The following is a 57671-nucleotide window of genomic DNA, read 5'->3' on the forward strand; positions in this document are numbered from 1 at the left end:
AGGTGACGCTCGAGTGGAGGCTGGTCGCCACCGGCCACAACATACGGAAGCTCTTCCTCGCAGAGTCGAGGAAGGCGGCGGGGGCCACGGCGTAGGGCGGCCCCCCTTTTTTTCTTCTTATCGCTTCGCGACGGCCGGCGCGGCCTCGGGATCTTGGGCACAAGAAAGGGGCCGTACCAAAATCACTTTTGATACAGCCCCTTTTTCGTATTCCCGGGTTAGGTTCGCCTTTGCCGTTGAGCATCATCGGGGGGCGATGATTCGTTAGGCGACGGGTGGGTTGCTTGCCTTCGTTCCATGAACAGAACGCCCGCTTCGCCGCTTTCCCTCTCCGCTCTCCACGCCTGCGCCTTCTGCGGCCTGGCGGATGCGGTATAAGGACTTTCCGACATACTTTCGATACCTCGATCGTAACTCCTTGGTTCGTGCTATGGTTTAGGAGCTAAATATTAAGCAACTAAACAATACAGTGTCGAAAGGAGATTCGCGTGGACGATACTGCGGCTGGATTGCGTCGCCGTTTGTTCAATGCTGCGGCGCGCATGCGCAAACAGCGTCAAGAGCCGGCGGCGCCTAAGGGCGTCACGCCTGCGGAGATGTACGCAATCATGGCGGTTTCCCGCTTGGAAGGGGAGGGAAGGAGCGTCCGATCCGGCGACATCGCCAAGTGTGGGCATGCAACTCCGAGCGCCGTTTCGCAAACCCTGAAATCGCTTGAGGAGAAGGGCCTTATCACGCGTCAGCGCGATAAAGGGGACAGCCGTGCCGTCACGGTGCGCCTCACCGAGGAAGGTCGTGCGTTCAGTGCACGCGGTCGCGAGCTGCACGAGCAGATGATCGACAAGGTGCTCACCTACCTCGGCCCCGAAGACGCCGAGCACCTTGTCCGAATCGTGGAGCGTCTGGCCGATTTCCCCGCTTGCAAGGCGGCGCAGGAGCAGCAGGATGGGTGTGCGCAAGCCGGCAGCCCGGCAGGGGACGTTGATGCAAACCCCGCTTCCGACGCAGATGCCGCCAACGCTGCCGCGGGCGACGCGGCTGTGAACGGCCCCGCTTCCGCTGCCGGTGCATCTTTGCAAGCCGTTTCCGCGGAAGGGGGCGTGCCGTGCGCATAATCAAGAACCTGGCCCAGCACAAGCTGGTGGTGCTGCTGATCGTGGTGCTGCTGTGCGTGCAGGCGGCATGCGACCTGGCGCTGCCCAACTACACCTCCGACATCGTCGATACGGGCATCCAGCAGCAGGGCGTTCAGGACGTTGCCGCCGAGCAGCTCACCGAGCGCACCCATGATCTGGTGGCCATGATGCTGCCCGACTCCGATGAGCAGATGTTCGCCGACGCCTACGCCCAAAACGAGGACGGCACGTATGCGCTGACGGAATCCGGCAAGCGCGACCGCGCGGCGCTCGATAGCGCCATGGCCTTGCCCATGACGGTGACCTGCTACGCCGATCAAATCGCCGAGCTTGACCTTGACCAGGTCAAAGCCGCCTACGACCAGGGCATGATCGGCAAAGACGACATCCAGACCATGCTCGATCGGGCGCGCGAGTCCATGGGCGATATGGCCGATACCCTGATTGCGCAGCAAGGCTTGGCCGCCGCCCGCGCCGAATACGAGCAGTTGGGCTACGACCTTGACGCCATGCAAATGGATTACCTGGTGGCAACCGGCGCGAAGATGCTCGGCCTTGCCGCGCTCGGCATGGTCATCGCCGTCATGGTGGGCTTTTTGGCCTCGCGCACCGCGGCCAAGGTGGGCCGCAGCCTACGCGAGCGCCTGTTCAACCAGGTGGTCGGCTTCTCCGATGCCGAGATCCAGTCCTTCAGCGCCGCGTCGCTGATCACGCGCGGCACCAACGACGTGCAGCTGGTGCAGATGGTCACCGTCATGCTGCTGCGCATGGTGCTCTACGCGCCCATCCTGGCCATCGGCGGCATCATCATGATCGCGCGCACCGACCTGTCCATGGGCTGGATCATCATCGCGGCGGTCGCGGCCATCGCGGTGGTCATGGCCGTGCTCATGAAGGTGGCCATGCCGAAGTTCAAGATCATGCAGAAGCTCATCGACCGGGTGAACCTGGTGTCGCGCGAGCTGCTCACGGGCTTGCCGGTCATCCGCGCGTTCGGCCGCGAGCAGCACGAGGAGGCGCGCTTCGATGAGGCGAACACGCGCCTGATGAAGACGCAGCTGTTCACCAACCGCGTGATGACCTTCATGATGCCGCTCATGATGCTCATCATGAACCTGGTGTCGGTGGGTATCATCTGGTTCGGCGGCCATGCCATCGATGCGGGCAACCTGCAGACCGGCGACCTGATCGCGTTCATCACCTACTCCATGGTCATCATCATGGGCTTCCTTATGATCGGCATGCTGTCGATCATGCTGCCGCGCGCCGATGTGGCCGCTCAACGCATCGACGAGGTGCTTGCTTGCAAGCCCTCCATCGTCGACCCCAAGCCCGGCAAGGCCAAGGACGCGCTGCTCGGCGCCAATGGGCTGCCGGGCGCGCGCATCGCCTTCGAGAACGTGAGTTTCAGGTACTCCGATGGCGCCGAGTGCGTGCTCGAGGACGTCAGCTTCACGTGCGAGCCGGGCAAGACCACGGCCATCATCGGCTCGACGGGCAGCGGCAAGTCCACGGTGCTCAAGCTGGCGGAACGCTTCCACGACGTAACGTCGGGCCGCATCACCGTCGATGGCGTGGACGTGCGCGATGTCAGCCAGCACGCCCTGCGCTCGCAGCTGGGTTATGTGCCCCAAGCGGCGTTTTTGTTCAGCGGCACCATTGCCTCGAACGTGGGCTACGGCGTCGACGGCGCCGACGAGGACCGCATCCGCGAGGCCGCCGATGTGGCGCAGGCGAGCGAGTTCATCGCCGAGCGCCCCGAGGGGCTGGCAACGCCTATTTCCCAGGGCGGCACGAACGTCTCGGGCGGTCAGCGCCAGCGCCTGGCCATCGCCCGCGCGCTTGCCACCGATGCACGCGCATACCTGTTTGATGACAGCTTCAGCGCCCTTGACTACAAGACCGACGCCGCGCTCCGCCATGAGCTATCCACCCGTTTGGGCGGCAAGACCATGGTCATCGTGGCGCAGCGCATCTCCACGGTGCTCAACGCCGACCAGATCGTGGTGCTCGACGAGGGCCGCGTCGTGGGGCGGGGCACGCATGAGCAGCTCATGGGAAGCTGCCAAGAGTATCGCGAGATAGCCATGTCGCAGCTATCGGAAGAAGAGCTGAAGGGAGGTGATGCGAGATGAGCGCGAACAACGAGGATCTGAAGAAGGTCACGCAGCGCCGCCGTCCGCATGGGCCGGCCGCGCGCATGATGCCCGGTGAGAAGGCCAAGGACTTCAAGGGCTCCATCGGCAAGCTCGTGCGTTTCATGGGCCAGTTCAAGGCGGCGCTCGTACTTGCCATCATCTTCGCCATCGGCTCGGCGGCGTTTAACATCGTGGGCCCGAAGGTGCTTTCGCAGGCTACCACGGAGCTGTTCGAGGGCCTGGTGGCGAAGGTGGGCGGCACCGGCGGCATTGACTTCGACGCCATCGCCGGCATCATCGCGGTGACGCTGGTGCTGTACCTGGTCAGCGCGGCGTGCAGCTTCGTGCAGGGCTGGATGATGACGAGCGTGTCTCAGCGCACCTGCTATGGGTTGCGCCGCGCCATCGCGGAGAAGATCGACCGCATGCCCGTGGGGTACTTCGAGCGCAACTCCACCGGCGACACGCTCTCGCGCATCACCAACGACGTGGACACGCTCGGGCAAAGCCTGAACCAGGGCGTGACGCAGCTTATCACCTCGGCCACCACCATCGTGGGCGTGGTGATCATGATGCTGACCATCAACCCGCTGCTCACGGGCATCACCGTGCTCATCCTGCCGGTGTCGTTGGTGCTCATCTTCACTGTGGTGAAGGCCTCGCAGAAGCACTTCAGGGCGCAGCAGGCCATGCTTGGCGCCATCAACGGGCAGGTGGAGGAGACGTTTTCCGGCCACGCCATCGTGCGCGCGTTCAATCGCGAGCAGGCGGTGGCGGAAACGTTCGGTAAGACCAACGAGAAACTCTACGAAAGCGCTTGGAAATCACAGTTCCTGTCGGGTTTGATGCAGCCCATCATGAACTTCGTGGGCAACCTGGGCTACGTGGGCGTGGCGTTGGCCGGTAGCGTGCTTGCCGTGCAGGGCGTCATCACCGTCGGCGACATCCAGGCGTTCATCCAGTATGTGAAGAACTTCACGCAGCCCATCACGCAGCTGTCGCAGGTGGGCAACGTGCTGCAGCAGATGGCCGCGGCAGCCGAGCGCATCTTCGCCTTCTTGGAGGAGCCTGAGCTTGAGCCGGAGAAGCCTACGGCTAGTGCCGCCGACGTGGATTGCGACGTGGAGTTCGACCATGTGCGCTTCGGCTACAGCCTCGACAAGCCCGTCATCGGCGACTTCTCCGCGAAGGTTCGCCAGGGTCAGACTGTGGCGCTTGTAGGCCCCACCGGCGCGGGCAAGACCACCATGGTCAAGCTGCTCATGCGCTTCTATGATGTGGACTCGGGCGCCATCCGCCTAGGCGGCACCGACATCCGCGAGTTCTCGCGCACCGACGTGCGCAACCAGTTCGGCATGGTGCTGCAGGATACGTGGCTGTTCAACGGCACGGTGCGCGACAACATCGCCTACGGCAAGCTCGATGCCACCGACGCCGAGGTGGAGGCTGCGGCGCGCGCGGCGTACGTGCACCATTTCATCACCACCTTGCCGCACGGCTACGATACGGTGATCAACGAGGATGCCAGCAACATCAGCGCAGGTCAGCGGCAGCTGCTCACCATCGCACGTGCCATCTTGGCCGACAGGCGCATGCTCATCCTGGACGAGGCCACCTCAAGCGTGGACACGCGAACCGAGGAGCGCATCCAAAGGGCCATGGACAACCTGATGGCCGGAAGCACGTCGTTTGTGATCGCGCACAGGCTGTCAACCATCAAAAACGCCGATCTCATCTGTGTGTTACAGCATGGTGACATCGTCGAGCAGGGCACGCATGATGAGCTTCTTTCCCTTGGCGGCGCGTATGCTGAACTGTATAATTCTCAGTTTGAGGATGATGGTGTCGAACAAGAGTAGCGTGCGGAGGGGTGCGCGGCTCGAGTCGGCTTGGGACGAAAGCGCGCACATGACCGCACAATCAGAGGCAAGGAAAACGGCAAGCCGTACCGGGGATGGCCCGGTGCGGCTTGCCGCGTTCGACTTCGATGGCACCTCGCTTGACGGCAACTCGCCCGTCATGCTGGTGATGCATCTTGCGAAGCTGCGCATGCTCAACCCTACGGTGCTGCTGCGCATCGGGCTGTGGGCCGCGGCGTACAAGCTGCGCCTGCCGCAGAACGAGGCGTGGGTGCGAGGGCTGGTGTTCCGCGCCTTCGCCGGCAAGCCCAAGGCCGAAGTGGATGCCTTCCTGCATGATTTCTATGACGAATGCGTGGCCCCGCATGTGCGCGAGCAGGCCAGGCAGGCCATGGACGCATGGCATGAGCAGGGCGTTTCGGTGGTGTGCGTTTCGGCCACCTTCGAGCCCATCATCGAGCGCGCCATGCGCGACCTGCCCTTCGATTACCAGATCTCCACGCGTATGAAGGTTAACTACGACGGCACGTACGCCTGCGAGGTGGATGGCGTGCCGGTGGAGGGCGACCGGAAGATGATCGAGCTGCGTCGCTTCGCCAACGCGAAATGGGGCGAAGGCGGCTGGGAGCTGGTGGCGGCGTATGGCGACCATCACTCCGATCGCGCCCTGCTTGCCGGAGCCAAGCAGGGGTTCGCCGTATGCCCCGACCGCCCGCTCGGGCGTACCGCCCGCGAACGCGGCTACCAGGTGCTTGAGTGGTAAACGCCCGCAACCAGCTTGCATGGGGCCGTCGGCGGCCCTTGGGGCAGGTGCGTCCGTTGCCCATGGGCGATAAGCGCCCATAGCTTCTGGGTGACGGGTTTGTTTCGATTTCTTGGCTTGCGGCCGCAATGCGGCCGCTTCCGGTAAAATGATACCGAACCATAGCTATTTTGACACTTGAAGGAGGTTGGGTTTATGTTGGATAACGACGTGAACGATATGCCCAGCCGAAGCGATGAGCCGTCCAGCTCCGTTTCCGGATATCTGAACAGCGCTGAACAGGCTGCTGAGCAGGGAAATCTTATGCTGGCGCTGCATCTGTACCTGGCAGCGTTCGAGCGTGGCCAGGCCGCCGAGGGTGCCGTGCCCTCCGAGGCCGCCATCGCGGGTCTGAAGCGCGCATGGCGCCTGGCGTGCACCTTGAAGGAGCGCAGCATCGCCGAATACGTGTTCGAGCGCATGGAGCCTTACCTTTCCAGCGACGAGGTGGCCGCCTGCGCAGACCAGCTGCAGGAGCTGGCGCTTGCCAAGCTCGAGGAGTTCGGGCTTTCGCGCGACGAGCTCGAGGGCATGACCGACATGATCTCGCAGGACATGATGGGCGAGGGCGTGCCGCGCGTGCTGCGCGTGGAGCACCTTACGGCACCGGGTGCGCCCGGCGGCGCCGACAAGCCCGAAGGCGGTGCGACTGGGAATGCCTCGCCTGCCGAACCCGGCGTGGATGCAGCGGGCGAGCAGTCCGTTGCCGCCGGCCCGGCGCCTTCCGAAAAGCCGCAGGCATCTGCGGGCAAGCCCGCCCCCGCCGCGGTTCCGGCGCAGCCCATGCTCGCCCCTATCGAGCACCTTACCTATAAAGAGCTCGTAGGCTTCGACGAAGCGGTGCGCTCGGTGCGCGCGCTTGGCCTCGGCATGCAGAAAGACCCTGAGTTCCAGCAGCTGGTGCGCCAGCTCAACGTGCGCCATGGGCTTGATCGCATGCCTGCGTGCGACGCGCTGCTCATCCGCAGCCCAGCGCGCGAGGATGCCAACCAGTTCATGATGGCCACGTGCGGCGAGCTGGGGCTTCCGGTGCTGCGTATGCGCATGGAGGAGAACATGCAGGGCATGCCCGTGCTGTGCGTCATGGCGCAGGCCGACCGCCAGCCCAAGCTCAATCAGGCGCGCAATGCCTTCGAGGAGCCGGCGGTGCTCGTCATCGAGGATATCGACCTGTGGGCGGCTCCGGCGTTCGACCAGCCTGAGGATATCGGTGGGATGATCATGTCCGCGCTGTCGCGCGGCGCGCGCGAGGCGGTCAACCTCATCCGCTCCTCGGCCGACGATCCGGACGTGTTCGTGCTGTGCACCTCGGCGCTCGGCAACGACGTGGACCCGTATTTCTTCGACCTGCTGGGGCCGGTCTCGGCGGTGGATATCGACTATCCCACCGAGAAGGAGCGCGCCGACATTTGGATGGAGATCGCTCGCGAGCACCCGTCCGTGCGCGGCGTCGACCGCGATCAACTGGTCAGGTTCTCGCAGGGTATGCCGCGTTTCGATATGCATATGGCGGCACGCGAGGCCATCGAGGAAGCGTATAAGGACAGCCTCACCAAGCGGCGCTACATCCCGGTAACTACGGACAACCTGTTCGATAAGCTGGCTGCATACCAGCCGCTCGACTCGCCGGAATACAAGGCGCTCGAGCAAGCGGTGGTCGATGATTTCAGGAGGGAGCTCGACCACTTGGACGACCTGTTGAAGGGGGACGGGCAGTAATGGATATCACGCGGCGCTGCGATTACGCGCTTCGCATCTTGGAGGCAGCCTACGAAAGCGGCGACTCCTACGTGTCGGTCGCAGACATCTCCGAGCAGGAGGACATCCCGTATGCGTTTGCGCGCAGCATCCAGCACGACCTGGTGAAAGGCGGGCTTATCAAGACGGTGCGCGGTGCGCGCGGCGGTCTTGCGCTTGACTGCGACCCGGCGCAGATCACCCTGCTCGAGGTGCTCGAGGCGGTGCAGGGGCCCGTCAGCGTCTCGCTGTGCGCGGTCGACGCCGAATATTGCAAGCGTCGCGGGGGGTGCTCGTACAACAAGCTGTGGATGGGCGCGGACAGCCTGCTGAACAGCTACTTCGACTCCATCACGCTCAAGGAGCTCATGGAGCAGGGCGGGCGGCATCCCGTCATCAGGAAGGCCATCGATTCGGCGCCTCCGTCGGCGCGCATGTCGTGCCCGGTTGATGCGTGCGGTGGATGCGGCGCTCAGCCTGCCATCAAGGAAGCGCAGTCGTAGACGTGGTGCGCAAAAGCATAGCCGATCTGGCGGCGTCCGCGGTTTGGCCCGCGGGCGCCGCTATGTCTCAGGACGAGTTCTGTCGCTTCGTGCTCTCCGAGGGGCGGCGGTTGTACCGTGACCTGCCGTGGCGCGGCATCGACGATGCCTACGGCGTGCTCGTGAGCGAGGTCATGCTCCAGCAAACGCAGGTCAAACGCGTACTGGGGCGTTGGGAGCGCTGGATGGGGATGTTCCCTTCTCCCGATGCGCTGGCGGCAGCCGCATCCGCCGACGTGCTGGCCGAGTGGCAGGGGCTCGGCTACAACCGTCGTGCCCTGGCGCTCAAGCGCGCGGCCGAGGAATGCTCGCAGCGCTTTGGCGGGCGGCTGCCCGAAACGGTGGAGCAGCTTCAGGAGCTGCCGGGCATCGGGCCGGCAACGGCGGCCGGCGTCACCGCCTTCGCCCGCAACCTTCCCGCCATCTACATCGAGACGAACGTGCGCACGGTGTTCATCCACACGCTGTTCCCCGATTGCGAGGCGGTGACCGACAAGCAGCTTGAACCGCTGGTGGCGGCGTGCTGCCCCGAAGCCGGGCAGGTTCGCCAGTGGTATTACGCGCTGCTGGACGTGGGGGCGGATTTGAAATCGCAGGTGGGCAACGCCTCGCGGCGAAGCGCGCATTACACGCGCCAGTCGGCGTTCGAAGGATCGCGCCGGCAGAAGCGCGCGTGTCTGGTGCGCATCGTGCTGGCTTGCCCCGGCATCGCCGTCGAGCGGGCGGCGGCGCTTTTGGATGCCGAGGAGCAGGCGGCGGGGCGCGATACGCTCGACCCGCAGCTGTTCGCCGGCATCTGCGCCGACCTTGAGCGGGAAGGGTTCTTCCGTCGGGAAGATGGCCGCTTGTTCGCATAAGCAATAGCGGTTTGCAAATTCCGGACACTTAGTCCTACGTCCCCGAACTGTCCCCGAACTGTCACGATTCGGACGGTTCGGGGACGTAGCACCAAGTGTCCGATGGGGGGGTTAGGTTCAAGACGAGAGGATCATCATGGGGTTTGTTGAGTTGTTCTTGATCGGCGTGGGGCTTTCCATGGACGCCTTCGCCGTTTCCATTTGCAAGGGCCTTGGCATGAGCCGCCTGAACATGAGGCAGGCGGCGGTCATCGCGCTGTTTTTCGGCGGGTTCCAGGCCTTGATGCCGCTTATCGGATGGGCTTTGGGAAGCCAGCTTGCCGAGCTTATCACGCCCATCGACCACTGGATCGCGTTCGCGCTGCTGGCGTTCGTGGGCGGCAAGATGCTCTGGGATGCGTTCCATGAGGACGACGAGCAAGGCGGGGAAGCGAAAGACGCCAAGCTCGACCTCAAGGAGCTGCTTATGCTGGCCATCGCAACAAGCATCGATGCGCTTGCCGTGGGCATCACCTTCGCGTTTCTGCAGGTGGCCATCGTGCCGAGCGTGACCATCATCGGCGTGACCACCTTCGTTCTCAGCTTCGTGGGCGTAGCCGTCGGCCATTTCTTCGGCGCGCGCTTCGAAAAGCCCGCAACCATCGCGGGCGGAGTGGTGCTCATCCTCATCGGCGTGAAAATCCTGCTCGAGCATCTCGGGGTCGTCGCCTTCTAAACGGCGAAGCGGCCGCTCATCGGAGCAGCCGCTTTCGTCTTCACCATATATATAGGTGCGCGCAAGGTTTCGCCTTCGCTTGCGCAGCGCTTCCGGGGCGCTATTCCACGGGGTAGCTGCCGAGCACCTTCACCTCGCGCAGCTTCAGGCGCAGGCAGTTCAGCGCGGTTTGCACCTCAAGGTCCTGCGTGGAGCCTTCGATGTCCACGAAGAACATGTAGTCGCCGAGCGCCTGCTTGGTGGGACGGCTTTGGATCTTGACCAGGTTGATGCCGGCGTAGGCGAACTCGGACAAGATCATGAGCAGCGCGCCGGGGCGGTCGGTCTGCAAGAACAGCGCCAGCGACGTCTTGAACTTGCTGCCCGTCAGCACCGGGACATGGCCCTGGCGGCCGATCAGCGCAAACGACGTTTGGTTGCCGAAGTGGTCCTCGATGCCCGTCTCGGCCACTCGCGCGCCGTAGAGCTGTGCGGCGAAGGCGTTGCCGATGCCGGCGACGGACTTGTCGGACGCTGCGCGCCGCGCGCTGTCGGCGGTGGATGCCACGGTCACGGTGGGGATGCCGTGCAGGTTGTCGTTAAGGTAGCGGCGGCACTGCGCCAGGCCCTGCGGGTGGCTTGCCACCGTTTTCACGTCGTCCAGGGTGGCCTCGGGGTGCATGATCAGGCAATGATGGATGTCGAGCACATGCTCGCCTAAGATGGTGGCGCTTGAACGGAACGCGAAGTTGTCGAGCGTGGCGGTGACGGGCCCCTCGAGCGCGTTTTCCGTGGCAACCACGCCGTACTCGCATTTCCCTCGGTCCACGCAGTCGAATACCTCGGACAGCGAGGGGCATTCGATCAGCTGCGGGTCGTCTATGCCCAAACGTTTGGCGAATGCGCGCGCCGCCTCGTCGTGATAGGTTCCGGCGGGGCCCAGGTAAGCGAACGCGGATGGGGGTTCAGCGGTCATGCGAAGCTCCTTCATGCAGATTTATTCATTTATCTTGCGAAGATATGATAACGGTTCTGTATAAAAATGCGCGAGTGATAACATAACCAACAGGAGTGGAGACGACTGGGGATGGAAGTCTGCGATTTCATCCCCAATCGGCGAAGGCGCGCGTGCGCGTTTCACGACGGAAGGCCCGGGTTCTGCAAGCCCCGTGCCTTCCGTCGCGTTGCGTGCGGCGCCATCAAGGCCGCAAGCCCGACCGTCGGTATGTCCGCCCTCGGGCCGCGCGTCATCGCGTATCTTCGCTCCATATGCAAAAGGGTCTGGAAACAGGCCAGACGAGATACACCTGTAAGGAGGTGTGCGTATGGAAGGAGAGGCCGCAATGTCCGCGTTCGCGAACATGCTTGAGGCCAGGGGGGTCACCCGTCGCGACTTCATGAAGTTGTGCGGCACCGTGGCCGCTGCCGCCGGGCTGTCCCAGTTGACGGTCCCGCAGGTCGCCCAGGCTCTCGAGACGTCCGTCATCGGCGCCACGAAGGGTAACCTCTACCCGGTCATCTGGGTCGAAGGCGCATCCTGCACCGGCTGCACCGAGTCGTTCGCTCAGGCTCAGACGCCCAACGCCGCAGAGGTGGTGTTGGACATGATCTCCCTGAACTACTCCGAGACGCTGTCCGCTGCAGCGGGCTACTCCATGGAGGAGGCCAAGGAGCAGACCATCGAGGCCGGCGACTACATCCTCATCTACGAAGGCGCCATTCAGGAGAAGTGGGGCGGCAACGCTCTGCGCGTGGCCGGCAAGCCCGGCACCGAGCACCTGATCGAAGCCGCAAAGAACGCCAACGCCGTGGTGGCGCTGGGTTCCTGCGCCGTCAACGGCGGTTGGATGGGCGCTAAGCCCAACGTCACCGACGCCATGGGCGTGCAGCAGTACCTCAAGAAGGCCGGCATCAACGTGCCCGTCGTCAACGTCCCCGGCTGCCCGGCCAACCCCGAGTGGCTCACCAGCGTGCTCGTCGACGTCGTGCTCATGAAGCTCAAGCCCGCCGATCTGGACCTCAACTCCGAGGGCAAGCCGGCCGGCATCTTCAACCAGACCATCCATGACAACTGCGAGCGTCGCGGCCACTTCGAGAACGGCGAGTTCGTCTACGAATTCGGTTCCGAAGAGGAGAAGAAGGGCTACTGCCTGTACCCGCTCGGTTGCCGCGGTCCTCAGACCAAGTCCAACTGCGGCGTGGTCATGTGGAACGACCGTCGCAGCTGGTGCGTCCAGGCCGGCGCCCCGTGCATCGGCTGCTGCGAGGCCAACCCCAACGACCCGGGCCAGAACTGGGTCGAGGTCAACACCCCGTTCCTGAAGCGTCATCGCAACCTGCACATCGGCGACTGGGACGTGCAGCCCACCACCATCGCCGTGGGCGTTACCGGCATCCTTGCCGCAGCGCTCGTGGTGCATGGCTTCGGCATGAAGGCCACCGGCCGTATGGACGGCGGCGCGGACTTCGAGAAGAAGCGCGCCTGGGATGCCAAGCACCCCGAGAAGTCCGTGGGCACCTATGAGGTGTCCGAGCCCGAGCGCCAGAAGATGTACAAGGAAGACACCGGTCACGACGACCCCAATGCAACCAAGGAAGGGAGGTAAGCCATGACGCGTTCCGTAATCGATCCCGTAACCCGTATCGAGGGCCATCTGCGCGTTGAGATGGAAGTCGAGAACGGCAAGGTATCCGACGCCTGGGTATCCGGTGGCTGCTTCCGCGGCATCGAGCTGGTCGTTGAGAACCGCACGCCCGAGGACGCTGCCCAGATCGTGCAGCGCATCTGCGGCGTTTGCCCCGTGTCGCACGCCCATGCCAGCTCCATCGCGGCTGAGAAGGCTTACGGCATCACCATCTCCAACAACGCCCGCATCATCCGCAACATCCTGGAGGGCGCCCAGTTCCTGCACAGCCACATCCTGTGGTTCTACAACCTGGCCGGCCTTGACTACGTCAATCCGCTGAACGCCCTGAAGGCCAACCCCGCCGACGCCATGGACCTGGCTCGTGCTGCCGGCACTTCCATGAACAGCGATTTCGTTGCCCTGAAGGAGCACCTGTCCCAGTTCGCCGAGAACGGTCAGCTGTCCATCTTCAGCGGCAACTGGTTCGACGCCGAGGACGGCACCGGCTTCAAGCTGCCGCCCGAGCTCGACCTCATCTGCACCGCTCACTACCTGGAGGCTTTGGGCATGCAGGCCAAGGCTTCCCAGATCAGCGCCCTGCTGGGCGGCAAGATGCCCCACGTCATGACGCTTCGTCCGGGCGGCACGGCATTCGTGCCCACCGACCAGAAGCTTGACGACCTGAAGCTGCTGGTCGACGAGCTGTACAACTGGGTCGAGGCTACCATGATCCCCGACGTGCTGGCTATCGCTCCGTACTACGCCGATGCTTTCGAGTACGGCAAGGGCCCGGGTCGCTACATCGCTTGGGGCGTCTTCGAGCGCGAGGACTTCAAGATGTCCAATCGCTACCTGCCCTCCGGCGTGCTCGACGAGAACCTCAACCTCTCCGAGCCCGACGAGAAGGCCATCGCCGAGTGGGTCGGCCGTTCCTGGTACAAGGGTTCCGAAACCTACCAGGCGCCGAACTTCACCACCGAGCCGGAGTACACCGACTACAACGTGAACGACCGCTATACCTGGGTGAAGTGCCCGTCCTACAACGGCAACTCCATGGAGGCCACCAGCCTGTCCCGTATCCTGGCCGCCTACAAACGCAACGTGCCCTTCGTCAAGGAGCACGTGGATGCGTTCTTGAAGGCGCTCGGCCATGAGGGCGACCTGTCCGTGGCCCAGTCCACGCTTGGCCGTACCGCCATCCGTCAGATCGAGACGCTCTACATCGCCACGCTCATGAAGGAGTGGGTCGACGAGCTGATCGAGGCCGTGAAGTCCGGCGATTCCGAGTACTTCCGCGCTCCTGAGACCACCACCGGCGACGGCTCCGGTTTCTGGGAGGCCCCGCGTGGCGCTCTTTACCACAGCGAGTCGGTCAAGGACGGCAAGATCCAGGGTTACCAGATCATCATCCCGTCCACGTGGAACCTGGCTCCGAAGAACGAGAAGGGCCAGCATGGTCCGCTCGAGGAGGCTCTGATCGGCGTGCCGGTGGGCGACATCGAGAAGCCCATCAACGCGCTGCGCACGGTGCACTCCTTCGACCCCTGCACGGCCTGCTCGGTCCACATCTCCGAGCCTGCCACGGGCAAGCGTTTCGAAACCGTCACGAGCCCTTGGGGGGTGAAGTAACATGGCGCATTTGGCACATTACCGCGAGGCGCATCCGTTGCCGTTCGTGATCACGCACTGGATCAACCTTGTTGCCATGGTTCTGCTGATTTTCACCGGCTTTTATATTCACTACCCCTTCTTCTGGGGTTTTGAGTCCATGGCCCGTGGTCTGCACGTGTTCTTCGGCTTTGTGCTGTTCATCAACTGCATCTGCCGTTTGATCATGGCCTTCATCGTGAAGTCCTCGCCGACCGGCGGTACCCGCAAGCAGGTTACCGACTACAAGACGTGGCTTCCGCAGAAGGACAACCTGCATCAGGGTCCGCAGTGGATCAAGTACTACCTGTTCTTCAAGAAGGACCACCCGCTGTCCGCTAAGCTGGGCGTTCCGCAGAAGATCAGCTACCTGTTCATTCCCGTGCTCATCATCCTGATGTTCTACACGGGCCTGGCTCTGTGGGTTCCCAGCTCCGAGATCCCGTTCTTCGCAGCGGGCACGTCTTTGGTGGGCGGCATCATGAGCATGCGCATCATCCACTACTTCATGATGTTCGTGTTCATCTGCTTCATGTTCATCCACATCTACCTGGCCAACGTGGAGGGTATCGCTCCTACGCTGCTCATGTTCTTCCATAAGGAGCATGGCGGCCTGGTGTACGATCCTGACATCCACAACATCATCGGCGAGGATGATTTAGGTCACGGCAAGCAGCACTAGTTTTCACGCTGTGCAGGGATGCATGTGATTTGAAGACCCGACCACTTCGGTGGCCGGGTCTTCTTTTGTGTTGGGGCAAGTTGTCGGGCATGGAATCCTATAGGCGATTTTGCCTTAGCGACTGTGATCCACTGCTATGAGATTACAATTATGCAGAACCTGATTTTGTTTATATCCCCTGATAGATTGGTTATTCATGGCTGAGTTGACCGATGAGCAGATTGCTTGTGAAGAGAAGTTCCTTGAAGGTATCCCGCGTTGGAACATCGGCGCGCTGTTCCTGCCGCCCGTTTGGGGACCGGCTCACGGTTTTTGGGCCACTATCCTGTTCTATCCTTTATGGTTGGTTGCCGACAATTTGTTTTATGCTGCATATTCGGAACGTACGCCGCTTGCGATCGCTTTTGCTGCCGTTATCGGGGCAGTATTGGTTGCAGTCACGTTTTTGTTCTCGCGCTTAAGCCAGCCTTTTGCGGCTCATCGGGCAGTCGCTCGCGGCGTTTCCAAGGATACCTACGTGCGGCGTGAGCGTATTTGGGCGGTGGTTTGCGTGCTCGTCGGCCTTGCGATGCTTGGATTCGCCACTTGGTACAACCTGATGATTCGTCCGGGTGTGGAGGGGTAGAACATGGCTGATGTGCAAGAAAATTGGGGTTTGCGGGAATATGTTGCCAGCAATGTGGCCGTTCCCAAGGAATTGCGTCCGCGGCGAGTAGCGGTGTTTTGCGTGGGCAATCGATTGATGCTCGACGATGGCATCGGGCCTGCCGTCTTCGATGAGCTTGTGGCTTCGTACGATATCCCGGACAACGTTGAGATTTACGATCTGGGGTGCTTGTCGCTTGCTATGATCGACCGCGTGCGCGAATTCGACGTGATCATGACCGTGGATGCTGTGGATGATTCCGGTCAGCCTGCAGGCACGGTGTTGCGCTATGCGCCCGATGCGATGGCACGTCATGTGGGCATCACGGCGAGCCTTCATGATTTGAAGCTGATCGACCTCTTCGATTCCGCAGCGTTATTGGGATATCAGGCTGAAGGGCTTTGCTTGGGAATGCAGGTGGAAAACGCTTCTCCGGCTGAAGCGACCGAAGGGCTCACCAGGCCCGTCCACGATGCGTTGCCGCTTTTAGTGGATGTTGTGGTCGGCGAATTGACACGACTTGGCTGCCCGCTTTCTGCTAAGGGCGTATCGGATTGATTTACCATGTGAAACTGTTCGCTATAAGCGGATTAGAGCGGCTTGGTTTCGGGAGGTCTCCCCTCGTTTCAATCGCGTGACTTTTCGTTTGGTGAAAAAAGAGCCGTATACTGCCCAATCGACCCTATTTGGGTGGCGCAATTTGGTAGCCATGAACGTAGAATAATGCCGCTTCTGCAAACGGTGGGCTCCTGAGCTTACCGGGTGAACCGAAAGGTGTTCTCGTTCATGACACGTTTGAGCCGTAATGGCGTATCTTTTCTTGCGCGTAGGTGGATATCGTACTGCATCGGCCTGTTCCTCGTTGCGCTTGCTATCGCCTGTTCGGTGAAATCAGAGCTTGGAATCTCACCGGCTTCCTCAATGGCATATGTGGCTGGTCTTGCGAACGGGTGGTCGATGGGCACCTGGACCGCTATCTTTTACACGTCGTTCGTGGTGCTGCAGATTCTTTTGAAAGGCCGCGCGTTCGAGCCGAAGAACTTGCTGCAGGTTCCGGTTTCCATGGCGTTCGGCATCGTTGTCGATTTCGCCAACTACCTGTTCTCATTCGCCCCTGATCCAACGTGCTATGGTGCGCAGTTGTGTTATCTGGCGCTAAGCCTGGTCATCATGGGTTTTGGGTATGTATACTACCTGCCGCCCGATATCATCGCGCTGCCTAGCGAGGGCGTTATGCAGGGCATAAGTTACCGGTTTGGGTTGAAGAACTCCACGGCGAAGCTCATTTGGGACCCTTTGTGCGTTATCGCCACGTTCGCCATCTCGCTGACCTGTCTGGGTGGGATCGTGGGTATTCGCGAAGGCACCATTGTGGCCGCATTCGGCAATGGGCTTGCAATGAAGGTGTTCATGAAGCTGTTTAAGGAAAAGCTGTCCGACCCTCTGCTAGGCGTGAAAAGCGACGCCGGCGTTCCGTGCGGCTCGCAGAGCCAGTTGGGGTAGGCCTTACTTCTTGGTCTTTTGGCTTTTGTCGGCGAATTTCAATCGGGTGCAGCCGTACGTAGTATTGCGGCAGGGTTTTAAGGATTGCTTGCGCGTGCTGTTGTGCACCGCTTATAGAGCATGGCTCCCGCTTCCTGTTGAAGCGAGAGCCATTTTAGCTTTACCCTCGAAATTTGTTACGACCACCTTATGAGCCGCATTGCTGCAGGGCATTATTTTTTCCGGCGGAAGGGCAGAGATCGGAAAGAAAGCACTCTTCGCATTTCGGCCGGCGTGCGATGCACGTTTGACGGCCGAACAGTACCCACTGGTGATTGATGGGCCCCCAATATTGTTTCGGGTAGAGTTTTAGCAGGGCATCTTCGGTCTTCTGAGGCGTATCTGCGGAGGGTCCCACAAGCTTCAGCTGGTGCGCGATACGGAACACGTGGGTATCCACTGCGATGCCCTCGACGATGCCGAAAGCTTCATTGAGCACCACGTTGGCGGTTTTGCGTCCAACCCCGGGCAGCTTCTGAATCAACGCCATATCTTGCGGGATTTCGCCTCCGAAATCGCTGATCACCATTCGAGCGCATTTGATGCAGTTCGCGGCTTTCGCATGGTGAAATCCGATGGTGCGGATAATCTCCTCGACTTCGTTCACGTCAGCATGAGCTAGAGCTTCCGGCGTTGGATAGCGTTCCCATAATGCAGGCGTAACCTTGTTCACGCCTTTGTCGGTGGTTTGCGCCGACAGCAACACCGCTATAGTCAATTTGAAAGGGTCGCCCCAATAATGCAGCGCGCACTCTGCGGCTGGAAAGTGCTCGTCCATTCTTTGGGCGATGGCTATCGCGCGTTCCCTTTTATCCTTCATCAACTCGCGCGGCATGGGCGATCCTTCCGGTTCTCGGTTAAATCCAAACAGCAGTATATCGAAAGATGTTGTACACGGCTTTTCGGCAGAAAAATCGTTATGTTATCTGGACATATATAGAAGGCCGAATAACAATATGAGCACATAGGAATACCCGAACAAGACCAGGTAAATCAATAAAATGGCAAGCAGTTCGCCTGTTATCGAGAATCGCTTGCTCAGGTGCTGCGCGCTGCGTCTGAACGTTTCCAACATCGCCCCACCACGGCTCATCGTTTCTTGCGTGAAACGGTAGTACGGTGAAATACACGAACAAATGTTGCTGTTTGCGTGTTGCTTGTTGTCGGCTTGTCGAGTCGCCACGAAGGTGCGTGATACACTTTTCACCCTGAAAACATGCGCGGCTTACACGAAGGAAAGCTGCGCAAGCAAGCCCGGGTGTGCATGGTGCCATTGGGGCTGGCCGATGGTGATGGGGGAATGCAACGTATGCTTATCGATTCTCTGCGCTTCGCGCTCGAGCGCTCGGAATGTTTGGATGGGTTCTGGTCCAATCTCGATGCCGGCGACGATGGCACGTTGGGCGTCGCGAACAGCGCGCGCCCGTTCATGGTCGCCGCGCGATTCTCGCACAAGCCGCAGACCACGCTTGCGGTGGTGGCGGGCGAGGATGCGGCGGTGTCGTTCGCTCGCAGCTTGTCCGCCTATCTGGGCGAGGACAAGGTGTTGCGCTTCCCTGAGCGCGCCGACCTGCCATTCGATAAGAAGACTGCAGATCTTGCCACCGTTGCCCGGCGTATGCAGGCGGCGCATGCGCTGCAGACCGGGCGGCAGGTGGTCGTGGTCGCAAGCGCGCGGGCGTTGCTGCGCACGTTGCCGCCGGTCAATGCCAACGCCTCTGCGCCGTTGACCTTCGCCTGCGGCGCGGAGCTCGCAGACATGCCGGGCGCGCAAGCGGCGGGCATCCAAGATTTCGACGACCTTATCCATGCGTTGGAATCGCGCGGGTTCTCCAATACCGGCGAGCTTGACGGCCCAGGCACCTTTTGCACGCGCGGCGGTACCGTGGACGTGTATCCGGGAAACCTGAGCTTCCCCGTTCGCCTCGACTTCTTCGGCGATGAGCTTGACGAGATTCGCCGCATCGTGCCCTCCACGGGTCAGACCATCTCCAGCCTGCAGAGCGTGGAAATCTATCCCGTCGTGGAGTTCTCCTGCAGCAAATCGGGTTTGGCGCGTGCGCGCAAGAAGCTTGCGGCCCAAGCCGGCTCGAATCCGGCGTTGCGCAGCGTTTCCGAGCATTTGGAGAACGCCGAGGGCGGTTTGCGCTTCGAGGGAAGCGACGTGCTGCTGCCGTACCTCTACGACAAGCCGATCACGCTCGGCGCCTATCTGCGTCGCGATGCGCTGTCGGTGCTTATCGAGCCGCGAAGCCTGTTCGATGACATGATGCATGCCAGTGAAGAGCTGGAAGCGAAGGCCAAGGGCACCAACATCGCCCTTGAGGGCCTGTTCTGCCCGGCTCCGCAGGTCAGCTTCGGCGAGTGCCAGCGTGCAACGTACGTGTCCATCATGCGCGTGGGCGGCAACGTTGACGTGGAGCTGCCGGTGAAACGCGTCGAGGCGGCGGGGCATCCCGATAAGCTGTTCGGTCGTTTGCGCACGCTCGTCGACGACGGCTACACGGTGGTGTTCAGCGCCCCGAACCGTCGAAGCCGCGCCGATATGATGCTCGCCTTCGTCGATCACGGCCTTCCCATCCAGGAATGGCTCGATGCCGAGGAAAACCCCGATGATTTGGACGGGCAGAAGAAGCGCCGCCTGCGCCGCGGGGTGGTCAACGTCGTCGACGTGGACATTCCCCTGGGCATGATCATCCCGAAGGCCAAGCTCGGCATGGTCAGCGTGTCCGACACTCAAGGGGCCTCCACCGCACGTCCTAGCCGCCATATCGACATCACCGAGATCACGTTCCCGTACAAGCCGGGCGATTACGTGGTGCACGCGCAGCACGGCATCGCGCACTTCAAAGAGCTGGTGCGCCGCGAGATCGATGGCACGGCGCGCGACTATCTTCTGCTGGAATACGCCGAGGGGGATAAGCTGTTCGTCCCGGTCGAGCAGCTCGACCGTGTCACGCGCTATGTCGGCCCCGAGGGTTCCACGCCGCGATGCACCCGCCTGAACACGGCTGATTGGTCGCGCGCCATGAAGAAGGCAAGCGCTGCCACCAAAAAGCTGGCGTTCGACCTGGTGGACGTGTACGCGCGCCGAGCCAGCGCGCAAGGCTACGTCTTCGGTCCCGACACGCCGGCGCAAATCGAGATGGAGGAAGCGTTCCCCTATAGGGAAACGCCCGACCAGCTGGCCGCCATCGCCGATGTCAAGGCCGACATGCGCAGCGCGAAGCCCATGGACCGCCTGGTATGCGGCGACGTCGGCTTCGGGAAAACCGAGGTGGCGCTGCGCGCCGCCTTCGCCGCAACGCAAGATCGCAAACAGGTCATGGTGCTGTGCCCGACCACCATCTTGGCGCAGCAGCATTTCACGAACTTCAAGGACCGCTTCGCCCCGTTCGGCGTGACCGTCGAGGTGCTCAGCCGTTTCCGCACGCCCCAGCAGCAGGCCGCGGCGCTCAAGGGGTTCGCGGATGGCAGCGTGGATGTGCTCGTGGGCACGCACCGGCTGCTGTCGCGCGATGTGAACCCCCACGACCTGGGCCTGGTGATCATCGACGAGGAGCAGCGCTTCGGCGTGGGCCACAAGGAGCAGATGAAGAATCTGCGCGAGAGCATCGACGTGCTCACGCTTTCGGCAACGCCCATCCCGCGCACCATGCAGATGTCGTTGTCGGGCGTGCGCGACATGAGCCTCATCCTCACGCCGCCCGACGATCGCCGCCCCGTTGAGGTGCACGTAGGCGAATGGGACCCCGACGTGGTCAGCGCCGCCATCAGGCGCGAGCTTGCCCGAGGTGGGCAGGTGTACTACGTCTCCAACCGCGTCAGGTCCATCGAGGAGGCGGTGCGCCGCGTGCAGGCCGCAGCCGGCGAGGCGCGCGTGGGCGTGGCGCACGGGCAAATGGACAAGGACGCGCTGGAGAAGGTGATGGAGGAGTTTTCCGCAGGGCAGCTCGATGTGCTGGTCGCAACCACCATCATCGAGTCCGGCATCGACAACCCGCACACGAACACGCTCATCATCGAGGATTCGCAGCGTTTGGGCCTGGCGCAGATGTATCAGCTGAAAGGCCGCGTGGGCCGCGGTTCCACCCAGGCGTACGCGTTCTTCATGTTCCCCGAACACGTCAACCTCACCGAGGAGGCACAGGCGCGCCTGACGGCGCTGGACGAGCACACCGATCTGGGCAGCGGCATGCGCATCGCCATGCGCGACCTTGAGATCCGCGGCGCCGGCAGCCTGATGGGCGCCGAGCAGTCCGGCAACATGTCGGCGGTCGGTTTCGACCTGTTCGCGCAGATGCTCGGCGCGGCCGTCAACGCCACGCGGGAGGGCGACCTGAAGGCCGCCGAGGGCCTGCCGCCGGCGCTATCCGATATCACGGTGAACCTGCCGGGGCGTACGTACCTGTCCGAGGAATACGTGCCCGAGGCCGATGAGCGCGTGCTGTGGTATCGCAAGATCGCCAGCGCCGCAACGGTGGGCGCGGTGGAGGACATCTACAACGACTTGGCGGGCAAGCGCCCCGATATGCCGCAGGAGGCGCAGAACCTGTTCGAGAAGGCGCGCATCAAGGCGTTCGCCAACGAGCACCACATCAAAACGGTATCGGTGGTGGCCGGCAAGCTGGTAGTCGAGCCTATCGACATCCCGCGCGACAAGATGACCCCCTTGCGTCGTGCGGGCGGCCGCTATCTGTCCGACAAGCGCAAGCTGCAGCTGCCCTTGAAGTATTTCCGTCTTACGGAAAAGGACAACCTGTTCGGCCCCGTGGCCAAGTTCCTGCGGGAAATGCACGGCGAGGAGTAGCGTTCAGGACGCGCGGCAGGCGAAGAAGGGCAGGTGCTAAGCGAGCGCATCGATGAACCGGTCGACGTTATCCACCAGCGGGGCTAGTTTCATGCTTCGGCCATATGATCGGTGTAGCTACCCTTTGCTTCGCGTGCTTGCCGCGCATCGGGCTTCGCCCGTTCACCTCATGGCATCAAGGTAATGCTCGACGTCGTTGACAAGGGGAGCAAGCCGCACGGCGCCGGTCATAGGAGCTGCCTTGCGGGCAAGCAGGCCCGGCTTGTACACGATCATGGTGACGGTCTCATCGGCATAGATACGGGGTAGGGCGGCATCGCCGGTTTGCGCCGAAACGCCGGAGGGAACGTCTGCCGCTATGGTGAACGGCGCGTCCTTCGCCTTGCCCGCCGCCTTCGCATGCGCCGGCGTGCCCTTGCCGGTCTGCGCGCGGTGCCTGCTGCCTATCCGCTTGCGGGCGAGCTTGCCGTGGAAGCGCCGACGATTCGCAAGCTGTATCCAGGTGGCGTACGGTTCGCGCACCTGCGTGCCGGAGAAGCCCGTGCCAAGGATGGCGTCGACTACGCCGCTAGCGCGATCGAGTTCGCGGGACAGCTCTTCAGGCGTTGGCGCGACCAGCACGGTAAGCGGCCAGTTGTGCGCTTCGGCGGCGGTAACCGCCTCGAGCGCAGCCGTTCGCGCAGGTTCGGCGGAAAGCTGCTCGGGCGGTCGCGGACATGCAAGCGCAACGGGCCATCCGGCTTGCGCGAGCGCACGTCCGCATACCCAGCCGTCACCGCCGTTGTTTCCGCTTCCCGTTAAGATCAAGATCGGCGCTGGGTCGGGAACCCAAGAGCGCATTTGATCGGCTATGGCGCATCCGGCGCGCTCCATCAATGCGCCAAGCGAAGTTCCGCCAGCCGCGATGCGCTGCTCCAATTCGGCAACCTTGCCCACATCGAGCACGTGCGTGCGTTCGCGAATCTGTTTGATGCCATCTTCGGTCATGATGCGGGTATTGCTGATAAGGCCGTTGAGCATGATAAACGGCGCCCGCCCGCGCCAGGCCCGCCATGCGCGCACGGCAAGCGTGACCGCCCATGCGAGAACGCCGGCGCACCATATAAAGGTCAATGCGGTCTTATCGTGCACGCACAGCGATGCGAGCGCGCGCAGCTCGGCAGGGGTGGTAGGGATATCGTCCACGCCTGCGACAAGCCCGAACGCCCATGCGGGCAGCAGCACGATGGCGAACAAGGTGGCGTAGCGGCAGATCATCTGCCCGCCGGATGCGGATGCGGCATCGGGTTGCACGATGCGCAGGCGCAGCAGCTTTTGCGCGGGCGTCTGCCCGCGCGTGATCAGGGGGAACATGGCGAACACCGCGGCGATGGCGGCGCATTCGCAGGTCCAGAACGTGGCGTGCTCGATGCCGAAGCCGGCAAGCAGCTGGCTTCCATTCACGGCGTGCACGGCGAAATAGCCGCACCCGGCAAGCGCTTGCGAAAGCGCAAGGTCCAGCCCGAACGTCAGCGCGCGCCGCGTGGCGGATGCGGTCGTTCCGCGCTCGGCGGCCTGCCGCGCGGCAACGCGGACATCGGGAAGCACGCGCATAACCGGTCCGGCAAGCCAGAACCCGACCATACATCCCAGCGTGTTCGTCATCAGGTCATCCACGTCGAAAAGCCTATAGGGGTGTTCGTAGATGCCCCAGATGCCGGTGAGCTGCGTCGTCTCGAACGACAGCGTCACGCAAAAGCCGATGATCAGCGTCTGCCACCAAGGCCGGTGAAAGTAGTAGCGCAGGTATGCGCCCAGCGGCACCAGCAGCAGCACATTGAAAAACGCTTCGTACAGATAAGGGTCGCAGATGGCGGCAAGCCAGGTTGACGGGTCGTCGAGGCGTGCGGTGGTTTCGGCTAGAAACGAGCGCACGAATTGGAAGGGGATAAGCTGCGGCGTCTGGGCGTACGGGACCACCGCCGTGCGATCGGCCGGCAGCGGCAACAGCACCAGGAAATATGCGCACATCAGGTAGAACACGAACGAGTACACCGCCGCGGCGTGAAGCCACGGCACGCTTCCCACCTTGCGATACTTGTAGATGAGAAACGGCGCGGTGATGAGCGCCGCGATCAGCGGGAACAGCAATACCGCCGTGGTTATGGGCATCACGAATTTCGACATGTCCGCGATCTCCTTTCGTCGCCGCTGCCGATGAGGGTCTGCAAGCTGCCGGCTTCCTTGCGATCTGCGGTCTGCACGGGCGCTGAAGCGGTTGCGAAACCCGCCGTCGGCCTCGGCTTGCCAGGTAGCTTTCGGTCAGCGGCTTTGCTCGAGCTTGAGCAAAGCGCCGCGCACGCGCGCGGGCTTTCCCTCCCCCCAAGGCTGGCCGTTGGCGCGTACCAGCCGGTGCAGCGGTACCACGATGGCGAACGGGCACGCGCGCACCGCTGCGCCCACCGCCCGATGCGCGCCAGCATGTCCGATGCGGCCGGCGATATCGGCGGCGGTGGCGGTTTGCGCGAAGGGGATGTCGCAGACCGCGTTCCACACCTGCTGCTGAAACGGCGTGCCGCAGGCGCCGAGCGGCAGGGTAAACGACGTGCGCTTGCCCGCCAGGTATTCCTGCACCTGCGTTGCCGCCTTGTTGGTCAGCTCGCTCGGCGCGCAAACGCCTGCAAGCGGGGCCTTTCCCAAGGCGATGCGCGTGATGGCGCGCCCGTTCGCCGCCACGGTGATGGGCCCGGCGGGGGTGAAGTAGCTGTAGTATGTCGGGCTGTTGCCGTCCATGAGGCCCCTTTCTCTGATCTTGTCAGCATTATATGCCCGCCGTGCATGCGCCGCCGCCGCCTGAGCGCAGGTGCGGTAGAATACGCACATAACCTAAGAGCTTGGAAGGGAAGGGGCCAAACGTGTTCCAACCGGTTAAAATCGCGCCGTCCATTCTGTCGGCGGACTTCATGAACCTCCAGCGCGATATCGCCGCCATTCAGGCCGGCGGCGCCGGCTACGTGCATGTCGATGTCATGGACGGCCATTTCGTGCCGAACCTCACCATGGGCGTGCCCGTGGTCAAGCAGCTGAAGAAGATCACCGACATGCCGCTCGACGTGCATCTCATGATCTCCAACCCGCTTGAGCAGCTGCCGTGGTTCCTTGATGCGGGCGCCGATATCGTCACCGTGCACGCCGAGGCCGCCGCGGGCTATCAGCTCGAGCGCGCCGTGGAGATGATCCACGCCGCCGGCGCCAAGGCCGCCGCATCCGTCAAGCCCCACACTCCCGTAGAGGTGCTCGCTCCGGTTATGGCCCAGCTCGATATGGTGCTCATCATGTCCGTGGAACCGGGTTTCTCCGGCCAAAGCTACATCGAGGGCTCCGAGCGCAAGGTCGCGCGCACGGTGGAGCTTGCCCGCGCGGTCGGCGCTTCGCCGCTCATCGAGGTCGACGGCGGCATCGGCGTGAAAACCGCCCCGCTCGTGGCCGCCGCCGGCGCCGATGTGCTCGTGTGCGGTTCGGCCGTGTGCGGCGCCGACGACCCCGCGGCAGCCATCGCCCAGGTCACGCAGGCGGCAGAGGCCGCTCGTGCGGCCGCGCTGGCATCCAAGGAGGCGTAGGCGTCCCATGGTGGCGAAGGTCCCGGAAAACTACGTATACCTTGACTACGCGGCAACGGCCCCGCTTTGCGAGGAAGCTGCTCAGGCCATGGCGCCCTACATGGTGCCCGGCCGTGCCAACATCGCCTTCGGCGGCAACGCCAACAGCCTGCACATCCCCGGCCGCGTGGCGTTCTCCGAGCTCGAGGATGCCCGTCGCGCCATCGCGCGCGCCCTGGGCGCCGCACGCCCTGACGAGGTGGTCCTCACCAGCGGCGCCACCGAGGCGGACAATGCCGCCATCATCGGCTTGGCGCAGGCGGCGGCCCATGCCCGACGCCTCGGCGGCGCGGGCGCCGCGCAGCCGCACGTGGTGGTCAGCGCCATAGAGCACGATGCGGTCCTGGCCCCGGCCAAGCGCCTCGAGCAGCTGGGGTTCTCGGTCGATCGCGTGCAGCCCGATCGCAACGGCTTCATAACCGCAGCCGCGCTCGAGCAGCTCATGCGCCCCGAAACGGTGCTCGTCAGCGTCATGGCGGCGAACTCCGAGGTCGGCTCGGTGCAGCCCGTGGCCGAGCTTGCCCGCACGGTGCATGCCGCAGGCGCGCTGTTCCATACCGATGCCACGCAGGCGCTTGGCAAAGTGCCCGTCAACGTGGTCGACTGGGGCTGCGACGCCGCGTCGTTCTCCGCTCACAAGGTGGGCGGCCCGAAGGGCGTCGGCGCGCTGTACGTGAAAAGCCGCACCCCCTTCGATGCCTTCATGCTCGGAGGCGGCCAGGAGGCCGGCCGGCGCAGCGGCACGCAGAACGTATGCGGCGCAGCGGGTTTCGCCGCGGCCATCCAGGTAGCCCAGGAAAAGCAGGCCGAAGAGCAGGCGCGTCTCGGCGCTCTTCGCGACAAGCTCTACGCGGCGCTTGCCGAAAAGCCCGGCATCCGTCCCACGGTCCAGGTTGCGCCCGGCTCGCAGGAGCACCTGCCCAACATCGTGCACGTGCTGGTCGACGCCCTGGAAAGCGAAACGCTCATCCTGCGCTTCGACATGCGCGGCTTCGGCGTTTCCGGGGGGTCGGCGTGCAGCTCGCATTCGCTTGAGCCCAGCCACGTGCTGCGCGCCATCGGCATCGGCGCGGATGCCGCTCATGGGGCGCTGCGCATTTCCATGGGCCGCTATACCTCCGCTGAGGACGTGCAGGCGTTCCTGGACGTCGTCGACTCGGTTTTGAATTGGGAATAGGGAATCGCTCGGGGCTGCCGGAAGGCGGCCCCGTCTAGGTTCGCCCCGCTGCCGGCCCGCTGCGTGCAGCACCCGGCTTGCGGCGATCGGCCACCGTGAACGTCTTGCCGAGCGAATCCGCCAGCCCGCAAAACTGCCGTTTTTCGTCGGCAGCATCGCGCAATGAAAGGAGACCGCATGGAACTGGTAACCATGCACACGCATACGAACTACACCGGCCATGGCTTTGGCACGGTGGCCGAGCTTGTGGATGCCGCCGCTGCCGCCAAGCTCGGCGCCATCGCCGTTACCGAGCATTACCCCATGTCGGCGGCCATGGATCCCGAAAACGTGGTGTCCATGGCATGGGATCGGCTGCCCGATTACCTCATCGACATCGCAGCCGCAGCCGCCGCGCATCCCGAGATGCAGGTCATCCCCGGCTGCGAGATCGACTGGCTTGGGGCGCAGGAGGACCGCGACTTCTCCGCGCTCGACTTCTCCAACTTCATCCACGTGCTCGGCAGCGTGCACTATCTTGACGGGTGGGCCTTCGACGACCCGGCTCAAGAGCCGCATTGGCACGATGTGGGCGTCGATTCGGTATGGCGCCGCTACTTCGAGGTGTGGTGTCAGGCCGCTAGCTGCACCGACATGCCCTTCACGTGCATGGCGCACCCCGATCTGGTGAAGAAGTTCGGCTATCGTCCCAGCTTCAACCCCCAGGCGCTCTACGATGAGGCGGCCGAGGCCGTGCAATCGAGCGGCCGCATGGTGGAGGTGAACACCTCGGGCCTTACATACCCGTGCGCCGAGCTGTTCCCCGCGCCCGACCTTCTGCGCACGTTCTGCCGTGCCGGCATCCCGTGCTCCATCGGCACCGATGCGCACGAACCGGCCCTGGTCGATCGCAACCTCATGCCCGGGCTTGCCGCGATGTACGACGCGGGCTACCGCTGCGTGACGGTTCCCACTCCCACGGGCGACCGGCGCCAGATTGCGCTAGAGTAAAGGCGGCGAAGGCCCCGTCGAAGCGGCGGGGCGCACGGCCGGGGCACGCGCCCCCGGTCGTTTCAAGGGAAGCCTCATCACATGGAAGGACTTGATGGACATGGCTTCGAAGAAGATTAAGATCGAAGGTTCCAAGGAAAAGGCAACGCAAGGCGAAGGAAAGCCCGAGCTTGTGCGCGTGGAAGTCGGCGGTTTGCGCACCAAAAGCTTCCAGCTTTCGGTAGGCGCGCTCGAGCAGGCGCTTCTGGCCGAGTTTCCCGCGGCTGACGCCGAGGAATGGGATCGCACGGGCCTTTTGGTGGGCGATCCGGCCGCGCCGGTGCGGGCGGTGGCCGTGGCGCTCGACCCCACGGTCGGTGCCATCGATGCGGCAGCCGATGCGGGCGCGAACGTGCTCGTCACGCATCATCCGGCCTATCTGACCCCGCCCACGTCGTTTCGGCCGGCTCCGTCGCCGGCGGTGAACTCCGGCGCCGTGGTGTATCGCGCCATCGAACGGGGCGTGGCGCTCATGAACTTCCATACCGCCCTTGACGTTTCCGCCCGCGCCCAGCGCATGCTGCCCGGCATGCTGGGGCTGTCGCTGCGCGGGGTGGTGGAGCCGAAGGCCGGGTGTTCCGAGAAGGGCTACGGCCAGCTGTGCGCTGCCGCCGAGAAGATGACGCTCGGCCAGCTTGCGGCGCGCTGCACCAGCGTGTTCGGCCGCGCGCCGCGCGTATGGGGAGGCTTCGACCGCGCGGTCGGCAGCATCGTCACCTGCACGGGTTCGGCGGGCCCCACGGGCCGCGCCGCGCTTGCCGCAGGCGCCGACGTGCTCATAGCCGGCGAGGTCAAATACCATGATGCGCTCGACCTGTCCCAGGCGGGCATGGCCGTGATCGACTTAGGCCACGATACCTCCGAGCTGCCGTTTTGCGGCGTGCTCGCCGCCAGCGTCCGCGATGCGGGCGTGCCCGACGAGCTGGTTGCCGTGGTGTCGCAACGCAACAGGTGGTCCTATCCCGAGGCCGTGCGCGTATAACTAGCAAACCGTGCCCGGCGCCGCGGCTCGGCTGTGCGCGGGGCACCCGAACGAAAAGGATTCGCATGAGGATCGATTCCGAGGTTTTGGCCGCGTTTTTGCATATGCAGGAGCTCGACGTGCAGATCATCCGAGCCGAGAAGCAGCTTCAAGAGCTGCCCGAGCGCAAGGCCATCGCCGACGCCATGGCGAAGAAGCGCGCCGTTACTGCCAAGGCGGAACAGGTGGAGAAGCTTGCGGCCAAGGCCGAGGACAAGCTCGCGCGCATCACCGAAGAGGATGATGGCCTGGCCGAGAAGGCTCGCCGCATCCAGGACGAGATCGAGCAGGCGCAGGGCGATTTCCGCACCGTCGATGCGCGCACCAAGGAGCTGACGGGCGTCCAGGAGCGCCGAGACGTCCTTGAGGAGGATATGCGCGCCGTCGATGCGGAGCTGGAGAAGATCAAGGCGGTGCGTGCCCAGGTGGCCGCGGCCCTAGAGCAACTTGAGGGCATCGAGGGCAGCGCCGGCGCCGCGTTCGCGCAAAAAGGCGGCGAACTGAAGCAGCGCATCGCCGACATGCAGGCCAAGCGCAAAGCCATGGCCCAGCGCGTGCCCGCCGATGACATGAAGCTTTACGAGCGCACGGCCGCTGCCACCGCTGGCGTGCCCTTGGCCTTGCTCGTCGAGGAGCGCTGCGGCGCATGCCGCACGCCCATCGAGCATGGGCGCGTGCTCGACATGCGCGCCCAGGGCAACGTGGCCACGTGCCCTAACTGCGGCCGCCTGCTCATCTTGCAGGCGCATTAGGGTGTTGCTTCGCTTGCGATCGATTGCAGGTTAGCGTCGCGTCGCGTTCCTGATCGGAGCGGGGCGCGGCGCTGTCTATGGTTAGATAGGGGTTGCAAGTATTTGTATCTCGGGCGCTTGCAAGGCAGGGGCCCGATCCCCGCAAAGACAACCGCGTGGAATCAGGCACGCATATGGTTCTGGTTGCCAAGGTTCCTTTCGCTGGCATAAACCCCCCGCACGCAAGAAGGCCCCGCTCTTGGAGCGGGGCCTTCGATTTCCCGTATGGGAGGTTCCGCGAAGGTTTTACGCGCGGGTGACCTTGCCGGCCTTCATGCACTTGGTGCAGACGTTGGCCTTGCGGACATGGCCCTTGGCGTCCTTGATGGTGACCTTCTGGATGTTGGGACGGAACCAACGGTTCGTCACGCGGTGGGAATGGCTGACGCTACGACCGGCGACGGGGCCCTTACCGCAGATTTCGCAAACTTTAGACATTATTCATCACTCCATGTACCTAGGTTGCATGTATCGGCGCGAACGCCGCTCTTGCACAAAAAGCCCTCCAACTATACCACACGCACTCGACAGATCACAAGATTATTTCGTGTTTATGCCTTGCATGCGCCGTGCATGCATACCGTCTGCACAATTGCATGCGCTATACTGCCAGCAGAAGTTTCGAGCCCGCATATGCGAGCCAGAAAGGAACGCCATGAACGATACCATTCCCGGCAACCTCCATGTTGCCAACGATGTCCTGGCCGACATGGTCGGCAACGCCGCGCTCGAGTGCTACGGCGTCGTCGGCATGGCCGCACCTTCCGCTGCCGACGGAATCGCGAAGATCCTGCCCGCCAGCCGCCTGCGCCGCGGCGTGACGGTCACCGCCACCGATGCCGGCGTGCACGTGGCGCTGTACGTCGTCATCGAGTACGGCACCAACATCAACACGGTGTCCCAGAACCTGGTCGACCAGGTCACGTTCGTTTTGAAGGAGTATGCGCGCGTCCCGCTGGACGGGGTTGAAGTGCATGTGCAGGGCGTGAAGGTCCGCAAGTAGCGCGCGCCTAAGCGTTTTGCCGCCTGCCCCAATGAAGGAGAATCCCATCAATGTCTAGTACCTATACCAGCAACGACCTGGTCAACGCTATCGCGGCCGCCAGCAAAAACCTCAGCGCGCGCAAAGACGAGGTCAACCGCCTCAACGTCTTCCCCGTGCCCGATGGCGACACCGGCACGAACATGTCGTTGACTCTGGAATCCGTCGTCGCAAGCCTGGCCAAGCTGCCTATCGGCGCCGGTGCCGCCGACATCCGCAAGGCCATCACCACCGGCGCGCTCATGGGCGCGCGCGGCAACTCCGGCGTCATCACCTCGCAGATCCTGCGCGGCCTGTGCGAAGGCTCCAACGGCTTCGACGCCGTCAGCGCCGAGTCCATCGAGTCCGCCCTGGCCAAGGCCCAGGACGTCGCGTTCCACGCGGTGCGCAAGCCCGTCGAGGGCACCATTCTCACCGTGCTGAAGGACTCCGCCGCCGCTGCCAAGCATGCCCGCAAGAAGAAGATGACGGCCGACGAGGCGCTGGCCTACGTGGTGGAGCAGGCATATGCCAGCGTGCAGCGCACGCCTGAGCTGCTTCCCGTGCTGAAGGAGAACGGCGTGGTGGACTCCGGCGGCTACGGTCTTGCCATCCTCATCGACGGCTTCGTGGCTGCTCTCACGGGCAAGGAGGGCCCGTTAGTCGACGAGCTGGCCTTCGCGCGCGACGCCGCCCCGAAGGTCGAGATCGAGCAGGTCAACGACTGGGAGGGCAGCGAGTTCACCTACTGCAACGAATTCCTGGTGGACTCCGACGTGCTCGACAAGGCCGAGGCGCTTGACTTCCTGGCCACCATGGGCGACTGCGAGCTGTGCGTGGGCGAGGCCCCGAAGTTCAAGGTGCACGTGCATTCCAACACGCCCGACAAGGTGCTGGCGTACTTCCTGGAGCGCGGCCAGATCTCCGAGGTGTTCATCCACAACATGAAGCTGCAGTCCGAGGAGCGCACCGAGAAGCTCGAGGCCGAGCAGCATGCCGAGCGCAAGCCGCTCGGGTTCGTGGCGGTCGCGGCTGGCCAGGGCAACGCCAAGATCTTGGAGTCGCTCGGCGTCGACGTGGTCGTCTCCGGCGGTCAGACCATGAACCCCTCCACGAAGGACCTGCTCGATGCCGCCGCCAAGGTCAACGCCGACGCGGTCATCTTCCTTCCGAACAACAAGAACATCATCATGGCGGCCCAGTCCGCCTGCGAGCTGTCCGACATCCCGGCAGGCGTCGTGCCCACCAAGTCCGTGCCGCAGGCCTTCGCCGCCATGTTCGGCGTGAACGCCCAGGCATCGCTCGAGGACAACGTCGAGGCCATGACCGAGGCGTTCGCCGACGTGAAAACCGGTGAGGTCACCACCGCCATCAAGGATTCCAAGGACGCCGAGGGCAACGCCATCGCCGACGGCGACGTCATCGGCATCGCCGACGGCGCCATCCATGCTGTGGGTCACAGCGTGTCCGACGTGGTCATGGGCCTGCTCGAGCACATGGAGGCCGACGATTGCGACACCTGCACGCTGCTTGCCGGCGAAGACCTCTCCGATGAGGACTTCCAGGCGTTGCAGGAGCGCATCGAGCAAGCCTACGAGGACCTGGAGATCGACGCGCACCGCGGCGATCAGCCCCTGTACCCCATCGTCTTCTCCGTGGAGTAGGGCGGCAACGTGGCCGATAGGCTCGCAGCAACATTAGCCTTAGATGAACCCGTGTCGCGCGTGAAGCTGGTCAGCCCGGCTCGCGCGCAGGCGCTTGCGGGTTTGGGCGTGCGCACGGTCCGCGACCTGCTCACGCACTTTCCCCGACGCTACATAGACCTGTCGAAGCGCGAGACCGTCGCCGGTGCGCGCATCGGCGGGTCGTGCACTATCCAGGGGTCCGTCCATGAGGTCAAACTCAAGCGGCCGCGCCCCAACCTTACGTTGGTCGAGATCGCGGTGGTGGATGCAACCGGCGTGCTCATGGTCACCTGCTTTCGCCAGCCTTGGTTGAAAGACCAGCTCAAACCCGGTATGGGCATCGCCGTTGCCGGCAAGGTGGAGTTCGATTACGGTTTCAAGCGCATGGTGAACCCCTATATCGAGCAGCTCGGCGATGGGCAGCTGGCCGAGGGCATGATCATCCCCGTGCATCCTGCGTGCGAGAAGATCTCGGCCGCATGGATGCGCCGTTTGGTGGGCAATGCGCTCGACGCTGTGCAAGGCTGCTACGATCCGCTGCCGCTCGATCTGCGCGTGCGGTATCGGCTCATGGCTCGCGGCGCCGCGCTGTCGTGCATCCACTTTCCGCATACTATGGAAGAGGTCGCCGAGGCGCGCCGCCGCCTGGTGTACGAGGAGCTGCTGCTGCTCGAGCTCGCCCTCATGTCGCAAGCCGCGCAGCGCGCCGCCGGCGCGCAGCCGGTGGCGCATGTGGTGGACGGCCCGTGCGCGGCGGCGCTCGACTGCGTCATGCCGTTCACCCTCACCGAGGAACAGCAGCAGGCCCGCGCCGATATCCTTGCGCGCATGGCGGCGCCCGATGTGGCCAACCATATGCTGCTCGGCGATGTGGGCACGGGCAAGACCGCCGTCGCGGCGTTCGCCCTTGCCGCGGTGGCCGACACCGGCACCCAGGCGGCGCTTATGGCGCCCACCGAGGTGCTCGCGCGCCAGCATGCCGCGTCGCTGGGGAAATGGTTCGACGAAGTAGGCGTCACCTGGGGCCTGCTCACCGGTTCCACGCCCGACGATGAGCGCGCCCGCCTGCTCGAGGGTGCCGCCGATGGCGGCATCTGCGTGCTCATCGGCACGCACGCCCTGCTCGAGCCCAATGTGCGCTTCAAGCGCCTCACGCTCGCGGTCATCGACGAGCAGCAGCGCTTCGGCGTGGAGCAGCGCGCGGCGCTTCTTTCCAAAGGACAAGCCCCCGATGCGCTCTACTTGACCGCCACGCCCATTCCCCGCACGCTCGCGCTCGCCGTGTTCGGCGATATGACGCTGTCCTACATCAAGCACCGCCCCAACGACTCGGCCCGCCGCACCACGCACGTCGTGTCGAAGGCCGACCAGGGCAGGGCATACGATGCGGCGCGTGAGGGGCTTGCGCGCGGCGAGCAGGTGTACGTGGTCTGCCCCCTTATCGGGCAGGATTCAGAAGCGCGCGACAAGCGGGCAGGCGGCCGGGGCCGGGAAACCGACGAGGAGGCCTACGAGTTCGCGTCCATTAGCATCGAATCGGACGCCGATTTCGCGGGCGACGACGTCACGGCGGCAACCAAGGAGGCGTCCTACCTGCAGCAAACGGTGTTCGCCGATTGGCGCGTGGAGCTGTTGCACGGGCGCATGAAGCCCGCCGACAAGGACGCCGTCATGGGCCGGTTCCGCGACAATGAGACGCAGGTGCTCGTGGCCACCACCGTCATCGAGGTGGGCGTCGACGTGCCCAACGCCACGGTCATGATCGTCATGGACGCCGACCGCTTCGGCCTCTCGCAGCTCCATCAGCTGCGCGGGCGCGTGGGCCGCGGCGAGAAGCCGGCGCAGGTGTTTTTGGTCTCCACCTCCAAATCCGAGCAGTCCATGGCGCGCTTGGTCGCCATGGAGCGCACCGACGATGGGTTCGAGCTGGCGAAATACGACTTGTCGCTTCGTCGCGAGGGCGATATCCTGGGCAACCGGCAAAGCGGCGCGAGCGCGTTGAAGCTCGTCAACATCGTTCGCGACGAGCGCATCATCGACGCCGCGCACGCCGACGCCGCGGCCATCATGGCAGCCGACCCCGGGCTTGTCGAGCTCGACCACCAGGCGCTTGCGCTCGAGCTGCGCCGCACGTTCCCTGACCAAACGGCGCAAAGATAGCCGATACGTTTCGAGCCGTGCCCCACACGGGCTTCGGATCCAGAAAGAGGTAGGTATGAGGATCATCGCAGGTCAGTTCCGCGGCCGTACGCTGGCCGCGCCCAAAGGCGACGGCACGCGTCCCACCACCGATCGCGTGCGCGAATCGCTCATGAGCGCCGTGTTCAGCCAGCGCGGCGGCTTCGAGGACGCCGTGGTGCTCGACGCGTTCGCCGGATCGGGCGCCCTTGGCCTGGAGGCCCTGTCGCGCGGCGCGGCGCGCGCGGTGTTTTACGAGTGCGCCCCCGAGGCAGCGAAGGTCGTGCAGAAAAACGTGGCGAACCTAGGGCTCGAGCCGGCCCGCGCCACCGTCACGCGCGCCGACGTCATCGAGCGCGCGCCGCAGTTCGCCCGTCCTCCGTTCGATCTTATCTTCCTGGACCCGCCTTACGCCTATGATGCTACGGCGGTGCTGGGCATGGCGGCTGGCTTGGTCGAGCGCGGCGTGGCGGCACCCGATACCCTCGTCGTTTACGAGCATTCCCTTGCCGGCAATGATGCGGCAGCCCTGGCGGCGGCAGAGCTCGGCTTCGAGCTTGCGTCTCGCAAGAAGTACGGCGATACTACCGTAGACGTGCTGCGCGCGTGCGAGCGCAGCGCATCGTAAAGACGATCAAGAAGGAGCTTCATGAAACGCGCATTGACACCGGGCACGTTCGACCCCATCACCTCGGGGCATCTCGACGTTATCGCCCGCGCATCCCAGCTGATGGATGAGGTGGTCGTGGCCGTGGCCGATTCCCAGAAGAAAGGGCCCCTGTTCACGCTCGAGGAGCGCGTCGAGCTGGTTCGTCAGGCCACCGCGCACCTGCCAAACGTCCGCGCCGTGCCTTTCAGGGGCCTGCTCGTGGATTTGGCCAAGGAACTTGACGCCACCGTGGTGGTCAAGGGCCTGCGAGCCATCACCGACTTCGAGTACGAGTTCCAGATGACGGCCATGAACTATCAGCTCTCGCCGCAGCTGGAAACGCTGTTCATCATGTCCCCGCCGCAGTACATGTACCTGTCAAGCTCCATCGTGCGCGAAATCTCGAAGATGGGCGGCGATATCGAGCAGTTCGTGCCCCCTTGCGTGTACGAGGCGCTTAAGAAGAAATACGCGAACCTGAAGTAGGCAGCCCGCCGGCGATACCGTGCCTTGCGGGCAGCGGGGAAGGCCCTGGCGCCATAGGCGCTCGCGGGGAAAGATTCGTTGCGCCCGTGTTCAGGCGGAACGGTCGTATGTGCATGCTTTGTTCTTCAGGCGCAAGCGCCGGGCGGCATGCTATCATGCTTATCTGCATGCGTGGCCTTATGCCCGTGTGCCTAAACGCAGTTTTCAAACGCAGCAAGCCTGGGTGGAAGGATCATCATGGACGAAACAGGGGTTCTGGGGCTTTTGGAAGAGCTCTCGATTCTGCTTGAGGACTCTAAACCGGTGTTCGGCAAGGGCAACCTGCGCCAGGTGGATATCGCTGCGGCATTCGAGATCATGGACGAGATCCGCGACACGTTCCCCAGCGAGTTCTCGCAGTCGCGCCAGATAGTGCGCGAGCGCCAAAGCCTGCTCGATGATGCCGAGGCCGAGGCCAACCGCATGATCGAGGACGCACGCAGCCAGGCGATGACCATCGCCTCCGAGCAGGAGATCGTGCGCATCTCCCAGCAGCAGGCCGACCAGCTGGTCGCCGATGCACGCGAGCTCGAGCGTCAAACGCGCGCCGGCGCCGAAGATTACGCCGACGAGGTGTTCGGGCACGTCGAGCAAAGCCTCGATACGCTGCTCAACAACGTGCGCCGCTGCCGCGATCGCCTCAACGCCAACGCCATGGCGCAGGGTCGCCAGTAATGGATGCCGTGAAGTTCGAGGTCCCGCCGGAGCTCTTCGTTACCACGGAGAGCTCCTCTTTTGCAGGGCAGCTTGCCTTAGGGGAGCTTGAGGCGGGTCCCGATACCTATACATTCGCCAAGCCCATCGATTGGAACGTCACCGTCACCAACACCGGCGACGCGCTTCTGGTCATGGGCAGCGCCTGCGGCACGGCAACGGTCGCTTGCGCGCGCTGCCTGGATGATTTTCAGGTGGACCTCAACGGGGAAGTGGAAGGCTATTTCCTGCTCTCCGAGGACGGTCCGGCTCCCGAGGATATGGACGACGACGAGTTCGAGGTGCTTGGCGCCGACAAGATGCTCGACTTAGAGCCGCTCATCATCGCCGCGCTTCTGGTGGAGGCCCCGCTCGTGCCCCTGTGCCGAGAGGATTGCGCCGGTTTGTGCGCGCAATGCGGTGCGAACCTCAACGAGGGGCCGTGCGCCTGCTCGGAGCAGCCCGATGACGGCCTGCCGCGCATGTCCGACGGCCGCGTCAGCCCCTTCGCCGCGTTGAAGGATCTGAATCTGGGCGAGTAGCTCTCAGATTATGGAACCTCAATGGGTTTGTGTGTGCATGCCGAACAACTGCTTGCATGCGCACGGACACTTTGGTAGTATATCGCTTCGCGTGTTTACCCAGCGAACGAGCGAGCGCCACGCGCGCCCGACATAAAGCAAGGAGATAGATCATGGCAGTACCTAAGCAAAAAATGGGCCGCGCCCGCACTCATGCACGTCGTAGCACCAACGACAAGATCGCAGCCCCTTCCCGTTCCGTGTGCCCGCAGTGCGGCGAGGCTAAGCTTCCCCACCGCGTGTGCCCGAACTGCGGCTTCTACAAGAACCGCGAGGTCATCGAGACGGAGTAACGCCGTCATAGCGTGCAATTGCAACTTGAAGCCTCTCTGCGGCGCCATTGGCGCAGAGAGGCTTTCTTGCGTTTAGCAACGGCGCCGTGTGCGAAGCGCAACGCCTGCTAGGGAAAGGGTGTCAACATGACAGACAACGTTACCATCGCAGTGGACGCCATGGGCGGCGATAACGCTCCCGAGGTCGTCCTCGAGGGCGTGGCAGCGGCGCTTGCCGCCGACGAGGGGCTTACCGTGATCTTGTGCGGTCTCGCCGACGTGGTCGAGCCGTTCGCCGCGCAACATGCCCGCTGCCGTGCGCAGGTAGCCGCCGAGGTCATCGGCATGGCCGAGCATCCCGCGCAGGCCGTGCGCAAGAAGAAGGACAGCTCCATCGTGGTCGGCTGCCGCCTGGTCAAGGATGGCCAGGCGCAAGGTTTCTTCTCCGCCGGCTCGACGGGCGCCTGCCTGGCGGCCGCAACGCTGGTCATGGGGCGCATCAAGGGCATCTCCCGCCCGTGCCTGGCCACGGTGGTGCCAAGCCCCGTTCGTCCCATCGTGCTGTGCGATGTGGGCGCCAACGCCGATTGCAAGCCCGAGTACCTGGTGCAGTTCGCCCAGATGGGCAGCGTGTATGCTCAGAAGATCTTAGGTTACGAGTCGCCCAAGGCCGCGCTGCTCAACATCGGCGAGGAGGACACCAAGGGCAACGCGCTTGCCCAGGAAGCCCACCAGCTCATGGCCAAGCGGCTGACCAACTTCGCCGGAAACTGCGAGGGGCGCGACGTGCTCGGCGCGCAGTACGAGGTAGTGGTCACCGACGGCTTCACGGGCAACGTGTGCCTGAAAACCATCGAGGGCGCCTCGAAGGTGCTCTTCGGCGCCATCAAGGATGCCATGATGTCCACCACGAAGGGCAAGATCGGAGCCCTGTGCGTCAAAGACGGCCTGAAAGGCCTGAAAAACCAGGTGTCGCCCGACACCTACGGCGGCGCTCCGCTTCTCGGCGTCAAGGGCGCCTGCATCGTCGGGCACGGAAGCTCGGGTGCGGTGGCCGTCGAAAACGGCGTGCTCACCACGGCGCGCGTGGTGCGTCAGGGCGTTTCTGAGATAATCCAGCACATGGCGCAAGCTGGAAACGGCTCGGATACAATCAAGTAACACCATGTGAACCAGCCGCAACATGCGGTATGGTCGCCATATCGTCGATGTACGTTCATACCGGTTTCGGAGGTTGTATGACCTTAACAGAAGAACAAGCCTCAAAACTACAAAGGGCGGAGGAGGTCCTAGGCTACTCGTTTTCCAACAAGCAGCTCATCTTGTCCGCCATCACGCACCCGTCGGCCACCGAAGGCCGAGCGGTGAAGTATTCCTATGAGCGCCTGGAGTTTTTGGGCGACTCCATCTTGGGCGCCATCGTGGCCGATGTCGCCTTTGAACGCTTCCATGAACTCGACGAAGGCGGTTTGACGCGCATCAAGGTGGCGCTCGTGTCGGGCGCAAGCCTGTCGGATGTGGCATCGGGCCTGGGCTTCGCCGACATCATCGTGTTCGGCTCCTCGGAGACGGGCACGGGCAAGCGTGGTCTGCACTCGGCGCTCGAAAACGTCTACGAGGCCGTAGTGGCCGCGTTGTACCTTGACGGCGGCGTGGAGGTGGCGCGCGATTTCATCTACCGCACGCTCATCCCGCGCATGTGCGAGGAGATGGCGCTCGAGCCGGAAAACCCGAAAAGCGCGCTGCAGGAGCGTCTGCAGGAAGACGGCATCACACCCACCTACAAACTTGTGGAAACGCAGGGCCCGCCTCATGACCGCACGTTCGTCGCTCAGGTGTTCGCAGGCAATCAAGGCCTTGCCCGTGGCACGGGTCGCACGAAAAAGGAAGCGGAAAGCCAGGCGGCGAAGTCCACGCTGGCGCGTCTCGGCGAGTTTTTCGGTTTGGGCATGGATGAGCAGGCCCGCGCCGAGAAGGCCGCCGCGGCCAAGCGGGCGAAAGCGGATAAAGCCGCGGCCCGCGCCGAGGAGAAGGCGCGCAAGAAGCACGAGCGCGAGCTGCATAAGAGCATGAAACAGGGCTAGCGCATGTACTTGAAGTCGCTCGTGCTCAAGGGCTTCAAGTCGTTCGCCGACAGAAGCGCGCTTTCCTTGGAGCCGGGCATCACCGCCGTGGTGGGTCCGAACGGCTCCGGCAAATCCAATATCTCCGATGCCGTGCTGTGGGTGCTTGGCGAGCGCAACGCCAAGCACCTGCGCGGTCAGGCTATGGAAGACGTCATCTTCGCAGGCTCGTCGGCCCGAAAGGCCACGGGCCTTGCCGAGGTTGAGCTGGTGCTCGACAACTCCGATGGGAAGCTGCCCGTCGATTTCAACGAGGTATCTATCACGCGCCGTATGTATCGCAGCGGCGAAAGCGAATATCTCATCAACGGCAGCGTGGCGCGTCGCATGGACGTGCTCGACATCCTGCATGATTCCGGTTTGGGAACCGGCACGCACTCCATCATCGGCCAGGGCAGCCTGGACTCCATCTTGCAATCCAAGCCCGAGGACCGCCGCGCGCTCATCGAGGAGGCCGCCGGCGTGCTCAAGCACAAGCAGCGCAAGGCGAAAAGCGAACGCAAACTGGCCGCCATGGACGCCACGCTCGCGCGCGTGCGCGATGTGGCGGGCGAGGTGGGACGGCAGCTCGGCCCGCTTGAGCGCAAGGCGAAGAAGGCCCGCGCCTACCAGGAGCTTTCCGGGCAGCTTACCGATGTCAGCCTTGCCTTGGCCGTCGATGACCTGCGCTGCCTGCGTCAAAGCTGGGATGAGGCGTGCGCCGGCGAGCATCAGCTGGTGGAAGACCTTCAGGCGCGTCATCAGGATATCTCCACGGCAGAAGCCGCCGCCGAGGCGCTGCAGGAGCAGATTCGCAAGCAAACCCAGAACGCAGGCGACCTGTCGCGCAGCTATCAGCGCGCATCGTCGGCCGTCGAGCGCTTCGACGGCGCCGTGCTGCTGCTGCATGAGAAGCGCCGCGGGGCGCAAAGCCTTGAAGCCGATGTGCGCGTGCAGCTGGAGTCGGGTCGCGCCAAGCGCGCCGAGGCCGTGGCCGAACGCGAGCAGGCGGCGGCGCAGCTTGAGGCCGTGCGCCGCGACCTTGCCGCCGCGCAGGCCGCCGTCGAGCGTCTTGATGCCTCCCGCCGCGAGAACGCCCAGGCCCGCCGCAGCGTGGAAGATGAGCTTGATCAGCTCAAGCGCCAGGGCCGCGCCGATGATCGCGCGTCCGAGGATGCGAGGCGCCGTTTGTCGCAAACCCAGGAGGCCCTGGCCAACGGCTTGGCGCACGCCAAGCTGGTGGAAGGGCGCGCCAAGGAGCTTGAGCTGGCGCTCGGCCATGCCGAGGAGCAGGCTCAAAAGCTCGAGGACGCCCGCGCGGCCGCCCAGCGTTTGCTCGATGAATGCCAGCAAGCTGAATCGCAGGCGCGCGGCGCCGTTGCCGCCGCCATCAAGGAGCGCGACGCCGCCCGTGCCGCGCTCGACCAGGCGCATCGCCAGGTCACCTCGCTTGAAAGCCGTATTTCCGCGCTTGAAGAGGTAGAGCGCGCATCGGCGGCCGCCGGGCCTGCTCGCGCATGGCTTCTCGAGCATGCGCGTATATCCGGCCAGCAGCTTGAGCCGCTTGCCCGTGCCGTGCGCGCGCCGCAGGGCTTCGAGGCGCTTGTGGAGCATCTGCTTTCCGGCGATGCCGAGGCGCTCATGATCCCTTCGATTCAGGCGGCTGCAAGCTTTGCGGGCGACGTGCTGGAAAGCGGCCGCGATGGCCAGGTTTCGCTGCTTCCCGCCGGCGGCATGCGTCCCGGCGTCCCCGCGCGTCAAGCTGCGCAGACCTGCGGCGGCAAGGCGTTGGTGGACATGCTGGAATATCCTGAGCAGGCGGCTTCTACGGTCGAGGCGCTGCTCGGCGATGTGGTGGTCTGCGACACGTTCGAAGCGGCGCGTCAGGCTCAGGCTGCGCGCTTGCAGGACGCCGCGGACGCGCCCGTGCGCTTCGTTGCGGCCGATGGGTGCATCGCCTGGCCTAGCGGCAAGCTCACGGTGGGCACGGTTGATTCCGGGGCCGAAGGCGCGCTGGCCCGCGCGCGCCAGCTCGACGAGCTGCGTGCATCGCTTGGAGGCGCGTCCGAACATCATAGGGAAGCCGAGCAGGTCGAGCGCCAGGCGGAAGAGGCATTGCGCGCCGCCCAGGCTGAAAGCCTGCGGCTCTCCCAGCAGCTTGCCGAGCGTCGAGGGGCCACTCAGTCGGCATCGGCCGAGGCCAAGCGCGCAGCCGATGCGCTGGCGTCGACGCGCCGCGAGTTCGCCGATGTGGAACGTCAGCGTCAGCAGGCGGACAAAACCGTAGCCGAGGCTCGCCCCACCGTGGACAAGCTGGAGGCGCAGCTGGCCGACCTGGCGCAAGCCGCGCAAGCCCGTGCCGAGCGATGCGAGGAGCTTGAGGCGAAGGTGGTGCCGCTCCGCAAGGAGGCGGCGCAGCTGCGCGACGGCCTATCGGAGGCCAAGCTTTCGGCCGCAACCCTGCGAGAACGCGACACCTATACCGCGCGCATCGTGGATGCTCGCGGCCGCGACGTGGCCGCAGTGGACGCTGCCGAGGACGATTTGCGAAACCAGCTGGCTCGCAAGATCGTGGCGCAGCGCCGCGTCGCGCCGCTTCTGGCGGTGTTCGAGGAGCTCACGGCAAGCGCCCGTCGCTGGACGCATGATCTTGAGCAGCGGGCCCAGCAGGCGCAGGACTCGTCGGCAGGCCTGCATTCGCAGGTCACTGCCGCACGCGAGCAGGCCAAGGCAGCCCACGATGCCTATGATGACGTGAACGCGCGCCTGTCGGCGGCCCGTGTGGAGAAGGGCCGTCTTGAGGTGCGCGTCGACGCCGCCGTCAACTCCATCGTGCAGGACATGGGCGTGCCGCTTGAGACGGCGCTCGCGCTTCCGGAGCTTGACGACCGCGGCGCCGCCGAGGAGAACGCGTTCAAGCTGCGCCGCCGCATCGCCAACATGGGCGCCATCAACCCCGATGCCGCCCAGGAGTACGAGCAGCTGCGCAGCCGCTACGATTACCTGGCGGCTCAGCTAGCTGATCTCGACGGCGCACGTCGAAGCCTGGCCAAGATCGTCCGCGTCATCGATGCGCGCATGAAAGACGACTTCGTCAGCACGTTCAACGCGGTCAACGACAACTTCCGCAGCATCTTCGCCACCTTGTTCCCGGGCGGTTCGGCCGAGCTCATCCTCACCGACCCCGACGACCTGGAGAACACCGGCGTGGAGGTCAGCGCGCAGCCGGCGGGCAAGCGTATCACGAAGATGATGCTCATGTCCGGCGGCGAGAAGTCGCTCACGGCGCTTGCGCTGCTGTTCGCGGTCTACCGCATCCGCAGTGCGCCGTTTTACATCCTCGATGAGGTGGAGGCGGCGCTTGACGACAGCAACCTGCGCAGGCTCACGGCGTACCTGCAGTCCATCCGCAACGACACGCAGCTCATCATGATCACGCACCAGCGGCGCACCATGGAGATGTCGGACGTGCTGTTCGGCGTATCCATGCAGTCCGACGGCGTCACCAAGGTGATCAGCCAGAAGCTCGACCACGCCCTGAAGTACGCGGAATAGGGAAGCGGCCAGCCGGCCGCTTCCCCGATTACGTTGCGGATTTCGGTGTGAGCGGGTTTGCGGGTATACGGGGAATCCCGGTTGCGGCCGTCGGTGACGCCGGGAGATCGGAGGGGCCTTTCGCGTGGCGGTAAGGCATCCGGAAGCGTGCCGGTTGTAACCGGTTACCGCTCTACCTTCCCCGTGTAATTCTTGTTCGCCTGCTGCCTGGGATGCCTTGCCCTCGGCGGCGGGGTATACTTCTTCCCGAAAGAAACACGCGGTGCAATCGGCGGCCCGTTGGGAAACGATGCCGAAAGACGCTGCACAACATGCGATGATTTGCGACACAAGGGGAGCAACATGGGATTTTTCGACCGCATCAGCCAGGGGCTGCAACGTTCTCGCGACAAGTTCAAGGAGGAGATGAACGTTCTCCTCGACCGCGGCCCCGACCTTGATGAGGAGTTCTGGGACGGCCTGGAGGAAACGCTCATCCTAGCCGACATCGGCGGCGCGGCGGCATGCGATATCGTGGAGAACCTGCGCGACCAGGCCACGCGCAAGGCGCTTCCCGATGCCTATGCCGTGCTCGATATGCTTAACGACCAGATAGCCGATACCTTCACCGAGGGCGGTCAGGAGATCCTTGGCGGCGACCCGGCGTGCGTGCTGTTCGTCGGCATCAACGGCACGGGCAAGACCACCACGGTGGGCAAGCTTTCCAAGGAAGCGCACGACGCCGGCCGCAAGGTCATCTTAGGCAGCGCCGACACGTTCCGCGCCGCCGCCATCGAGCAGCTTGAAGTGTGGGCGCGCCGTGCCGATGTGGAGATGGTCACGCGCGAGCGCGGCGCCGATCCGGCAAGCGTGTGCTACGACACCATCGAGCGCGCCGAGGCCGAAGGCGCCGACCTCGTGCTCATCGACACTGCCGGGCGTCTGCACACCTCGGCCGACCTCATGCGCGAGCTGGCGAAGGTGGTGGGCGTGGTGCGCAAGCGCTCGAAGCTGCCCGTCTACACCGTGCTCGTCATCGACGCCACCACCGGCCAGAACGGCCTGCAGCAGGCGCGCGAGTTCAACCGCGAGCTCGAGCTGGACGCGCTCATCGTCACGAAACTCGACGGCACGGCCAAGGGCGGCATCGCGCTTGCCGTCAGCCACGAGCTTGAGTTGCCCATCATCAAGATCGGCGTGGGCGAGGGCCTTGACGACCTGCGCGACTTCGACGCGCACGAGTTCGCCCGTGCCTTGGTCGGCGCATTTGACGAGCGCCAGGCGAAGTAGGGAGCCAAGCCATGAGCGCCGTTATCGAGCAGGTGTTCTCCGACCCTGACATTTACAAGATCGAGGTGCCGTTCGAGAACCTCTCCACGTCCGCCACGAACTGCTACGTCATGAAAGACGGCGGCGATGTACTGGTGGTCGACACGGGAGCGCCTACCGACGAAGGTGCGGCAGCGCTGTCTGAAGCGCTTGACGAGCTGGAAGTCGACCGCGATCACGCCACGTGGTTTCTCACGCACCTGCATATGGACCACGCCGGCTTGGTTGATCAGGTTGTGCCCTGGGGCGGCTTTGTGTTGTATGGTGCCACGGAAGCCGCCACCGTGCGCGCCAGTCGCACGGGCATGTTTCTGGATTCGCTACGTCGCGAATACCGTCGACAGGGTGTTCCGCTTGGAAGCCTGTCGGTGGCGGCGCGCCTGGGCATCGAGGTGCAGATGTTCGACCCCGATCGCCTTCGCTCGTGCCTCATGCATGACGGCGACGAGGTGACGGTCGGACGTTATACGCTGCACGTCATCGAAACGCCTGGTCACACGGCTGGTCATCTGGCGCTATACGAACCGAGCAACGGAATCCTGTTCGGCGGCGACCACGCGCTGTTCGTGATCAGCCCCTCGATCGCGCTGTTCCCCGATCAAAAGGACGGGCTGCAGGCATACTTCGACAGCATGCAGAAGCTGCGCGACCTTCAGGTGAAGCACCTGTTCCATTCCCACGGCCCTGTTCGCGATGATTTCGAAGATCGCTTCACGTGGCTGGTGGATCATCACCGCAAACGTTTGGGCGAGGCTGTCGGCATCATCGAGCGTATCCCGCACCTTACCGGCTACAAGATCATCAGAACGCTGAAATGGAACGTCCCGTTCGACGACTGGGACGACGTCCCCATCATGCAGCGCTACATCATGCTCACCCAGGGAGTCGTGTACCTCAACCATCTCGTTGACACCGGAAGGATCGTCGCCAAGGACTACGGCGACGGCATCTTGCTTTACGAATCTGCGAAATAAGCGCTTAATGCGGCTTGCGCTCGCAGCTGGACAGGGGACGGAGGTGTGTTCACGATTCGATCTCGGGAACACGAAGGCCAACCGCGAACACACCTCCGTCCCCTGTTCGCGTAGAAGTGTTGGATGAGGTTGCGAATCAAGCGAAGCGGGCCCTTATGGGCTCGCTTCGCTGTTTTGCCGGCCGAAGGTTTCCGCTTGCCGCCCTTCGGCTATAATCCAAAAGATTGTAAGCACACGTGACACGCAAGAAGAGGCGCTTCATGTTCGATAACCTTTCCGATCGCCTGCAAGGCATCTTCTCGGGCCTGCGCGGCAAGGGCCGCCTGACCGAGGACGACATCAACACCGCCATGCGCGAGGTACGCATGGCCATGCTCGAAGCCGACGTCAACTTCAAGGTGGTCAAGCAGTTCGTGGCGCGCACGAAGGAGCGCTGCCTTGACGCCGAGGTGCTCGACTCCCTGTCCCCGACGCAAAACGTCATCAAGATCGTCACCGACGAGCTCACCGAGCTGCTCGGTCGCACCGACAGCAAGCTGGTGCTTTCCAGCCGCATCCCCAACGTCATCATGCTGGTGGGCCTGCAGGGCTCCGGTAAAACCACTGCCGCAGCCAAGCTGGCGTACCGCTTGAAGCAAGAGGGCCACAGCCCGCTGCTGGCCGCCTGCGACGTCTACCGTCCCGCCGCAGCCGACCAGTTGGAAACGCTCGGCAACGAGATCGGCGTGCGCGTGTTCCGCGGCGACGGCAAGGACCCGGTGGCCATCGCCAAGGGCGGCGTGCAGGACGCCATCGACAACCTGCGCGACGTGGTCATCGTCGACACGGCGGGCCGCTTGCACGTCGACGAGCAGATGATGGAAGAGGCCCAGGCCATCAAGTCCGCGGTCAAACCCGATCAGATCCTCATGGTGGTCGACGCCATGACCGGCCAGGACGTGGTCAACGTGGCCGCGGCCTTCTCCGAGCGCGTCGATTTCGACGGCGTCATCATGTCGAAGATGGACGGCGACGCCCGCGGCGGCGGTGCGCTTTCCATCCGCGAGGTCACGGGCAAGCCCATCAAGTTCATCAGCGCCGGCGAGAAGCCCGATTCGCTCGAGGAGTTCCACCCCGACCGCATGGCCCGTCGCATCCTGGGCATGGGCGACATGCTCAGCCTCATCGAGTCGGCGGTGAAGGTCCAGCAGCAGGAAGAGGAGCAGGCCGAGACCGAGCGTCTCATGAAAAGCCAGCTCACGCTCAACGACTTCGTCACCATGAACCGTCAAATCCGCAAGATGGGCGGCGTCTCCAAGCTCATCAGCGCCCTTCCCGGCGGCGACAAGGCCTTAGGCCAGGGCCAGGTCGACGAGGGCGCGCTCGACCGCATGGAGGTCATCATCAACTCCATGACCAAGGCCGAGCGCGAGAAGCCCGACCTGCTCAACGGCAGCCGTCGCGCCCGCATCGCCGCCGGCGCCGGCGTGTCGGTCACCGAGGTCAACCAGCTCATGAAGAAGTTCAACGAGACGAAGAAGATGATGAAGCGCATGATGCCGGCCGTCGAGGACATGGGCGGCAAGGGCAAGAAGAGCAAGAAGGGCAAGCGCCGCCGCGGCATCCCGGGCATGGGCGGTATGAAGATGTCGGATCTGAAGAAGATCCAGGACATGATGGGCGACATCAAATAGCCCTGTCCGCCTAACGTCGTCCGACTCGCACGGCACCGCAGTCGGGCCCTTTCGCCGACATCGTTGAATCCGGGATCTTCTCCCGTCAACCGTTGGCAAGGGCGCTTTCGGCAGCGGCAACAACCGAGCTTCGTGTAATCTGCGAAACTGATAGCAACCAATAGGCGCAACAGGGGAGCGCCCGATACGTGAAAGGGGAAACCAATGGAGCTGCAGATCCGTCCGTACACCGCCGACGATATCAAGGCGATGGTGCGCATCTGGAATGAGGTCGTGGAAGCGGGCGACGCGTTCCCGCAGGTCACGCCGCTGACCGAGCAGAACGCCGACGAGTTCTTCTCCGCTCAGACCGCCACCATGGTCGCCGATGTCAACGGCATCATCTTCGGCATGTACATCCTGCATCCCAACGGTATCGGGCGCTGCGCGCACATCGCCAACGCCAGCTTCGCCGTGGCATCCGCCTCGCGAGGCCTCGGCCTTGGCCGCAAGCTGGTGGAGAACTGCATCGAGACCTGCGGCAAGAAGGGTTTCCGCGGCCTGCAGTTCAACGCCGTGGTCGCCTCCAACGAATCCGCCCAGCACCTGTACGAGTCCATGGGCTTCACGAAGGTCGGCATGATCCCCGGCGGCTTCATCAACGGCCTCGGCGGCTACGAGGACATGTTCATCTACTACATCGACACGCTCGACACCGCCCAGCCCTGCTGAGGCTAGCCGATCGCAGCCGGTCTGGCCGTTGCGTGTCCGCTTTATTCGTGAACACCTGGTGATAACCGAAGCGAAGGCTTGTCAATCGAGGCGTTTCGCCTTATCATAAACAACTGCTGTTTTGCTGCGCGCTTTTTTGCGGGCTGGCAAAGAGGATTCAAGTAAGAACAAGAAGGAGTTACTCTTCATGGTTAAGATTCGCCTGGCCCGTCACGGCGCCAAGAAGCGTCCGTACTATCGTATCGTCGTTGCCGATGCCCGTTGCCCGCGCGACGGCAAGTTCATCGACGACATCGGCCGTTACAACCCGCTGACCGAGCCCGCAATGATCAAGATCGACCTGGAGAAGTGCGACAAGTGGCTGGCCAACGGCGCTCAGCCCACCGACACGGTTGCCGCCCTCATCAAGAAGTTCCGCGAGCAGGCGTAAGCTTATGGCAGCGCAGACCGAGGAAATCGCTGGGCTCGTAGAGTCCGTGATCCGTCCGCTCATCGATAACCCGGACGACTTGGTCATCGATGCGCGCGAAACCGAAGATGACTCCATCTTCGTCGAAGTTCGTGTTAACGAGGAGGACGCGGGCAAGGTCATCGGCCGTCAGGGTCGCGTGATCAAGGCCATCCGCACGCTTGCGCGTGCCGCGGCATCTTCGACGAACACCCATGTCGACGTGGAGCTGCTCGATTAATGGGCGCTTGGGTTCGCGTAGCCGAATTCACGAAAGCTAAGCACTTGAAGGGAGGGCTCGTCGCGCGTAGCGTGGCGGGTCTCCCTTTTTTGCTTGAAGAGGGCCTCTTTTGCGCTTTCGTGCCTCCGGTGATCGATGTTCCGCGTCAAGGCACCGTGGTGGAGGTTCGTCCCGAGGCCCGGGGCGGCGCTACGGTGTTCTTCGATACCGTCGTCGACGCCAACCAGGCTGATGCCCTGGTGGGCTGCTATGTTCTTGCACGTCGGGAAGACCTTCCCGATGACGTGCTCGAGTTGCAGGAAGGCGGCATCGAGGGCTTCACGGTGGTGGATGCCGAAGCCGGCACCATCGGCACTGCCGTGGCCATCAACGAAATGCCCGGCCAGCATCTGCTGGAAGTCGCGCGCGAGGGCCAGGAAGGCACCGTGCTCATTCCCGTTGTGGACGAGTTTCTCGAAGGGGTGGATGAGCAGACGCGCTGCATATACGTCAACGTGCCGCAAGGCCTGCTCGATCTGTAACCTGTGGAGGTACCCATGATTATCGAAACGTTGTCCACGTTTCCCGATATGTACGAATCCGTCATGGGCGCTTCCATGATGCGCATCGCCCAGGAGAAGGGCATCCTGGATTTCAAGGCGCACGACCTGCGCGATTGGACGCACGACCGCCATCGCACCACCGACGACGAGCCCTACGGCGGCGGTGACGGCCTTGTCATGAAGTGCGCTCCCATCTTCGAGGCTTACGAATCGCTGTGCGCCGCACCGTGTACGGGCTCGGCCGAGTCCCAGCAGACCGCTTCCAAGCCCTATACCATCTTTTTGGCCCCGCAAGGCCGCCGCTTCGACGACGCGTGTGCCTGCGAACTTGCCAAGCAGGACCGCCTGCTGTTCATCTGCGGCCACTACGAGGGCATCGACGAGCGCGCCTACACGTTGGCCGATGAGGTCATCTCGCTAGGCGATTACGTGCTCACCAGCGGCGAGCTGGCATCCATGGTGGTCATCGACGCCGTGGTGCGCAAACTCCCCGGCGTCCTGGGCGCCGAAACGGGTGCCTTGGGCGAAAGCTTCGCCGACGGCTTGTTGGAGTATCCCCAGTACACGCGCCCTGCCAACTTCAACGGCATGGAAGTGCCGGCGGTTCTGCTGTCGGGCAACCACGGCGCGGTCGATCGTTGGCGTCGCGAGCAAAGCCTCGAGCGCACCTTGCGGCTGCGCCCCGACCTGCTTGAGGGCATGGAGCTGCCCGACGCCGACCGGGCATTTCTGCAATCTTTATCAACCGAAGAGCAGCAGTAGCCGTAGCGCGGTATCATAGGCAGCTAAGCGCTTATCGGGCGCCGCTTGCGCGGGCCCTGTTCGAAAGGAAACGTACAACATCATGGCCGCAGGTCAGCACGCCACCGGGGAAAAGGGCGGAATACTTCGCTCCTTCGTGAGCCTTCTCATCATGATCGCGTTCGTCCTGGGGCTTTCCTGGGCTTTGCGCACGTACGTCTTCACCGCTTACGAGATTCCCTCGGGCTCCATGGAGGAGACCATCATGACCGGCGACATGGTGTTCGCCGAAAAGGTCAGCTACTATTTCCGCGACCCGCAACCGGGCGACATCGTCACGTTCGCCGACCCTGAGATCCCGGGCCGCACGCTCATCAAACGCTGCATAGCCACCGCGGGCCAGACCATCAACATCGATGGCGACGGCTTCCTCTATATCGACGGGGTGGCTCAAACCGAAACCTACACCGACAGCAAGCCCACGCTTCCGCTCACCAATTCCACCATCACCTTCCCGTACACCGTTCCATCCGGCTACATTTGGGTGATGGGCGATAATCGCACCAACTCGCAGGATTCTCGATACTTCGGCGCGGTCCCCATAAGCTCGGTTTCGGGCAGGGGCGTGCTGGTATATTGGCCCGTGCCCGACTTCGGCTTGCTGGAGTAGGGGCGCGTCGCCCGACAGTTTTCAAGTAGGCAAGCAAGGACCAGCGGAACCAGACAAGGAGAACCATGTCAACCGAAACCTTCGCCGCGAACGCGACAACGGGATGTGCCGGCTCGCAGCCGCCCACGTTCCAGGACATCGTCATGAACCTGCAGCACTACTGGGCCGCCCAGGGCTGCGTCGTTTTGCAGCCCTACGACGGCGCCGTGGGCGCTGGCACCAACCACACGGCCACCACGCTGCGCTCGTTGGGCCCCGACACGTGGCGTACCTGCTACGTGCAGGGTTGCCGCCGTCCCACCGACGGCCGCTATGGCGAGAACCCCAACCGTCTGCAGTACTACTACCAGTTCCAGGTGCTCATGAAGCCTAGCCCGGACAACATCCAGGACCTGTATCTGGGGAGCCTCCGCGCCATCGGCATCGATCCGGACAAGCACGACGTGCGCTTCGTCGAGGACGACTGGGAGTCGCCCACGCTCGGCGCATGGGGCCTTGGCTGGGAGGTGTGGCTCAACGGCATGGAGGTAACGCAGTTCACCTACTTCCAGCAGGTGGGCGGCTTCGAGTGCGCTCCCGTGCCCGTGGAGATCGCATACGGCCTTGAGCGCCTGACCATGTACATCCAGGGCGTCGACAGCGTCTACGACATCATCTGGGCCCGCGGCGACGACGGCGTGGAGTTCACCTACGGCGACGTGTACCTGGAGAACGAGCGTGAATTCTCCACGTACAACTTCGAGGTGGGCAACACCGAGTTTTTGTTCGAGGCCTTCAACCAGTACGAGCGCGAGGCCGGCCTGTGCCTGGAGCACAACCTGCCGCTGCCCGCCTACGACTGGGTGCTGAAGTGCTGTCATACGTTCAACCTGCTCGACGCCCGCGGCGTCATCTCCGCAACCGAGCGCATGGCCTACATCCTGCGCGTGCGCTCCATGGTCAAGGAGTGCTGCGCCTCCTACATCGCCACCGTCGTCGGCGATGACCAGGATGCATCGCAGGCCGATCAGAATGAGAAAGGGGAGTAACCATGGCCGATAAGCACACTCTCGCGTTCGAGATCGGCGTTGAGGAGATCCCCGCGTTCGACCTCGATTCCGCCAACAAGCAGCTCGAGAAGATGGTGCCCGCGGCGTTTGCCGATGCGCGCATCCCCTTCGACTCCATCGAGATCCACTCCAGCCCCCGCCGCCTGATCGTCATGGCCTACGGCGTGGCCGACGCCACCGAGGCGCTCGTGGAGGAGTACAAGGGCCCTGCGGCAAAGATCGCCTTCGACGCCGACGGCAACCCCACCAAGGCCGCCATCGGCTTCGCTCGCGGCAAGGGCCTCTCACCTGAGAGCCTCGAGCGCCGCGAGGTCAACGGCACCGAGTACGTGTTCGCCACCAAGAACATCCCGGCAACGCCCGTTGCCGATCTGCTGCCCGACGTCCTGGCGGGCTTCATCACCGCCATCAAGTGGCCCCGCTCCTGCCGTTGGGCCGCATATCGCGAGTACTTCGTGCGCCCCGTGCGCTGGATCGTCGCCATGCTCGACGACGTCGTGCTGCCCGTCAGCTTCGCCGGCGCCGCCTCCGACAACTTCACCATGGGCCATCGCGTGCTGGCTCCCGGCAAGCATACCGTCGACACCGCCGCGAACCTGCTCGACGTCATCCGCGCCGCCTACGTGATTCCCACGCAGGCCGAGCGCGAGCGCATCATCCGCGAGGGCGTGGCGGCCATCGAGGCCGAAACCGGTTTCACCGCCGACCTTCCCGCGAAAACGCTGCTCGAGGTGGTCAACCTCTCCGAGTACCCGCAGCCGCTCGTCTCCACCTTCGACGAGGAGTTTTTGCAGGTGCCCGAGGAGATCATCGTCGACGCCATGCTCATGCATCAGCGCTACTTCCCGCTCTACGATGCTGACGGTAAGCTGACGAACAAGTTCATCATCGTCTCGAACGGCAACCCCGAATGTGCCGCCACCATCATCGACGGCAACGAGCGCGTGGTGCGCGCTCGCCTCGACGACGCGAAGTTCTTCTACGAGGAGGACCTCAAGCATCCGCTGGAGTCCTACATCGAGAAGCTCGACAAGGTGGTGTTCCAGGAGTCCCTGGGCACGGTGCGTCAGAAGGCGGAGCGCCTGGAGAAGCTGGCCGGCGCCCTTTCCGCCGACGCGCAGCTTAGCGCCGCCGACGCGGCCGACGCGAAGCGCGCCGCGCGCCTGTGCAAGGCCGACCTGGTCACCAACGCCGTCATCGAGTTCACCAGCGTCCAGGGCGTCATGGGCAGCTACTACGCTGCCGCCTCCGGGGAAACCCCGCAGGTCGCCCAGGCCATCGGCCAGCACTATCAGCCGCGCTTCGCCGGCGATGCGCTGCCCGATACCACGGTGGGCCAGCTGGTCGCCTTGGCCGACAAGCTCGACACCATCTGCGGCCTGTTCGCGGTCGGCCAGGGTCCCACCGGCTCTTCCGACCCGTTCGCGCTGCGCCGTAGCGCCATCGGGATCGTGAACATGCTCGAGGCGGGCCTGCCCATCTCGCTTGCCGCCGCCATCGACGAGTCGCTGGCCAGCTTCGCCGCCCAGGGCGTGGCCTTCGACGCTGCCGCCGTGCGCGCCGAGGTGGTCGACTTCTTCGTCACTCGCACCAAGGTCATGCTGCGCGATGCCGGCGTCAACGCCGACACCATCGATGCCGTGCTGGCCGCGGGCGTGGAGGAGCCGGCCGTCATCAGCCAGCGCGCCCATGCGCTCGAGGACGCCCGCGCTAACGACGCGGAAACGTTCGACAATCTGGCAACGGCATATGCCCGCGCGAACAACCTGCGCAAGCCCGAACTGGGCGAAGGCGTGGACGATTCGCTGCTCACCGATCCCGAGCGTGCGCTCGCGTCCGCCGTGGCAACCGCCGAGCAGGCCGTCGCCGCCGCGCTCGAGTCCGACGACTTTGCGGCCGCGCTGTCCCAGCTGGCCGCCCTGCGCGCGCCTATCGACGGCTTCTTCGCCGACGTCATGGTCATGGACGAGGACGCGGCGCTGCGCGACAACCGCCTGCGCCTGCTCAACCGCTTCGTGGCCGTGTTCGCCAATGTGGCGGACTTCGGCAAGATGGCGAAATCGAAGTAGAGCCGGTTACCGGTTTCAACCGATGTCGAAAGGGTAGGCGGGGGCAACCTCGCATGCCCGCAACGCGAATGCGTGTACACTGCAAAGGGCGGCGGCCGATCAGGCCCGCCGCCCTTTTTCCATACCTGCAAGGAACCGTCTCAAGGAGGCCGCCATGCAAGGCGAGTTCATCGTCCACGAGAACACCACGCCCCTGCCAACCATCCATGTCGTCAGCGACTCGGTCGGGCTTACGGCCCAGGCAATGGCCCGCGCCGCGGCCGCCCAGTTCGGCGTCACGAACCCCAACATCGAGGTTCTGCCCCATGTGCGCTCGTTCGAGGAGGTCAAGCAGTTCATCGCCGAGCACGGCGAGCTGCACAAGCGCCTGCGCGGCGATGAGAACCTGCTCATCTTCTACACGCTCGTCGACGGCGACCTGCGCCGCACGCTGTCAAGCTATTGCGAGAGCCTTCCCAACGTGGTGGCGGTCGACCTCATGACCGACGCCATGAATGCCATCGCCAAGCTGTCGGGGCAGACCCCTTCCAAGCGCCCCGGAGGTCTGCACGTGGCCGACCAGCACTACTTCCGCCGCATCGAGGCGATCGAGTTCACCATCGCCCACGATGACGGCCGCAACCCGCAGGAGATGTCGCAGGCCGACATCGTGCTGCTCGGCGTGTCGCGCTCGTCGAAGACGCCAACCTCCATCTACCTGGCCCAGCAGGGCTACAAGGTCTCCAATATCCCGCTCGATCCCTCCACCGAGCCGCCCAAAGAAGTGTTCGACGTCGATCGAACGCGCCTGTTCGGCTTGATGACCACCGCCGATGTTTTGGTGGGGATCCGACAGCGCCGCCTGGGAAACGCCGCCGTGGCAGCTTCGAAGTACGCCGACCCCGAGTACGTGTACGAGGACCTCGACCGCGCCCGCGCGCTTATGCGGAAATTGGGGGCCATCGTCATTCACACCGAAAATCGCGCCGTTGAGGAAACCGCTCAAGAGATTTTACGGTACTACGAACGGGCGCACCCGCAAGGTGCTGATATAGTAATTAGGTCCTGATTGAACTGAGTCCCGTATTCGGACTACCTTACGTTAGGAGTAAGAAGTGACCGCAGAAGTCAAGCGTGTGTACGCTTTCGGCAAAGACGCCGAGGGCAACAACGTCACTGAGGGCAACACGAGCATGAAGGCCATCCTTGGCGGCAAAGGCGCCAACCTGGCCGAAATGGCCAACATCGGCCTGCCGGTGCCTCCGGGATTCACCATTACGTGCCAAACTTGCATGGAGTATGCCAACGCCGACAACACCTGGCCCGAGGGCGCGCTCGATACCATTCACGAGTATCGCCTTGACCTGGAGAAGCGCATCGGCAAGAAGATCGGCGACGCTGAAGATCCGCTGCTGGTCTCCGTGCGCTCCGGCGCTCCCATGTCCATGCCGGGCATGATGGACACGGTTCTGAACCTGGGCCTGAACGATCAGTCCATCAACGGCCTGATCAAGCAGACGGAGAACCCGCGTTTCGCGTGGGACTCCTATCGCCGCTTCATCCAGATGTTCTCCAACGTGGTCATGGGTCTGGACGGCGACCTGTTCGAGAATGCCATCAACGTCATGAAGAACAGCCGCAACGCCGCTTCCGACACCGACCTGACCGCAGAGGACCTGCAGGAGCTCGTGGCCGAGTTCAAGAAGATCTTCTCCGAGAACGTCTCCGGCGTCGAGTATCCCAGCCTGCTCGTCGACGGCGCCGTCGCCTTCCCGCAGGACCCCATGGTGCAGCTGAAGCTGGCCATCGAGGCCGTGTTCGGCAGCTGGAACAACCCCCGCGCCGTCCTGTACCGCAAGAAGAACAAGATCGCCGATGACCTGGGCACCGCCGTCAACGTGCAGTGCATGGTGTTCGGCAACAAGGGCAACACCTCCGCCACCGGCGTCGCGTTCACGCGCAACCCCGCCAACGGCCAGAAGGAGTTCTACGGCGACTACCTGGTCAACGCCCAGGGCGAGGACGTCGTGGCCGGCATCCGCAACACCAGCCCCATCGCCGAGCTGAAGCATGTGGCGGGCCTTGAAGAGGCCGGCAAGCAGCTCGAGGAGATCTTCGTCGTCCTCGAGAACCACTTCCGCGACATGTGCGACATCGAGTTCACCATCGAGCAGGGCAAGCTGTACATGCTGCAGACCCGCGTCGGCAAACGTACCGCCGCCGCCGCGCTGCACATCGCCATCGAGATGGAGAAGGAGGGCCTCATCTCCAAGGAGGAGGCCGTCATGCGCGTCGAGCCCGAGCAGCTCGACCAGCTGCTGCACCCGCAGTTCGATAAGAACGCCGAGTACGACGTGCTGGCTCGTGGCCTGAACGCCTCCCCGGGCGCTGCCGTCGGCGAGGCCGTGTTCTCCGCTGCCGACGCCGTGGCCGCCGCAGAGGCCGGCCGCAAGTGCGTGCTCGTCCGCTGGGAGACCAACCCCGACGACCTGGCCGGCATGATCGCCGCCGAGGGCATCCTGACCAGCCATGGCGGCAAGACCTCCCATGCTGCCGTTATCGCCCGCGGCATGGGCGCCCCGTGCGTGTGCGGCGTCGAGGCCCTCAAGATCGACGCCGAGAAGAAGCAGGCCGTCGTCTCCGGCACCGATGTGGTCATCAAGGAAGGCGACATGATCTCGCTGGACGGCACCACCGGCATCGTGGTGCTCGGCGCCGTCGAGCTGGTGCTTCCCGAGCTCACCGGCGACCTGGACACCATCCTGGAGTGGGCCGACGAGTTCCGTACCCTGGGTGTTCGCGCCAACGCCGACAACCCCGAGGACGCTCAGCTGTCCCGCGACTTCGGTGCGCAGGGCATCGGCCTGTGCCGTACCGAGCACATGTTCCTGGGCGATCGCAAGCAGATCATCCAGACCTTTATCTTGAACGAGGACGAGGATGTCCGCCAGAAGGCCGTCGACCAGCTGTTCGAGGCTCAGACGGGCGACTTCTACGGCATGTTCAAGGCCATGGACGGCCTGCCGGTCATCGTGCGCCTGCTCGATCCGCCGCTGCATGAGTTCCTGGAGAGCCCGCGTGCCCTCGACGTCGAGATCGCCCGCCTCGAGGCCACCGGCGGCGACAAGGGCGTCATCGCCGAGAAGCGCGCCCTCATGGAGCAGATCGACGCCATGGCAGAGGCCAACCCCATGCTGGGTCTTCGCGGCTGCCGCCTGGGCATCGTGTACCCCATCCTCCCTGTGATGCAGGTGCGCGCCATCGCAACCGCCGCCGCCCAGCTGAAGAAGGAGGGCCTGAACCCGCAGCCCGAGATCATGATCCCGCTGGTGTCCGTGGTCCCCGAGCTGGCCAAGCTGCGCGAGGTCGCCGAGCAGACCATCGCCGAGGTTGCCGCCGAGCAGGGCGTCGAGCTGGACATCCAGATCGGCACCATGATCGAGCTGCCGCGTGCGGCCGTCACTGCTGACGAAATCGCCACGAAGGCCGACTTCTTCTCCTTCGGCACCAACGACCTCACCCAGACGACGTTCGGCTTCAGCCGCGACGACGTCGAGGCCGAGTTCATCCCGCAGTACCTGCAGGAGCGCCTGCTGCCCTTCAACCCGTTCGCCACGGTCGACCCCGGCGTTGCCAAGCTGGTGAAGATGGGCGTCGAGCTGGGTCACCAGGGCAACCCCGACCTGACCTGCGGCGTGTGCGGCGAGCACGGCGGCGATCCTGACTCCATCCACACGTTCAACGCCATCGGCCTTGACTACGTGTCCTGCAGCCCCTATCGCGTGCCGCTGGCCCGTCTGGCCGCCGGCCAGGCTGCCATCGAGGCCAAGAACGCCAAGTAGGCTAGCGTTTGCGCAACAGTCGCATCATGAAGGGAGCTCCCGCATGCGGGAGCCCCCTTTTTCGTCCGATGTGCGTAGGGGTTATTTTCGAAACTGGGGTTCGCCTCGAGCAAGAGCGCGAAATGCGAAGAGAACTCCTAATAAGGGAGCTCTCTGTTTCTTTCGCCAAGCGTAGGCTCGCTATTTCCGACAATTGTTGGTTCTTTCTGGAAAACGAAGGGAGCTCCCATGTGGAAGCTCCCTTCGTTTCGCGATGGGTCGCGATGCCTTCGCAAGGTTTTGGCTCGCTGGCTGTTTTCGATCAATCGCGCCATGCTTGGAGATGGCTCTACTTGACGGCGGATTCTGCGATCTGCTTTCCGGTCTTGTAATCGACCCAGCCCTCAGGCATGCTCGCCGCGGCGTCGTTGTGGCACTGCGTGCACTGCATCACCGATGCGCGATGCGATTTATGGCAATCGCTGCAGTTGGCCTCGCCGTGATGGTTGCTATGCGGGTTGAACGCTTTGTCTGCAGTCGCCTTCATCAAGTCCTCGCGCGTGGAAATCTCGGTGCCGCTCGCATCGGTATGGCAGCCGCTTTTCAGGCAGAAGGCGGCCTCATCGCTTGCGTTCTGCCCGGAATTCTCCTGCAAAGCGGAAATGCTGACTTCAGATAGCGGGTAGAAATAATCGCCCGTGATGGTCTCGGTCACCTCGCCGATCTGCTGCGTGATGCTCGGGACGTGGCACGACAGGCATTCCACGCCGGCTTCTTTATGCGTGACCACCAGCATGGCGTTCGAGTTC

At 63.7% G+C, this 57671-nt stretch carries 50 protein-coding genes (1 of these 50 running past the window's edge); 44 read left to right on the forward strand and 6 right to left on the reverse strand.

Going from position 1 to position 57671, the window contains the following annotated elements; genetic code table 11:
* Nucleotides 1-488 precede the first annotated feature (488 nt).
* From Q0D52_RS04430 to Q0D52_RS04465, 8 genes are all read left to right on the forward strand, one after another.
* Nucleotides 489-1115: a MarR family winged helix-turn-helix transcriptional regulator gene (locus Q0D52_RS04430; protein ID WP_294380440.1), complete on the forward strand. Its 627-nt coding sequence runs from the start codon at nt 489-491 to the stop codon at nt 1113-1115.
* Nucleotides 1106-3271: an ABC transporter ATP-binding protein gene (locus tag Q0D52_RS04435; protein ID WP_294380442.1), complete on the forward strand. Its 2166-nt coding sequence runs from the start codon at nt 1106-1108 to the stop codon at nt 3269-3271. The genes Q0D52_RS04430 and Q0D52_RS04435 overlap by 10 nt, the downstream gene beginning before the upstream one ends.
* A complete protein-coding gene (locus Q0D52_RS04440) occupies nt 3268-5133 on the forward strand; it encodes an ABC transporter ATP-binding protein (RefSeq protein WP_294380444.1) in 1866 nt (621 codons plus the stop codon). The genes Q0D52_RS04435 and Q0D52_RS04440 overlap by 4 nt, the downstream gene beginning before the upstream one ends.
* Nucleotides 5134-5182: 49 nt before the next feature.
* Nucleotides 5183-5896 (forward strand): HAD-IB family hydrolase, encoded by a 714-nt coding sequence (locus tag Q0D52_RS04445; protein ID WP_294380447.1) that lies wholly within the window; start codon nt 5183-5185, stop codon nt 5894-5896.
* A 195-nt stretch (nt 5897-6091) separates the two neighbouring features.
* Nucleotides 6092-7654 (forward strand): hypothetical protein, encoded by a 1563-nt coding sequence (locus Q0D52_RS04450; RefSeq protein WP_294380449.1) that lies wholly within the window; start codon nt 6092-6094, stop codon nt 7652-7654.
* Nucleotides 7654-8175 (forward strand): Rrf2 family transcriptional regulator, encoded by a 522-nt coding sequence (locus Q0D52_RS04455; RefSeq protein ID WP_294362149.1) that lies wholly within the window; start codon nt 7654-7656, stop codon nt 8173-8175. The genes Q0D52_RS04450 and Q0D52_RS04455 overlap by 1 nt, the downstream gene beginning before the upstream one ends.
* A 2-nt stretch (nt 8176-8177) precedes the next feature.
* Complete coding sequence (locus Q0D52_RS04460) at nt 8178-9071, forward strand: adenine glycosylase (RefSeq protein ID WP_366930326.1); 894 nt, start codon at nt 8178-8180, stop codon at nt 9069-9071.
* Nucleotides 9072-9207: 136 nt separating this feature from the next.
* A complete protein-coding gene (locus tag Q0D52_RS04465) occupies nt 9208-9786 on the forward strand; it encodes a manganese efflux pump MntP family protein (protein WP_294362150.1) in 579 nt (192 codons plus the stop codon).
* Between the two features lie 100 nt (nt 9787-9886).
* On the opposite strand, the gene pheA is transcribed toward Q0D52_RS04465, so the two are convergent.
* Nucleotides 9887-10741 (reverse strand): prephenate dehydratase, encoded by an 855-nt coding sequence (gene pheA, locus Q0D52_RS04470; RefSeq protein WP_294162571.1) that lies wholly within the window; start codon nt 10739-10741, stop codon nt 9887-9889.
* A gap of 349 nt (nt 10742-11090) precedes the next feature.
* Here pheA and Q0D52_RS04475 point away from each other — a divergent pair, with 349 nt between their 5' ends.
* From Q0D52_RS04475 to Q0D52_RS04500, 6 genes are all read left to right on the forward strand, one after another.
* The gene (locus Q0D52_RS04475) at nt 11091-12371 is read left to right on the forward strand and encodes a hydrogenase small subunit (RefSeq protein WP_294380451.1); all 1281 of its coding nucleotides are present in this window, start codon (nt 11091-11093) and stop codon (nt 12369-12371) included.
* A 3-nt stretch (nt 12372-12374) separates the two neighbouring features.
* Complete coding sequence (locus Q0D52_RS04480) at nt 12375-14021, forward strand: nickel-dependent hydrogenase large subunit (RefSeq protein WP_294380453.1); 1647 nt, start codon at nt 12375-12377, stop codon at nt 14019-14021.
* A 1-nt stretch (nt 14022) separates the two neighbouring features.
* Nucleotides 14023-14721: a cytochrome b/b6 domain-containing protein gene (locus Q0D52_RS04485; RefSeq protein WP_294380455.1), complete on the forward strand. Its 699-nt coding sequence runs from the start codon at nt 14023-14025 to the stop codon at nt 14719-14721.
* A 196-nt stretch (nt 14722-14917) separates the two neighbouring features.
* A complete protein-coding gene (locus tag Q0D52_RS04490) occupies nt 14918-15346 on the forward strand; it encodes a hypothetical protein (protein ID WP_294380456.1) in 429 nt (142 codons plus the stop codon).
* 3 nt (nt 15347-15349) lie between these two features.
* Nucleotides 15350-15925 (forward strand): hydrogenase maturation protease, encoded by a 576-nt coding sequence (locus Q0D52_RS04495; RefSeq protein ID WP_294380458.1) that lies wholly within the window; start codon nt 15350-15352, stop codon nt 15923-15925.
* Nucleotides 15926-16153: 228 nt separating this feature from the next.
* On the forward strand, nt 16154-16870 hold the full coding sequence (locus Q0D52_RS04500) for a DUF6198 family protein (RefSeq protein WP_294380461.1): 717 nt from the start codon (nt 16154-16156) through the stop codon (nt 16868-16870).
* Between the two features lie 187 nt (nt 16871-17057).
* On the opposite strand, the gene nth is transcribed toward Q0D52_RS04500, so the two are convergent.
* Nucleotides 17058-17744, reverse strand: a complete 687-nt coding sequence (nth, locus tag Q0D52_RS04505; protein WP_294380462.1) for an endonuclease III — start codon at nt 17742-17744, stop codon at nt 17058-17060.
* A gap of 474 nt (nt 17745-18218) precedes the next feature.
* Between nth and mfd the strand changes: the two genes are divergently transcribed.
* A complete protein-coding gene (mfd, locus tag Q0D52_RS04510; RefSeq protein ID WP_294380463.1) occupies nt 18219-21719 on the forward strand; it encodes a transcription-repair coupling factor in 3501 nt (1166 codons plus the stop codon).
* A gap of 162 nt (nt 21720-21881) precedes the next feature.
* On the opposite strand, the gene Q0D52_RS04515 is transcribed toward mfd, so the two are convergent.
* Together Q0D52_RS04515 and Q0D52_RS04520 are read right to left on the reverse strand one after the other, a co-directional pair.
* Entirely contained in the window at nt 21882-23885 is a 2004-nt protein-coding gene (locus tag Q0D52_RS04515; RefSeq protein ID WP_294380465.1) for an NAD(P)H-hydrate epimerase, read from the reverse strand.
* 135 nt (nt 23886-24020) lie between these two features.
* Nucleotides 24021-24491 (reverse strand): methylated-DNA--[protein]-cysteine S-methyltransferase, encoded by a 471-nt coding sequence (locus Q0D52_RS04520; protein ID WP_294380466.1) that lies wholly within the window; start codon nt 24489-24491, stop codon nt 24021-24023.
* 122 nt (nt 24492-24613) lie between these two features.
* Here Q0D52_RS04520 and rpe point away from each other — a divergent pair, with 122 nt between their 5' ends.
* From rpe to Q0D52_RS04545, 5 genes are all read left to right on the forward strand, one after another.
* A complete protein-coding gene (gene rpe / locus Q0D52_RS04525) occupies nt 24614-25318 on the forward strand; it encodes a ribulose-phosphate 3-epimerase (RefSeq protein ID WP_294380467.1) in 705 nt (234 codons plus the stop codon).
* Between the two features lie 7 nt (nt 25319-25325).
* A complete protein-coding gene (locus Q0D52_RS04530; protein ID WP_294380468.1) occupies nt 25326-26534 on the forward strand; it encodes a cysteine desulfurase family protein in 1209 nt (402 codons plus the stop codon).
* A gap of 177 nt (nt 26535-26711) precedes the next feature.
* Entirely contained in the window at nt 26712-27524 is an 813-nt protein-coding gene (locus tag Q0D52_RS04535; protein WP_294380469.1) for a histidinol-phosphatase HisJ family protein, read from the forward strand.
* A 100-nt stretch (nt 27525-27624) separates the two neighbouring features.
* Nucleotides 27625-28545: a Nif3-like dinuclear metal center hexameric protein gene (locus Q0D52_RS04540; RefSeq protein ID WP_294362170.1), complete on the forward strand. Its 921-nt coding sequence runs from the start codon at nt 27625-27627 to the stop codon at nt 28543-28545.
* Nucleotides 28546-28610: 65 nt separating this feature from the next.
* A complete protein-coding gene (locus tag Q0D52_RS04545) occupies nt 28611-29336 on the forward strand; it encodes a C4-type zinc ribbon domain-containing protein (RefSeq protein ID WP_294380470.1) in 726 nt (241 codons plus the stop codon).
* A 285-nt stretch (nt 29337-29621) separates the two neighbouring features.
* Here Q0D52_RS04545 and rpmB read toward each other — a convergent pair whose 3' ends face one another.
* Nucleotides 29622-29813, reverse strand: a complete 192-nt coding sequence (gene rpmB / locus Q0D52_RS04550) for a 50S ribosomal protein L28 (RefSeq protein ID WP_294161874.1) — start codon at nt 29811-29813, stop codon at nt 29622-29624.
* 217 nt (nt 29814-30030) lie between these two features.
* Between rpmB and Q0D52_RS04555 the strand changes: the two genes are divergently transcribed.
* The 24 genes from Q0D52_RS04555 to ppdK all read left to right on the forward strand — a co-directional run bounded on the left by Q0D52_RS04555 (nt 30031) and on the right by ppdK (nt 56883).
* Nucleotides 30031-30378 (forward strand): Asp23/Gls24 family envelope stress response protein, encoded by a 348-nt coding sequence (locus Q0D52_RS04555; protein ID WP_042434539.1) that lies wholly within the window; start codon nt 30031-30033, stop codon nt 30376-30378.
* Nucleotides 30379-30428: 50 nt separating this feature from the next.
* Complete coding sequence (locus Q0D52_RS04560) at nt 30429-32060, forward strand: DAK2 domain-containing protein (protein ID WP_294380472.1); 1632 nt, start codon at nt 30429-30431, stop codon at nt 32058-32060.
* A gap of 9 nt (nt 32061-32069) precedes the next feature.
* A complete protein-coding gene (locus Q0D52_RS04565) occupies nt 32070-34241 on the forward strand; it encodes an ATP-dependent DNA helicase RecG (RefSeq protein ID WP_294380474.1) in 2172 nt (723 codons plus the stop codon).
* Nucleotides 34192-34887, forward strand: a complete 696-nt coding sequence (rsmD, locus tag Q0D52_RS04570) for a 16S rRNA (guanine(966)-N(2))-methyltransferase RsmD (protein ID WP_294380599.1) — start codon at nt 34192-34194, stop codon at nt 34885-34887. Before Q0D52_RS04565 ends, rsmD begins: the two co-directional genes overlap by 50 nt.
* A gap of 21 nt (nt 34888-34908) precedes the next feature.
* A complete protein-coding gene (gene coaD, locus Q0D52_RS04575) occupies nt 34909-35394 on the forward strand; it encodes a pantetheine-phosphate adenylyltransferase (protein WP_294362179.1) in 486 nt (161 codons plus the stop codon).
* Between the two features lie 237 nt (nt 35395-35631).
* On the forward strand, nt 35632-36108 hold the full coding sequence (locus tag Q0D52_RS04580) for a hypothetical protein (RefSeq protein ID WP_042434524.1): 477 nt from the start codon (nt 35632-35634) through the stop codon (nt 36106-36108).
* Nucleotides 36108-36668, forward strand: coding sequence for a DUF177 domain-containing protein (locus Q0D52_RS04585; RefSeq protein ID WP_294380476.1), 561 nt, complete (start codon nt 36108-36110; stop codon nt 36666-36668). Before Q0D52_RS04580 ends, Q0D52_RS04585 begins: the two co-directional genes overlap by 1 nt.
* Nucleotides 36669-36820: 152 nt before the next feature.
* Complete coding sequence (gene rpmF / locus Q0D52_RS04590) at nt 36821-37000, forward strand: 50S ribosomal protein L32 (RefSeq protein WP_294164335.1); 180 nt, start codon at nt 36821-36823, stop codon at nt 36998-37000.
* A gap of 126 nt (nt 37001-37126) precedes the next feature.
* Nucleotides 37127-38140 carry a phosphate acyltransferase PlsX gene (plsX, locus tag Q0D52_RS04595; protein WP_294380478.1) on the forward strand — a complete coding sequence of 338 codons (1014 nt, stop codon included), beginning with the start codon at nt 37127-37129 and terminating at the stop codon, nt 38138-38140.
* Nucleotides 38141-38217: 77 nt separating this feature from the next.
* Nucleotides 38218-39063: a ribonuclease III gene (gene rnc / locus Q0D52_RS04600; protein ID WP_365368703.1), complete on the forward strand. Its 846-nt coding sequence runs from the start codon at nt 38218-38220 to the stop codon at nt 39061-39063.
* Nucleotides 39064-39066: 3 nt separating this feature from the next.
* Nucleotides 39067-42636, forward strand: a complete 3570-nt coding sequence (gene smc, locus Q0D52_RS04605; RefSeq protein ID WP_294380479.1) for a chromosome segregation protein SMC — start codon at nt 39067-39069, stop codon at nt 42634-42636.
* A 342-nt stretch (nt 42637-42978) separates the two neighbouring features.
* Entirely contained in the window at nt 42979-43905 is a 927-nt protein-coding gene (gene ftsY, locus Q0D52_RS04610) for a signal recognition particle-docking protein FtsY (RefSeq protein ID WP_294380481.1), read from the forward strand.
* 11 nt (nt 43906-43916) lie between these two features.
* On the forward strand, nt 43917-44918 hold the full coding sequence (locus Q0D52_RS04615; protein ID WP_294380482.1) for an MBL fold metallo-hydrolase: 1002 nt from the start codon (nt 43917-43919) through the stop codon (nt 44916-44918).
* A 260-nt stretch (nt 44919-45178) separates the two neighbouring features.
* Nucleotides 45179-46591 (forward strand): signal recognition particle protein, encoded by a 1413-nt coding sequence (ffh, locus tag Q0D52_RS04620; RefSeq protein ID WP_294380484.1) that lies wholly within the window; start codon nt 45179-45181, stop codon nt 46589-46591.
* Nucleotides 46592-46795: 204 nt separating this feature from the next.
* Complete coding sequence (locus Q0D52_RS04625; protein ID WP_294362186.1) at nt 46796-47302, forward strand: N-acetyltransferase; 507 nt, start codon at nt 46796-46798, stop codon at nt 47300-47302.
* Nucleotides 47303-47489: 187 nt separating this feature from the next.
* Nucleotides 47490-47732, forward strand: a complete 243-nt coding sequence (rpsP, locus tag Q0D52_RS04630; protein ID WP_042434499.1) for a 30S ribosomal protein S16 — start codon at nt 47490-47492, stop codon at nt 47730-47732.
* A 4-nt stretch (nt 47733-47736) separates the two neighbouring features.
* Nucleotides 47737-47991 (forward strand): KH domain-containing protein, encoded by a 255-nt coding sequence (locus Q0D52_RS04635; RefSeq protein ID WP_294380485.1) that lies wholly within the window; start codon nt 47737-47739, stop codon nt 47989-47991.
* 158 nt (nt 47992-48149) lie between these two features.
* Complete coding sequence (locus tag Q0D52_RS04640; protein WP_294380487.1) at nt 48150-48512, forward strand: hypothetical protein; 363 nt, start codon at nt 48150-48152, stop codon at nt 48510-48512.
* A 15-nt stretch (nt 48513-48527) separates the two neighbouring features.
* The gene (gene trmD / locus Q0D52_RS04645; protein WP_294380489.1) at nt 48528-49295 is read left to right on the forward strand and encodes a tRNA (guanosine(37)-N1)-methyltransferase TrmD; all 768 of its coding nucleotides are present in this window, start codon (nt 48528-48530) and stop codon (nt 49293-49295) included.
* Nucleotides 49296-49377: 82 nt separating this feature from the next.
* Nucleotides 49378-49944 carry a signal peptidase I gene (lepB, locus tag Q0D52_RS04650; protein WP_294380491.1) on the forward strand — a complete coding sequence of 189 codons (567 nt, stop codon included), beginning with the start codon at nt 49378-49380 and terminating at the stop codon, nt 49942-49944.
* 65 nt (nt 49945-50009) lie between these two features.
* Nucleotides 50010-50972 (forward strand): glycine--tRNA ligase subunit alpha, encoded by a 963-nt coding sequence (gene glyQ, locus Q0D52_RS04655; RefSeq protein WP_294161843.1) that lies wholly within the window; start codon nt 50010-50012, stop codon nt 50970-50972.
* 2 nt (nt 50973-50974) lie between these two features.
* A complete protein-coding gene (gene glyS / locus Q0D52_RS04660; RefSeq protein WP_294380492.1) occupies nt 50975-53062 on the forward strand; it encodes a glycine--tRNA ligase subunit beta in 2088 nt (695 codons plus the stop codon).
* Between the two features lie 154 nt (nt 53063-53216).
* The gene (locus Q0D52_RS04665; protein ID WP_294380494.1) at nt 53217-54110 is read left to right on the forward strand and encodes a pyruvate, water dikinase regulatory protein; all 894 of its coding nucleotides are present in this window, start codon (nt 53217-53219) and stop codon (nt 54108-54110) included.
* 46 nt (nt 54111-54156) lie between these two features.
* Complete coding sequence (gene ppdK, locus Q0D52_RS04670; protein WP_294380496.1) at nt 54157-56883, forward strand: pyruvate, phosphate dikinase; 2727 nt, start codon at nt 54157-54159, stop codon at nt 56881-56883.
* Nucleotides 56884-57211: 328 nt separating this feature from the next.
* Here ppdK and Q0D52_RS04675 read toward each other — a convergent pair whose 3' ends face one another.
* Nucleotides 57212-57671 carry the 3' portion of a cytochrome c3 family protein gene (locus Q0D52_RS04675; RefSeq protein WP_294380498.1) on the reverse strand. 227 nt of this gene lie beyond the right edge of the window, so the window shows 460 of its 687 coding nt (coding positions 228-687); its start codon lies off the right edge, out of view; the stop codon is at nt 57212-57214.

Origin of the sequence: uncultured Senegalimassilia sp. (assembly GCF_934630535.1) — a bacterium.
GTDB lineage: Bacteria > Actinomycetota > Coriobacteriia > Coriobacteriales > Eggerthellaceae > Senegalimassilia.

Bases quoted from the DNA above. Each gene is read 5' to 3' on its own strand.
- Q0D52_RS04440 (WP_294380444.1), top strand. From the start codon at position 3,268: ATGAGCGCGAACAACGAGGATCTGAAGAAGGTCACGCAGCGCCGCCGT.
- Q0D52_RS04445 (WP_294380447.1), top strand. From the start codon at position 5,183: ATGACCGCACAATCAGAGGCAAGGAAAACGGCAAGCCGTACCGGGGAT.
- Q0D52_RS04450 (WP_294380449.1), top strand. From the start codon at position 6,092: ATGTTGGATAACGACGTGAACGATATGCCCAGCCGAAGCGATGAGCCG.
- Q0D52_RS04455 (WP_294362149.1), top strand. From the start codon at position 7,654: ATGGATATCACGCGGCGCTGCGATTACGCGCTTCGCATCTTGGAGGCA.
- Q0D52_RS04465 (WP_294362150.1), top strand. From the start codon at position 9,208: ATGGGGTTTGTTGAGTTGTTCTTGATCGGCGTGGGGCTTTCCATGGAC.
- pheA (WP_294162571.1), bottom strand. From the start codon at position 10,741: ATGACCGCTGAACCCCCATCCGCGTTCGCTTACCTGGGCCCCGCCGGA.
- Q0D52_RS04475 (WP_294380451.1), top strand. From the start codon at position 11,091: ATGGAAGGAGAGGCCGCAATGTCCGCGTTCGCGAACATGCTTGAGGCC.
- Q0D52_RS04480 (WP_294380453.1), top strand. From the start codon at position 12,375: ATGACGCGTTCCGTAATCGATCCCGTAACCCGTATCGAGGGCCATCTG.
- Q0D52_RS04485 (WP_294380455.1), top strand. From the start codon at position 14,023: ATGGCGCATTTGGCACATTACCGCGAGGCGCATCCGTTGCCGTTCGTG.
- Q0D52_RS04490 (WP_294380456.1), top strand. From the start codon at position 14,918: ATGGCTGAGTTGACCGATGAGCAGATTGCTTGTGAAGAGAAGTTCCTT.
- Q0D52_RS04495 (WP_294380458.1), top strand. From the start codon at position 15,350: ATGGCTGATGTGCAAGAAAATTGGGGTTTGCGGGAATATGTTGCCAGC.
- Q0D52_RS04500 (WP_294380461.1), top strand. From the start codon at position 16,154: ATGACACGTTTGAGCCGTAATGGCGTATCTTTTCTTGCGCGTAGGTGG.
- nth (WP_294380462.1), bottom strand. From the start codon at position 17,744: ATGCCGCGCGAGTTGATGAAGGATAAAAGGGAACGCGCGATAGCCATC.
- mfd (WP_294380463.1), top strand. From the start codon at position 18,219: ATGCTTATCGATTCTCTGCGCTTCGCGCTCGAGCGCTCGGAATGTTTG.
- Q0D52_RS04515 (WP_294380465.1), bottom strand. From the start codon at position 23,885: ATGTCGAAATTCGTGATGCCCATAACCACGGCGGTATTGCTGTTCCCG.
- Q0D52_RS04520 (WP_294380466.1), bottom strand. From the start codon at position 24,491: ATGGACGGCAACAGCCCGACATACTACAGCTACTTCACCCCCGCCGGG.
- Q0D52_RS04530 (WP_294380468.1), top strand. From the start codon at position 25,326: ATGGTGGCGAAGGTCCCGGAAAACTACGTATACCTTGACTACGCGGCA.
- Q0D52_RS04535 (WP_294380469.1), top strand. From the start codon at position 26,712: ATGGAACTGGTAACCATGCACACGCATACGAACTACACCGGCCATGGC.
- Q0D52_RS04540 (WP_294362170.1), top strand. From the start codon at position 27,625: ATGGCTTCGAAGAAGATTAAGATCGAAGGTTCCAAGGAAAAGGCAACG.
- Q0D52_RS04545 (WP_294380470.1), top strand. From the start codon at position 28,611: ATGAGGATCGATTCCGAGGTTTTGGCCGCGTTTTTGCATATGCAGGAG.
- rpmB (WP_294161874.1), bottom strand. From the start codon at position 29,813: ATGTCTAAAGTTTGCGAAATCTGCGGTAAGGGCCCCGTCGCCGGTCGT.
- Q0D52_RS04555 (WP_042434539.1), top strand. From the start codon at position 30,031: ATGAACGATACCATTCCCGGCAACCTCCATGTTGCCAACGATGTCCTG.
- Q0D52_RS04560 (WP_294380472.1), top strand. From the start codon at position 30,429: ATGTCTAGTACCTATACCAGCAACGACCTGGTCAACGCTATCGCGGCC.
- coaD (WP_294362179.1), top strand. From the start codon at position 34,909: ATGAAACGCGCATTGACACCGGGCACGTTCGACCCCATCACCTCGGGG.
- Q0D52_RS04580 (WP_042434524.1), top strand. From the start codon at position 35,632: ATGGACGAAACAGGGGTTCTGGGGCTTTTGGAAGAGCTCTCGATTCTG.
- Q0D52_RS04585 (WP_294380476.1), top strand. From the start codon at position 36,108: ATGGATGCCGTGAAGTTCGAGGTCCCGCCGGAGCTCTTCGTTACCACG.
- rpmF (WP_294164335.1), top strand. From the start codon at position 36,821: ATGGCAGTACCTAAGCAAAAAATGGGCCGCGCCCGCACTCATGCACGT.
- plsX (WP_294380478.1), top strand. From the start codon at position 37,127: ATGACAGACAACGTTACCATCGCAGTGGACGCCATGGGCGGCGATAAC.
- rnc (WP_365368703.1), top strand. From the start codon at position 38,218: ATGACCTTAACAGAAGAACAAGCCTCAAAACTACAAAGGGCGGAGGAG.
- smc (WP_294380479.1), top strand. From the start codon at position 39,067: ATGTACTTGAAGTCGCTCGTGCTCAAGGGCTTCAAGTCGTTCGCCGAC.
- ftsY (WP_294380481.1), top strand. From the start codon at position 42,979: ATGGGATTTTTCGACCGCATCAGCCAGGGGCTGCAACGTTCTCGCGAC.
- Q0D52_RS04615 (WP_294380482.1), top strand. From the start codon at position 43,917: ATGAGCGCCGTTATCGAGCAGGTGTTCTCCGACCCTGACATTTACAAG.
- ffh (WP_294380484.1), top strand. From the start codon at position 45,179: ATGTTCGATAACCTTTCCGATCGCCTGCAAGGCATCTTCTCGGGCCTG.
- Q0D52_RS04625 (WP_294362186.1), top strand. From the start codon at position 46,796: ATGGAGCTGCAGATCCGTCCGTACACCGCCGACGATATCAAGGCGATG.
- rpsP (WP_042434499.1), top strand. From the start codon at position 47,490: ATGGTTAAGATTCGCCTGGCCCGTCACGGCGCCAAGAAGCGTCCGTAC.
- Q0D52_RS04635 (WP_294380485.1), top strand. From the start codon at position 47,737: ATGGCAGCGCAGACCGAGGAAATCGCTGGGCTCGTAGAGTCCGTGATC.
- trmD (WP_294380489.1), top strand. From the start codon at position 48,528: ATGATTATCGAAACGTTGTCCACGTTTCCCGATATGTACGAATCCGTC.
- lepB (WP_294380491.1), top strand. From the start codon at position 49,378: ATGGCCGCAGGTCAGCACGCCACCGGGGAAAAGGGCGGAATACTTCGC.
- glyQ (WP_294161843.1), top strand. From the start codon at position 50,010: ATGTCAACCGAAACCTTCGCCGCGAACGCGACAACGGGATGTGCCGGC.
- glyS (WP_294380492.1), top strand. From the start codon at position 50,975: ATGGCCGATAAGCACACTCTCGCGTTCGAGATCGGCGTTGAGGAGATC.
- Q0D52_RS04665 (WP_294380494.1), top strand. From the start codon at position 53,217: ATGCAAGGCGAGTTCATCGTCCACGAGAACACCACGCCCCTGCCAACC.